The sequence below is a fragment of the Sphingomonas azotifigens NBRC 15497 genome, from assembly GCF_002091475.1.
In the GTDB taxonomy this organism is placed as follows: Bacteria; Pseudomonadota; Alphaproteobacteria; order Sphingomonadales; family Sphingomonadaceae; genus Sphingomonas; species Sphingomonas azotifigens.
In genome coordinates this window covers 1-57,310 of sequence record NZ_BCTR01000052.1, presented here as the reverse complement: position 1 = coordinate 57,310, position 57,310 = coordinate 1, and the positions used below count along the sequence as shown (strand labels likewise).

The 57,310-nt window shown below is 67.4% G+C and carries 43 protein-coding genes, 1 tRNA gene, 1 pseudogene and 1 other annotated feature (1 of these 46 cut by a window edge); of the genes and pseudogenes, 23 read left to right on the top strand and 22 right to left on the bottom strand.

Going from position 1 to position 57,310, the window contains the following annotated elements; translation table 11 throughout:
* Positions 1-1,473, top strand: the 3' portion of a protein-coding gene (locus SAZ01S_RS16670) for a TRAFs-binding domain-containing protein (RefSeq protein WP_084583409.1). The gene continues 114 nt to the left of window position 1, outside the view; 1,473 of the gene's 1,587 nt are visible here — the last part of the coding sequence; its start codon lies beyond the left edge, outside the window; it ends in the stop codon at positions 1,471-1,473.
* Here the strand turns inward: SAZ01S_RS16670 and SAZ01S_RS16665 are convergent.
* Complete coding sequence (locus tag SAZ01S_RS16665) at positions 1,463-2,146, bottom strand: Crp/Fnr family transcriptional regulator (RefSeq protein ID WP_084583408.1); 684 nt, start codon at positions 2,144-2,146, stop codon at positions 1,463-1,465. The genes SAZ01S_RS16670 and SAZ01S_RS16665 overlap by 11 nt on opposite strands.
* Positions 2,147-2,364: 218 nt before the next feature.
* On the opposite strand from SAZ01S_RS16665, the gene SAZ01S_RS16660 reads away from it, so the two are divergent.
* The 4 genes from SAZ01S_RS16660 to SAZ01S_RS24465 all read left to right on the top strand — a co-directional run bounded on the left by SAZ01S_RS16660 (position 2,365) and on the right by SAZ01S_RS24465 (position 12,008).
* Complete coding sequence (locus tag SAZ01S_RS16660; RefSeq protein ID WP_439951234.1) at positions 2,365-4,719, top strand: GH92 family glycosyl hydrolase; 2,355 nt, start codon at positions 2,365-2,367, stop codon at positions 4,717-4,719.
* 23 nt (positions 4,720-4,742) lie between these two features.
* Complete coding sequence (locus tag SAZ01S_RS16655; protein WP_084583407.1) at positions 4,743-7,064, top strand: GH92 family glycosyl hydrolase; 2,322 nt, start codon at positions 4,743-4,745, stop codon at positions 7,062-7,064.
* Between the two features lie 319 nt (positions 7,065-7,383).
* Complete coding sequence (locus SAZ01S_RS16650; protein ID WP_245824954.1) at positions 7,384-10,407, top strand: TonB-dependent receptor plug domain-containing protein; 3,024 nt, start codon at positions 7,384-7,386, stop codon at positions 10,405-10,407.
* Between the two features lie 323 nt (positions 10,408-10,730).
* The gene (locus SAZ01S_RS24465; RefSeq protein ID WP_174596137.1) at positions 10,731-12,008 is read left to right on the top strand and encodes a nidogen-like domain-containing protein; all 1,278 of its coding nucleotides are present in this window, start codon (positions 10,731-10,733) and stop codon (positions 12,006-12,008) included.
* Positions 12,009-12,074: 66 nt separating this feature from the next.
* Here SAZ01S_RS24465 and SAZ01S_RS16640 read toward each other — a convergent pair whose 3' ends face one another.
* Entirely contained in the window at positions 12,075-12,980 is a 906-nt protein-coding gene (locus SAZ01S_RS16640) for a retropepsin-like aspartic protease (protein ID WP_139810115.1), read from the bottom strand.
* Between the two features lie 414 nt (positions 12,981-13,394).
* Here SAZ01S_RS16640 and SAZ01S_RS16635 point away from each other — a divergent pair, with 414 nt between their 5' ends.
* Positions 13,395-15,797, top strand: coding sequence for a TonB-dependent receptor (locus SAZ01S_RS16635; protein WP_084583404.1), 2,403 nt, complete (start codon positions 13,395-13,397; stop codon positions 15,795-15,797).
* Between the two features lie 17 nt (positions 15,798-15,814).
* Positions 15,815-16,687 carry a tyrosine-protein phosphatase gene (locus SAZ01S_RS16630; RefSeq protein WP_084583403.1) on the top strand — a complete coding sequence of 291 codons (873 nt, stop codon included), beginning with the start codon at positions 15,815-15,817 and terminating at the stop codon, positions 16,685-16,687.
* On the opposite strand, the gene SAZ01S_RS16625 is transcribed toward SAZ01S_RS16630, so the two are convergent.
* Both SAZ01S_RS16625 and SAZ01S_RS16620 read right to left on the bottom strand, forming a co-directional pair.
* Positions 16,669-17,877: an alkene reductase gene (locus tag SAZ01S_RS16625; protein WP_084583402.1), complete on the bottom strand. Its 1,209-nt coding sequence runs from the start codon at positions 17,875-17,877 to the stop codon at positions 16,669-16,671. The two genes, SAZ01S_RS16630 and SAZ01S_RS16625, sit on opposite strands and share 19 nt — an antisense overlap.
* Positions 17,878-17,965: 88 nt before the next feature.
* Positions 17,966-19,153 (bottom strand): MFS transporter, encoded by a 1,188-nt coding sequence (locus tag SAZ01S_RS16620; protein WP_084583401.1) that lies wholly within the window; start codon positions 19,151-19,153, stop codon positions 17,966-17,968.
* 151 nt (positions 19,154-19,304) lie between these two features.
* Here SAZ01S_RS16620 and SAZ01S_RS16615 point away from each other — a divergent pair, with 151 nt between their 5' ends.
* Positions 19,305-20,195, top strand: coding sequence for a LysR family transcriptional regulator (locus SAZ01S_RS16615; RefSeq protein WP_084583400.1), 891 nt, complete (start codon positions 19,305-19,307; stop codon positions 20,193-20,195).
* A 10-nt stretch (positions 20,196-20,205) separates the two neighbouring features.
* On the opposite strand, the gene SAZ01S_RS16610 is transcribed toward SAZ01S_RS16615, so the two are convergent.
* The 3 genes from SAZ01S_RS16610 to SAZ01S_RS16600 are packed head-to-tail and all read right to left on the bottom strand — an operon-like array spanning position 20,206 to position 24,223.
* On the bottom strand, positions 20,206-22,449 hold the full coding sequence (locus tag SAZ01S_RS16610) for a xanthine dehydrogenase family protein molybdopterin-binding subunit (RefSeq protein ID WP_084583399.1): 2,244 nt from the start codon (positions 22,447-22,449) through the stop codon (positions 20,206-20,208).
* Positions 22,446-22,922, bottom strand: coding sequence for a (2Fe-2S)-binding protein (locus SAZ01S_RS16605; protein WP_084583398.1), 477 nt, complete (start codon positions 22,920-22,922; stop codon positions 22,446-22,448). Before SAZ01S_RS16605 ends, SAZ01S_RS16610 begins: the two co-directional genes overlap by 4 nt.
* The gene (locus SAZ01S_RS16600) at positions 22,919-24,223 is read right to left on the bottom strand and encodes a cytochrome c (protein WP_245824952.1); all 1,305 of its coding nucleotides are present in this window, start codon (positions 24,221-24,223) and stop codon (positions 22,919-22,921) included. Before SAZ01S_RS16600 ends, SAZ01S_RS16605 begins: the two co-directional genes overlap by 4 nt.
* Before the next feature lie 239 nt (positions 24,224-24,462).
* Between SAZ01S_RS16600 and SAZ01S_RS16595 the strand changes: the two genes are divergently transcribed.
* Both SAZ01S_RS16595 and SAZ01S_RS16590 read left to right on the top strand, forming a co-directional pair.
* Complete coding sequence (locus SAZ01S_RS16595; RefSeq protein WP_218018103.1) at positions 24,463-26,112, top strand: MFS transporter; 1,650 nt, start codon at positions 24,463-24,465, stop codon at positions 26,110-26,112.
* Positions 26,113-26,577: 465 nt separating this feature from the next.
* A pseudogene (locus tag SAZ01S_RS16590) lies at positions 26,578-27,711 on the top strand (IS3 family transposase); the annotation flags it as partial.
* Positions 26,859-26,986: a sequence feature (AL1L pseudoknot), on the top strand. (Overlaps the previous pseudogene by 128 nt.)
* Positions 27,712-27,879: 168 nt before the next feature.
* On the opposite strand, the gene SAZ01S_RS16585 reads toward SAZ01S_RS16590, so the two are convergent.
* The 5 genes from SAZ01S_RS16585 to SAZ01S_RS16565 form a co-directional block, all read right to left on the bottom strand.
* The gene (locus SAZ01S_RS16585) at positions 27,880-28,620 is read right to left on the bottom strand and encodes an HvfC/BufC N-terminal domain-containing protein (protein ID WP_084583396.1); all 741 of its coding nucleotides are present in this window, start codon (positions 28,618-28,620) and stop codon (positions 27,880-27,882) included.
* On the bottom strand, positions 28,617-29,444 hold the full coding sequence (gene bufB, locus SAZ01S_RS16580; protein WP_084583395.1) for an MNIO family bufferin maturase: 828 nt from the start codon (positions 29,442-29,444) through the stop codon (positions 28,617-28,619). The genes SAZ01S_RS16585 and bufB overlap by 4 nt, the downstream gene beginning before the upstream one ends.
* 56 nt (positions 29,445-29,500) lie before the next feature.
* Positions 29,501-29,761 (bottom strand): BufA2 family periplasmic bufferin-type metallophore, encoded by a 261-nt coding sequence (gene bufA2, locus SAZ01S_RS16575; RefSeq protein ID WP_084583394.1) that lies wholly within the window; start codon positions 29,759-29,761, stop codon positions 29,501-29,503.
* 75 nt (positions 29,762-29,836) lie between these two features.
* Positions 29,837-30,502 (bottom strand): DUF1109 domain-containing protein, encoded by a 666-nt coding sequence (locus SAZ01S_RS16570; protein ID WP_245824948.1) that lies wholly within the window; start codon positions 30,500-30,502, stop codon positions 29,837-29,839.
* Positions 30,499-30,999, bottom strand: coding sequence for a sigma-70 family RNA polymerase sigma factor (locus SAZ01S_RS16565; protein WP_245824946.1), 501 nt, complete (start codon positions 30,997-30,999; stop codon positions 30,499-30,501). The genes SAZ01S_RS16570 and SAZ01S_RS16565 overlap by 4 nt, the downstream gene beginning before the upstream one ends.
* Before the next feature lie 254 nt (positions 31,000-31,253).
* Between SAZ01S_RS16565 and SAZ01S_RS16560 the strand changes: the two genes are divergently transcribed.
* Positions 31,254-31,517, top strand: coding sequence for a BufA1 family periplasmic bufferin-type metallophore (locus SAZ01S_RS16560; RefSeq protein ID WP_084583391.1), 264 nt, complete (start codon positions 31,254-31,256; stop codon positions 31,515-31,517).
* A gap of 52 nt (positions 31,518-31,569) precedes the next feature.
* On the top strand, positions 31,570-32,037 hold the full coding sequence (locus SAZ01S_RS16555; protein ID WP_084583390.1) for a DoxX family protein: 468 nt from the start codon (positions 31,570-31,572) through the stop codon (positions 32,035-32,037).
* 416 nt (positions 32,038-32,453) lie between these two features.
* Here the strand turns inward: SAZ01S_RS16555 and SAZ01S_RS16550 are convergent.
* The 4 genes from SAZ01S_RS16550 to SAZ01S_RS16535 form a co-directional block, all read right to left on the bottom strand.
* A tRNA-Arg gene (locus SAZ01S_RS16550) sits at positions 32,454-32,530 on the bottom strand.
* 70 nt (positions 32,531-32,600) lie between these two features.
* Entirely contained in the window at positions 32,601-33,266 is a 666-nt protein-coding gene (gene nth, locus SAZ01S_RS16545) for an endonuclease III (protein WP_084583389.1), read from the bottom strand.
* Entirely contained in the window at positions 33,263-33,991 is a 729-nt protein-coding gene (dapB, locus tag SAZ01S_RS16540) for a 4-hydroxy-tetrahydrodipicolinate reductase (protein WP_084583388.1), read from the bottom strand. Before dapB ends, nth begins: the two co-directional genes overlap by 4 nt.
* A 41-nt stretch (positions 33,992-34,032) precedes the next feature.
* Positions 34,033-34,404 carry a hypothetical protein gene (locus SAZ01S_RS16535; RefSeq protein WP_084583387.1) on the bottom strand — a complete coding sequence of 124 codons (372 nt, stop codon included), beginning with the start codon at positions 34,402-34,404 and terminating at the stop codon, positions 34,033-34,035.
* A gap of 77 nt (positions 34,405-34,481) precedes the next feature.
* Here SAZ01S_RS16535 and SAZ01S_RS16530 point away from each other — a divergent pair, with 77 nt between their 5' ends.
* The 3 genes from SAZ01S_RS16530 to SAZ01S_RS16520 all read left to right on the top strand — a co-directional run bounded on the left by SAZ01S_RS16530 (position 34,482) and on the right by SAZ01S_RS16520 (position 36,615).
* Positions 34,482-35,186, top strand: a complete 705-nt coding sequence (locus SAZ01S_RS16530; RefSeq protein WP_084583386.1) for an NAD-dependent deacylase — start codon at positions 34,482-34,484, stop codon at positions 35,184-35,186.
* Between the two features lie 90 nt (positions 35,187-35,276).
* Complete coding sequence (locus tag SAZ01S_RS16525; RefSeq protein ID WP_084583385.1) at positions 35,277-36,071, top strand: SDR family oxidoreductase; 795 nt, start codon at positions 35,277-35,279, stop codon at positions 36,069-36,071.
* Between the two features lie 64 nt (positions 36,072-36,135).
* Entirely contained in the window at positions 36,136-36,615 is a 480-nt protein-coding gene (locus SAZ01S_RS16520) for a YbjN domain-containing protein (RefSeq protein WP_084583384.1), read from the top strand.
* 47 nt (positions 36,616-36,662) lie between these two features.
* Here SAZ01S_RS16520 and purD read toward each other — a convergent pair whose 3' ends face one another.
* On the bottom strand, positions 36,663-37,928 hold the full coding sequence (gene purD / locus SAZ01S_RS16515; protein WP_084583383.1) for a phosphoribosylamine--glycine ligase: 1,266 nt from the start codon (positions 37,926-37,928) through the stop codon (positions 36,663-36,665).
* Here purD and xseA point away from each other — a divergent pair.
* The 3 genes from xseA to SAZ01S_RS16500 are packed head-to-tail and all read left to right on the top strand — an operon-like array spanning position 37,927 to position 40,509.
* Entirely contained in the window at positions 37,927-39,435 is a 1,509-nt protein-coding gene (gene xseA, locus SAZ01S_RS16510) for an exodeoxyribonuclease VII large subunit (RefSeq protein ID WP_084583382.1), read from the top strand. The genes purD and xseA overlap by 2 nt on opposite strands.
* Positions 39,436-39,475: 40 nt before the next feature.
* Positions 39,476-39,676, top strand: coding sequence for a DUF2093 domain-containing protein (locus SAZ01S_RS16505; protein WP_084583413.1), 201 nt, complete (start codon positions 39,476-39,478; stop codon positions 39,674-39,676).
* The gene (locus SAZ01S_RS16500; RefSeq protein WP_084583381.1) at positions 39,673-40,509 is read left to right on the top strand and encodes a M23 family metallopeptidase; all 837 of its coding nucleotides are present in this window, start codon (positions 39,673-39,675) and stop codon (positions 40,507-40,509) included. Before SAZ01S_RS16505 ends, SAZ01S_RS16500 begins: the two co-directional genes overlap by 4 nt.
* A 102-nt stretch (positions 40,510-40,611) precedes the next feature.
* On the opposite strand, the gene SAZ01S_RS16495 is transcribed toward SAZ01S_RS16500, so the two are convergent.
* Positions 40,612-43,590 carry a TonB-dependent receptor domain-containing protein gene (locus tag SAZ01S_RS16495; protein ID WP_084583380.1) on the bottom strand — a complete coding sequence of 993 codons (2,979 nt, stop codon included), beginning with the start codon at positions 43,588-43,590 and terminating at the stop codon, positions 40,612-40,614.
* 529 nt (positions 43,591-44,119) lie between these two features.
* On the opposite strand from SAZ01S_RS16495, the gene SAZ01S_RS16490 reads away from it, so the two are divergent.
* Positions 44,120-47,227 (top strand): TonB-dependent receptor domain-containing protein, encoded by a 3,108-nt coding sequence (locus tag SAZ01S_RS16490; protein WP_084583379.1) that lies wholly within the window; start codon positions 44,120-44,122, stop codon positions 47,225-47,227.
* Positions 47,228-47,414: 187 nt separating this feature from the next.
* Positions 47,415-48,392: a 2OG-Fe(II) oxygenase gene (locus SAZ01S_RS16485; RefSeq protein WP_084583378.1), complete on the top strand. Its 978-nt coding sequence runs from the start codon at positions 47,415-47,417 to the stop codon at positions 48,390-48,392.
* A gap of 42 nt (positions 48,393-48,434) precedes the next feature.
* On the opposite strand, the gene clpB is transcribed toward SAZ01S_RS16485, so the two are convergent.
* A complete protein-coding gene (gene clpB / locus SAZ01S_RS16480; protein WP_084583412.1) occupies positions 48,435-51,014 on the bottom strand; it encodes an ATP-dependent chaperone ClpB in 2,580 nt (859 codons plus the stop codon).
* Between the two features lie 265 nt (positions 51,015-51,279).
* Here clpB and SAZ01S_RS16475 point away from each other — a divergent pair, with 265 nt between their 5' ends.
* Entirely contained in the window at positions 51,280-53,631 is a 2,352-nt protein-coding gene (locus SAZ01S_RS16475) for a TonB-dependent receptor domain-containing protein (protein ID WP_167693194.1), read from the top strand.
* 168 nt (positions 53,632-53,799) lie between these two features.
* On the opposite strand, the gene SAZ01S_RS16470 is transcribed toward SAZ01S_RS16475, so the two are convergent.
* Genes SAZ01S_RS16470 through SAZ01S_RS16460 form a run of 3 tightly spaced genes read right to left on the bottom strand, consistent with a single transcriptional unit; the run spans position 53,800 to position 55,248 of the window.
* On the bottom strand, positions 53,800-54,027 hold the full coding sequence (locus tag SAZ01S_RS16470) for a hypothetical protein (RefSeq protein WP_010543862.1): 228 nt from the start codon (positions 54,025-54,027) through the stop codon (positions 53,800-53,802).
* Entirely contained in the window at positions 54,027-54,977 is a 951-nt protein-coding gene (locus SAZ01S_RS16465; protein ID WP_084583376.1) for an aldo/keto reductase, read from the bottom strand. The genes SAZ01S_RS16470 and SAZ01S_RS16465 overlap by 1 nt, the downstream gene beginning before the upstream one ends.
* 37 nt (positions 54,978-55,014) lie before the next feature.
* On the bottom strand, positions 55,015-55,248 hold the full coding sequence (locus SAZ01S_RS16460; RefSeq protein WP_084583375.1) for a hypothetical protein: 234 nt from the start codon (positions 55,246-55,248) through the stop codon (positions 55,015-55,017).
* 116 nt (positions 55,249-55,364) lie between these two features.
* Here SAZ01S_RS16460 and SAZ01S_RS16455 point away from each other — a divergent pair, with 116 nt between their 5' ends.
* The gene (locus SAZ01S_RS16455) at positions 55,365-56,315 is read left to right on the top strand and encodes an ArsR/SmtB family transcription factor (RefSeq protein WP_084583374.1); all 951 of its coding nucleotides are present in this window, start codon (positions 55,365-55,367) and stop codon (positions 56,313-56,315) included.
* A 14-nt stretch (positions 56,316-56,329) separates the two neighbouring features.
* Positions 56,330-57,229, top strand: coding sequence for a methylenetetrahydrofolate reductase (gene metF / locus SAZ01S_RS16450; RefSeq protein ID WP_084583373.1), 900 nt, complete (start codon positions 56,330-56,332; stop codon positions 57,227-57,229).
* Positions 57,230-57,310 lie beyond the last annotated feature (81 nt).

Genomic DNA, 57,310 nt, shown 5'->3' with positions numbered 1-57,310 from the left:
CTCAGCCTCAAGGGGCGGCTCCTCAAGGACGAGGCGCTGCTGTTGCGGGGCGAGGCGCGCCGGGCGCATGCCCGCGAGGCGGCGGGGGCCTATGCCGCCGCCGCCCAGCTCGCGCCGGCCCCCTATCCGCTGATCAACGCGGCGACGCTGGCGCTGATCGCCGGCGACGTCGCGGGCAGCCGCGCGCTCGCCGCCGATGTCCAGGATCTGCTGCAGGCCGGCGTTCCCGACGAGACGCCCTATTGGCTGGGCGCGACCGAAGCGGAGGCACGGCTGCTCGCCGGCGACCGCGAATCGGCCGAGGCGGCGCTCGCCGGTGCCATCGCGCTGGCGCCGCGCGCCTGGGAGGACCATGCCTCCACGCTCCGCCAGTTTGCCGTGATCCTTGCCGAGCAGGGCGCGGCGGCGGGCTGGCTCGATGCCTATCGGCCGCCGCGCAGCCTGCATTTTGCCGGTCACATGCGCCTGCCCGAAGACGTGGCGGCGCTCACCGACGCCATCGATACGCTGCTCGCCGAGGAGCGGATCGGCTTCGGCTATGGCGCGCTCGCCGCCGGTGCCGATCTGCTGATCGCCGAACGGCTGATCGCCCGCGGCGCCGAGCTGCACGTGGTGCTGCCGGGCGATGTCGCCGCGTTCGTCGATCGATCGGTACGGCCGCATGGCGAGCGCTGGGTCGCCCGGTTCGAGGCGGCGCTGGCCGAGGCGGCGAGCGTCCAGGAGCTGGGCGAGGCGAGTCCTGCGGCGTTCATGCCGTCGATCCGGCTCGCCGATCTGATCGCGATGGGACGGGCGACGATGCATGCCGGGCTGCTCCAGTCCGAAGCGGTGCAGTTGCTGGTCGGCCCCGCGACGGTCGACGAGGTCGGTCAGAGCGCGCATGCCGGCGGCCTGTGGCGCAGGGCGGGCCGGCGCCAGCATCTGTTGCCGCTCCGCGCACCCGCCGCGTCGCCGGGCGCCGAACCGAGCGCGCCGCAGATCGTTGCGGTGCTCGCGCTCGATCTGCTCGGGGACGCGGTGGCGGAATGCACCGCGCTCCAGCACGACGTCGCGGCGCGGCTGCCGGCGGTGCAGCAGGCGCTGGCGGCGGTGCCGCCGATCGCGGCGCGCTGGTCGGCGCGGCGGCTGCTGCTGGGCTTTGCCGCGACCGGGGACGCCTATCGCGCCGCGGGCCGCATCTCGGCCACGCTCGGCAGCACCGGCCCGCTGCGGCAGGCGCTGCACATCGGCCTCGCCACCGCAATCGACGATTCGGTCACCGGCGCGCCGGTGCTGCTCGGCGGCGCCTTCGACCTTGCCGAACGCATCCTGAGCGTGACCGCCGCGGGCGCCACCTTCGCCAGCGAAGCCTTTGCCGCCAGCCTCGCCGCGTGCGAGGCCGAGGCGGGCAGGGCGGAACTGGTCGGCGAGATCGAGCTGCTCGGTCAGGCGCCGACCGTCCTCTACGCGCTCAAGCCGCCGGTCACACGATAAGCGCCTCGAGCCGCGCCGGGGCGACGATCTCCAGTCCCTCCTCGTGGCGCTGGACGATCCCGCGCCGCTCCAGCGCGGATACCGCGCGCGACACGGTTTCGCGCGCGGTCTGGACGCGCAGCGCCAGATCGGAGAGCACCGGCAGGGGGCGGATCCAGCGGCCATCCTGCTCGCGCGCCATCCGCAGCAGCTCGGCATGGACGCGGCCATTGGCGGACAGGGTGAGCCGTGCCGACACGAGCTGGGTCAGCGCGCCGAACTGGCGGACCATCGCTCGGGCGAGCACCACGCCGACACAGGCATGCCGTTCCGCCAGCGCGAAGAAGTCGGCGGTAGCGAAGCTGGCGATCGTCGCGGGGACGGCGGCGGTGAGGCCAGCGGCCTGGTCGCGGCTGGGATCGACGCCGCCGAAGATGTCGCCGGGGCGATGCTCGGCTACCTGGAGCACCCGGCCGTCCATCGTCACCATCGCCGCGCGCACATGCCCTTCCAGCAGCACCATCAACCGCTGGCAAGACTCGCCCTGGTGCACGATGGTCGCGCCGGTGGCGTGCCGACGCACGAGCGCGGCCGCAGCCAGCTCGGCCGCCACCGTCTCGCCGCAGCCGAAAAGTGTGGCGAGTCGCGTCGCCAGATCGAAGTCGCTTGCCCCCACGCCGAGTTCAGTGCCCACGCTGTCGCATCACCATGTTGGTTGGCGCGCGCCATGGCAAGTCCGATACGGATCGATGTCACCAGATTTGGATGTTTTCCTTCAAGCGGCGGCGGCGGCCGGCGAATTGACAATTTGATTGTCGATAGCGACACTCGCGACGGTCCCGCCGCCTGGCAGCGGAAAGGGCGGCAAGGGGACGGAGCGCGACCTGCTCCTGCGTGTTGGGGAGAAGGATCGTGTCCAAAGGTCATCCGTGCCGATCGCAGGCGCTGCGCCTGCGCGCTCTCGCTGCCGTTGCGGTACTCGCGATCCCGCTCGCGATGCCCGCGATGGCGCAGCAGGCCGAGCGCGGGGAAGCGCTGGTCGATCTGGTGAACCCGCTGATGGGCACCGATTCCACCTACGAACTCTCCTACGGCAACACCTATCCCGCGGTGGCGGTGCCCTGGGGCATGAACGCGTGGACGCCGGTCACCGGCAAGCCCGGCAGCGGCTGGGGCTATATGTACCATGACAACAAGATCAACGGCATCAAGCAGACCCACCAGCCCAGCCCGTGGATGAACGACTATGCCGCCTTCGCGCTCATGGCGGAGACCGGCCCGGTGCGGATCCGCGAGGCCGAGCGCGCCTCCTGGTACAGCCACAAGGCCGAGGAGAGCCACCCGTACAGCTACCGCGTCTACCTCGCCGATTACGACGTGACCGCCGAAGTGGCGCCGACCGCCCGCGCCGCACAGTTCCGCTTCACCTTCCCCAAGGCCGATGACGCGCACATCGTGCTCGACGCGCTTGCCGGCGGGTCTAGCGTCACCATCGATCGCGCGCGTCGCCGGATCAGCGGCTGGGTGCGCAACAACCATGGCGGCGTGCCGGGCAATTTCCGCAACTATTTCGTCGCCGAGTTCGACCAGGATTTCGCGGTCACGCGCAGCTGGGACGACAATTGGCAGCTCACCGCCGACGCCCAGCGCGAGGGCAACCATGTCGGCGCGGTGGTGAGCTTCGCGACGCGCGCCGGCGAGCAGGTGCACGTCAAGGTCGCCTCGTCGTTCATCAGCCAGGAGCAGGCTGAGCGCAATCTCGCCAGCGAAATCGGCGGCGACGGCTTCGAGCAGACCAAGGCCAAGGCCAAGGCGGCGTGGGAGAAGGAGCTCGGCCGCGTCCGCGTCACCGACCCCAGTCTCGACAACCGCCGCACCTTCTATTCGGCGCTCTACCGCATGCTGCAGTTCCCGCGCATGTTCTACGAGATCGATGCGCAGGGGAAACAGGTCCATTACAGCCCCTATGACGGGCAGGTGCATCCCGGCCCGATGTACACCGACAACGGCTTCTGGGACACGTGGCGCGCGGTCTTCCCCTGGTTCGCGTTGATGTACCGCGAGCGCGATGCCGAGATCCTGCAGGGCCTGGTCAACACCTATAAGGAAGGCGGCTGGCTGCCCGAATGGGCGAGCCCGGGCTATCGCGACGTGATGATCGGCTCCAACTCGGCGAACCTGATCGCCGATGCGTATCTGAACGGCGTGCGCGGCTTCGACATCGCGCCGCTCTACGAGGCGATGGTCAAGAACGCGACGACCAGCCAGGGGCGGCCCAGGGACAAGAAGGGCGAGGTGATCGGCGCGGTCGGGCGCGAGGGCGTCGAGTATTATAACCAGCTCGGCTATGTGCCGTACGATGTCGGCATCAACGAGAATGCCGCGCGCACGCTCGAATATGCCACCGCCGACTTCTCGCTTTCGCGCCTCGCCGCGGCACTGGGCAAGAAGGACGATGCCCGCCTCTATGCCGAGCGCGCGCAGAATTTCCGCAAGCTCTACGATCCCGAAAGCGGCTGGATGCGCGGTCGCAACAAGGACGGCTCGTGGGCGACGCCGTTCAATCCGTACAAATGGGGCGACGCCTTCACCGAGGGCAATGCGCTGCATTACAGCTGGTCGGTGATGCAGGACGTGCAGGGCCTGATCGACCTGATGGGCGGCGACGCCAAGTTCGTCGACCGGCTGGACTCGGTGTTCGCCACCGCGCCGATCTTCGACGACAGCTATTACGGCCAGGTGATCCACGAGATCCGCGAGATGCAGATCGTCGACATGGGCCAGTACGCCCATGGCAACCAGCCGATCCAGCACATGATCTATCTCTACGACTGGGCCGGCGCGCCTTGGAAGGCGCAGGCCCATGTCCGCGACGTGATGCGCAAGCTCTATGCCGCGACCCCGGACGGCTATCCGGGCGACGAGGACAATGGCCAGACCTCGGCCTGGTACGTCTTCTCCGCGCTCGGCTTCTATCCGGTGACGCCGACCGTTGGCCAATATGCGGTCGGCAGCCCGCTGTTCCGCAACGTCCGGCTCACCATGCCGGGCGGCAAGGTGCTGACGATCGAGGCGACCAACAACAGCGCCGAGAATGTCTACATCCAGTCCGCCACGCTGAACGGCCGCGCGTATAGCAAGCCCTGGCTGTCGCGCGAGGCGCTGCAGGCGGGGGGCACGCTGCGCTTCGTGATGGGGCCGACGCCGAACAAGAACTGGGGCGCACGCAAGGCCGATGCACCCTTCTCGATGAGCGCGCCGAAATGAGCGCGGGAAAATTGGAGAGGAACATGACCATCGCCACCCGTCGCCAACTCCTGCTGGGCAGCGGCACCGCCGCCATCGCCGCCGCGCTGCCGCGCACCGCCTGGTCCGCTGCCTTCGAGGCGGCGCGGCCCGATCTGTTCATCGGTACCGGCGGGCACGGCCATACCTTCCCGGGGCCGGCGCTGCCCTTCGGCATGGTCCAGCTGGGGCCGGATACCGACAACAGCCGCTGGGATGCCTGTTCGGGCTACCACAAGGACGATGCGACGATCCTGGGCTTCTCGCACACCCACCTGTCCGGCACCGGCATCGGCGACATGCTCGACGTGCTGGTGGTGCCGCGCCGCGGTCCGCTCAAACTCACCCCCGGCACGCTCGAAAAGCCCGAGGGCAGCTATCGCCAGCGCTATTCGGACGAGCATGCCGAGCCCGGCTATTATCGCGTCCGGCTGGAGTCGGGCGTGCTGGCCGAACTCACCGTCACCGAGCGTACCGGCCAGCACCGCTACACCTTCCCCAAGGGCGAGGGGCATATCCTGATCGATTTCGCCCATGCGATCATCGACAGCTGGGACAAGGGCACGCTGGTCGAGGACGCGTCGCTCGCGCTTTCGCCGGACGGGTTGCTCACCGGCAGCCGCAAGGTCAATCGCTGGGCCAAGGGGCGGCACATCCACTTCGCGATGCGGCTGTCGCGCACGCCCAGCCGCGTGCAGTTCTTCGGCGACGACGATGCGCCAGCGCCTGCCGGTGCGACCGGCGTCACCGGCAAACGGCTCAAGGTCGCCTTCTTCTTCGACGATGCGGGCGCCGCGCCGATCGAGATCAAGACCGGCATCTCCGCCATCGACGTCGCCGGCGCCAAGGCGGCGCTCGCGGCCGAAGCGCCCGGCTGGGCGTTCGACGCCACCCGTGCGGCGGCGGCACGGACCTGGACGCGCGAGCTGGACAGCATCCGCGTCGAGGGCGGCACGCCCGCGCACCGCACCATCATGGCGAGCGCGCTCTACCATGCCTCGCTCTCGCCGACGCTCTTCACCGATTGCGACGGCCGCTATGTCGGGCTCGACCGGCAGGTCCACCAGGCGCCGAGCGATGCGCCCGCCTACAGCACCTATTCGCTGTGGGACACGTACCGCGCGCTGCACCCGCTGCTCACGCTGATCCGCCCGGACATGGCAACGCGCTTCACCCAGGACCTCGTCCGCCAGACCCAGCAGAGCCCCTATGGCCCGCCGGTCTGGCCGCTCCAGGGTGTCGAGACCGCGTGCATGATCGGCTGGCACGCCGTGTCCGTGCTCGCCGAAGCCCGCAACAAGGGTATCCAGGCCGATTATGCCGCCGCCTGGCCCAAGATCCGCGCGCGCGCCTTCGACCGGACCTTCCCGGACATCGACAGCACGCTCGGCCGCGGCTTCTATTACGACCTCGGCTATGTGCCCGCCGACAGGGTTTGGGAGTCGGTCAGCCGCACCCAGGAATATGCCTATGACGACTGGGCGATGGCGGTGCTCGCCGACGCGGCCGGCGCGCACGACGATGCGGCCGCGCTGCGCAAGCGTGCGCAGAACTATCGCAACGTGATCAGCACCGAGATCGGCTTCGCCCGCCCGCGCTTTGCCGACGGCAGCTGGTGGAAGGACTATGACCCGATCCAGCTCGGCCATAACCCCGACAAGCAGCGCGACTATACCGAGGCCAATGGCTGGCAGGCGACCTTCCTCAACCAGCACGACGTCTACGGCCTGATCGCGCTGTTCGGTGGGGACCAGAAGTTCGAGGCCAAGCTCGATGCGCTGTTCACCGCGCCCTCGACGCTGCCGAAGAACGCGCCGCCGGACATTTCCGGCCTGGTCGGCCAGTATGCGCATGGCAACGAGCCCAACCAGCACGTCGCCTATCTCTATGCCTATGCCGGGGCGCCGTGGAAGACCCAGGCGATGGTCCGCCGCCTGTGCAACGAGATGTACAAGGCCGATCCGGACGGCGTGATCGGTAACGACGATTGCGGCCAGACCAGCGCCTGGTTCATCCTCAGCGCGCTCGGTTTCTATCCGGTCGATCCGGTGAGCGGCGTCTATGTGTTCGGCTCGCCCTTGTTCGACCGTGCCGAGATGCAGCTGGGCGGCGGGCGAACGCTGGCCATCCGCGCGATCGGCAATGCACCGGACCGACCCTATGTCCAATCGGTGACGTGGAACGGCGTACCCTGGACGCGGAACTGGATCGGTCATGCCGATTTCGTGCAGGGCGGCGAACTGGTCTTCACCATGGGCTCCGCGCCGTCACGCTTCGGCGCTGCCAAGGCAGATCGGCCGCCGTCGTTCGGGCGCCTTTCCGCCTGACCGATATCTGCGCGTGGCGCCGCTTGGAGGCCGCTAAATCGATTGCATGCGGACCAGATTGTAACCTTTCAGCAACGCCCGGAAAAATATCGCAATCAAATTTATGATCTCTGCAACGCGGTTGTTGCCTGCGTGAAACCAGCATGACACCTTCTGGTAACCAAGCTTGGAAAGGTTTGTCGGGGTCCTGAACGGCGTCCGCGCCGGCCGCGCTTCCCCCGGAGCACGGCAGCTCCCTGATGCACTGGCTCCCGGCGGATGGTTAGCAAGAGGGGACCTATTCATGATGCTAAGGGGAGTATGGGCCAGCAGCTGTTGCGTGGCCGCGTTGATGGCGGTGCCTGCCGCCGCCCAGACCAGCGACAACCAGCAGAACCAGCCGGTTTCGATCGGCGATCCGGTCGCCTCCGCCAAGCTGGCCGAGGAAGCGCCGCAGGACGGCAACAGCGGTGCCATCGTCGTCACCGGCACGCGCATCGTCCGGCTGAACAACCGCTCGGCCGCGCCGATCGTCACCACCACCGCCGCCGAGATCGCCGCGCAGGGCGCGACCACGATCGAGGAAGTGACCAACCGCCTGCCGCAGGTGCAGGTAAATTCCGAGCAGAATTTCAGCGACTCCGAAGGTCGCCAGCGCATCAAGCTGCGCAGCCTTGGCTATGAGCGCACGCTGATGCTGATCGACGGCCTGCGCTTCGGCCTGCCCAATTCGATCGACGTCGGCATCATCCCGAACGCGCTGGTCGAGCGGATCGACGTGCTAACCGGCGGCGCCTCCTCGGTCTATGGTTCGGACGCGGTCGCGGGCGTCGTCAACTTCGTGATGAAGAAGAACTTCACCGGCATCCGCATCGACGGCAACTACAGCTTCTTCAACCACAGCAACCGCACCAGCGCGGTGACCGACGCGGCCACCCGCGCCGGCTTCAATTCGCCGATCGGCATGAAGAACGACGGCGGCCGGGCCGATGTGAGCATCGCCGCCGGTACCAACCTGTTCGACGGCCGCGTCAACATCTCGGCCTTTGCCGACTATCGCCAGTCGAGCCTGGTGCGCCTGCGCGACCGCTCCAATTCAGTCTGCGAAGTGATCACAAGCAGCCCGAGCTCGCCCTACGCCTGCTCGCGCGCCAGCTACACGCCCGCCGGCACGATCATCCCGCGCTCGGGCCCGAGCAGCGGGCAGGTGCTGGTCAACAATCCCAACGGCAACGGCACCTTCATCCCGATCAACAGCGGTCCGGCCGGCACCTCGGCCAACCCCTATGACGACTGGGCGTGGCAGCGTCCGTTCGATCGGATCAACGCCGGCGGCTTCCTCACCGCGCAGATCGACGATCACATCGAGCTGTACAGCAACGTGCTGTATTATCGCGACAAGTCGTACAACACGCAGCTCAACCGTACCTTATCGTACAGCGCCCTCGGTGTTGCGCCGTACCAGGTGAACTGCGACAACCCGTTCCTCTCGACCTCGCAGGCGCAGACGCTTTGTGGCGCGAACGCAGGTGTGGCGGGGCAGTTCGCGCCGCTCGACGTACGGTATCGCTTCGACTCGCAGCCGCTGGTGCAGGACCAGTATACCAACGCCGGGTATCGCATCACCGCCGGCCTGCGCGGTCGGGTGCTGGATAAAGTCTGGTCCTATGACGTTGCCGGCATGCTTTCGCGCGGCCAGCTCGACACGATCGATGAGCCCTTCGCCAGCGCCACCAAGATCAACCGCTCGCTCAACGTGGTGAACGTCAACGGGCGCCCGACCTGCCAATCGGTAAAGGACGGCAGCGACCCCGCCTGCGTGCCGTTCAATGCTTTCGCACCGTTCAATAACGATTCGGCGCTGAACCGCTATCTGTACGGCGGCGCGACCGGCGGCATCGCCAAACGCATCCCGCGACTGTTGCAGTTCCTCGGTACCGTCAGCGGCGATCTCGGCAAGTACGGCATTAGCTCGCCCTTCGCCGAACAGGGCATCGCGGTGGCGTTCGGCGCCGAATATCGTAGCGAGATGGACCGCACCGACTATAACGAGGTGTATCGCGAGAATAACGGCAGTGGTGCCAACACGCGTGCGACCCAGACCATCCTCGAGGGCAACTTCGAAATGCAGGCGCCGCTGGTCGAGCACCGGTCCTGGACCGACCTGCTGCAGCTGAACGGCGGCTACCGTCTGTCGAAGTACAACCGCCTCGATAGCAAGTTCGGCACCTGGAAAATCGAAGGCATCTGGGCGCCGATCGCGGACATCACGTTCCGCGCCTCGATCAACAAGTCGCAGGCGGCGCCGGGTGTCGGCGCGGCAGCGAATGCGGCGATCGTCAACTTCAGCCGGGGCTTCTATGCGGATCCGTGCGCGCCCCAGGTCAATGCGGCGAACCCGAACGGCCCGCGCGTCGCGCCGTCCTGGTCGGCAGCGCAGTGCGCCCGGACCGGTCTCGCGGCCAACCTCTATAACAGCGCCACGCTGATCTGCCCGGACGATGCCTGCACCGTGCGGGAAGGCGGCTTCGCGCTTAAGCCGGAAACCGCCTACAGCAAGACGTTCGGCGTCGTGCTGCGCCCGCGCTTCGTGCCGGGCCTGACGGTGTCGATCGATCGCTGGCTGATCGACCTTCAGGACCAGCTCGAATTCTTCAACCCGCTCGACTGGCTCAATGGCTGCCTGTCCACCGGCAACAACTATTATTGCCGCGGCATCAAGCGCAACGCGGACGGTACGCTCTTCAGCCCGCCGACCGGCACCCCGGCTACCGGCTGGGTCTCGCGGGGCTCGACCAATGGCTACAAGTCCAAGTCGCATGGCTGGGACTTCCAGGGCCAGTATAATGTCGGCCTCGGCAAGGTCGGGTCGCTCGACATGAGCTTCAACGGCACGCTGATGACGCTGGTCGGCAGCCAGGGCGCGCCGGACATCACGCCGCGCGACTGCACCGGCTATTTCGACAGCGGCTGCGGCGAAAGCATGCCGACCTGGTCGCACCAGTTCCGCACCACCTGGCTGGCGCCGAACCGCATCGGCAGCGTGTCGCTCAACTGGCGCCACCGCAGCGGCATGCCGCGGACGGTCTATGCGCCGGCCAGCACCGGCATCCCTGCGCTGCCCGATGGCGACAAGCGCGATCAGTTCAAGGGCATCAAGGCCTATGACTGGTTCGATCTGTCGCTGACCTTCGACGTCACCAAGCGCATGACGTTCCGCCTGACCGCGAACAACCTGTTCGATCGCGATCCGCCGATCGTGCCGGACAGCCGCAGCCGCATCGGCCTGCTGCGCGGCAACACGATCATGGGCTATGACCTGCTCGGCCGCCAGCTGGTCGCCGGCGTTTCGCTGCGCCTGTAACGGCACGGCTCCCAAGCCCCCGGCGGCAGTGCCTCCGGGGGCTCTTCATGTGTTCCGCAACTTCTCCTGCCCCCTCCCCCTGACCCCGGCCTTGATGCCTTGAAAAGGTCGGGCGTATTCGCCTCGAATTGGTCTGATCTGTCAGCGTTGGCGGCTGTTTATTTCGCATTCGGAACGAAACGACGCGTGTGTTGTTGTGCGTGTTGCAACACATTTTTCGAACATTGTCGTTTCGTGACAATCAATACTGTGAATATATCCATTTCGGTGGTAGATGTGCCCTGCGATTCGCGAGTAGGTTCATCGACACTGAGGGGATAACAATGATACGATTCACCACGTTGTTGGTGGGCGCGATGGCGCTCACCCTGTCGGCGCCGGTATCGGCGGCGGATCTACGCTCCGGGATGGGCGGCGCGGCCGGCTATGGGCAGCAGGTTCTGCTGCCGAACGATGACAATTTCAGTTCGGTCCTGAACAGCCCGTTCAACATCAACTTTTTCGGCTATTCGGGGTCGTCGTTCTTCGTCAACAACAACGGCAACATCAGCTTTGGTCGCGGCTTGTCGACCTATACGCCCCAGCCGTTCAACGGTTCGTCCCAGGCGCCGATGATTGCGCCGTTCTGGGCGGATGTGGATACCCGCTGTAGCGGCTGCGGCGCGGTCTATCTCGGTTCGCAATCGGCGAACAGCTTCACCGTCACTTGGAACGATGTCGGTTATTACAATCAGCACGGCGACAAGCTGAACAACTTCCAGATGACGCTCACCAAGGCGGGCAATAGCGGCGACTTCGACATCGAGTTCCGCTACAACCGCCTCGAATGGACGACGGGGGATGCCAGTGGCGGCGCCGATGGGCTGGGGGGGACGCCTGCCCAGGCGGGGTTCGACGCAGGCGACGGCACGCACTTCTTCTCGCTGCCGGGATCATTCTCGAGCAGCGGCGCGCTCAACTTCATGAATATCACCAACGTGCCGGGCGGCGAGGCGGGTCTCTATCTGCTGTCGATCCGGAACGGCGAGGTTCTCGCGGACGGCTCCTCGGCATCGGCGCCGCTGCAGCCTTCGGCGCCGCCCACGCCCGAGGATCCGGGCTATCACTTCGAATTCAATATCCTGCCGAACCAACGGATCTTCGTCGATCCGATCGTCTCGGTCGGCTATGATTTCCAGGTCGGTGCCGGTGGTCCGAACATCCTGACCGCGTTGCTGCCGGATCTGGGCGATGCCGACGGCTATCTGATCTATCTGCTGTCCGATCTGCTGCATCCGTATCTGACCGGCGTCGGCGCCGGCGGGAACCCGTTCCTGGTCGATTTCAGCGCGCTGGGCGGCGTCTCCGGCTTCCGTGTCGCCGGCATCAATCCCGCGCTGGGTCTCGACCCGACGAATAGCAACGCGTTCGTCACCGGCCTGACCTTCGACGTGGCCAGCTCGACCGCGGTGAGTCTCACCCAGACCCCGCTTACCGTGGACACGAACGCGCCGCCGAGCGGCGTCCCTGAACCGTCCAGCTGGGCAATGCTGCTGGCCGGCTTCGGGGTTCTCGGGGGCCTGCTGCGCCGCCGCCCCGCGCGCGTCGTGGCGACCGCCTAAGGCGTAGGGAGAGGATGCGCCGCGGGCTCGCAAGGGCTCGCGGCGCATTCATCCGTTTTGCGGAGGCTACCGGAAGGTCAGCGTCTTGTTGCGGTAGTCAACGACGAAGCGCTGGGCCTTCAGCCGATCGAGTCCCAGGATGATGCCGGGCGTGTCCGTCAGCCGAAGGCTTTTGAACACCGGCAAGTCTGCGACGAAGAATGGCTTTTCGGCGAAGACGCGGTCGCCGACGCTGAGTGCGCCGAGCGTCCGGATGCTGCCGCCGGCGCGCTGGCTGCCCGCGGCGCCGGCGATCGAAGAGGATCGCGCGTCCCCGGCAGACGCTGCCGCGGCCAGTGCCGCGGCCTTCGCATTCGCCACGCTGGTCGCCGCCCCGCTGTCGAGCACCAGCGTGACGTCCTGTCCGTTCAACTTGCCCGCGAACAGGATGATGCGTCCGCGCTGCCGGAACGGCACCACCACGTCGCCTTGCGCCGCTTCCGCCGTGCGCTCCCCGATTCCGATCCGGCCGCCCGGCGCGTCGAACGCCAGCACGGTACGGTCGAGCCAGTCGGCGCCGAGAATGCCGTCGATGCCTTCGAGCGGGGCCGGGCGTGCGAGCCGAACCGGCGACAAGGGCTTCGATCGTCCCGCTACGGTCAGTGCCCGCAGCCGATAGACCAGCGCCTCGCCATGCGCGGCCGCGCCCTGGACCGGCACGGCACCGATCGGATGGACGTCGAGCCGCTCCAGCGCGTCCTCGAAGAGCACCGTGGAGCTGGCTCCGGTGTCGAGCACCATGCGACCGGGCTTGCCGGCCACGTCGACGGCGAGGCTCGCCAGCCCCTCCTTCGTGATCGTTATCGGCACCCAGACGGTGTTCGGCTCGGCAAGCGCAACTGGTTGCGGGCGATCCGGCGCAGGTGCGGCCGAAATCATCGCCCATGAGAAGGCGGCGATCAGCAGGCTCTTGGCCGATCGGTGGCGAAGCATGGTGGTCCTTTCGATGTGGATCGACGCCTGCACGCGGCGGCGTGCCCATGGCGCGTCCGCGCGGTGGAAGCGCGCTCCGTATCTGCGAGATGGTACCGACCGTGTTGCTCGTGTGAAGCACCATGGGGTTAGCGATCGCGTGTCATTGGAGGGGCGGTGCGCTGCACGAATTTTCCGGAATGGATGCGATCATGCCGCGCCACCGCACCCGCTGCCTTGTTCCGGCAATGTGAGGGAGCGGTGCTAACCTCAAGCTATATATCAGATTAAAATCACTATGACGTCAAGATGAACTATTGGCGCTGCAGCGACATGTTTGATGCGCGATTTGTTACCAAAACGCACCGGTTTCGTCCCACGGGTTTAACATCGCCCGGTCATCGGCGGGAAATACAAACCGGGGGATTTGGAAATATGAACGATTCGTACCGCCTGTCGCTGCGCCTCCTGCTTGCAGTGACCGCGTCGACGCTGTCGCTGGCACCGCCCGCCCGCGCCGCCGCCGCGCCGGATCCGGACACGCGCGCTGCCGACAGCGACGAGAACCAGCAGCTCGCGGACATCGTCGTCACCGCGCAGAAGCGGCCCGAGAATCTGCAAAAGACCCCGATCGCGATCTCGGTGCTCACGGCCGACGCGATCGCCAACCGGCATGTCCAGTCGCTCAACGATCTTGGCGACGGCGCCATCCCCTCGCTCAAGGTCGCGCCCTTCTATTCGCGCAACTCGGCGCTGATCGTGAACATCCGCGGCGTCGGCGTGCTGTCGGACAGCAACCAGCCGGCGCGCGACCAGGGCGTCGGCGTCTATGTCGACGGCGTCTATCTCGGCCGTGCCCAGGGCCTCGGCACCGCGCTCTACGATGTGCAGAGCATCGAAGTGCTGAAGGGCCCGCAGGGTACGCTGTTCGGTCGCAACACCGAAGGCGGCGCGGTCAACATCGTCACCAAGAAGCCTTCCGGCGAGTTCCACCTGAACACGACCGCCGGTTTCGGCAATTACGGCGCCTACAAGGGCGAGGCGCACCTCGACCTGCCGGCCGTCGCCAATGTCTCGGTCAAGCTCGACGGCCTGTTCACCTATCGCAAGCCGCTGGTGAAAAACCCGCTGAACGGCGCCTATGGCTTCAACTATTTCGACAAGCGCGGCCTGCATGCCGAAGCGCTGTGGAAGCCCATCGACGGATTCAGCGCCGACTATTCGTTCGACATCTCCTATGATGCCTCGACGCCGCTCTACCTGCAGCTGCTGGCGCCCCCGACGGCGGCGACGGTGAAGACCGCCGCCATCGCCACCTTGCAGACCAGCCGCGCCACCACCGCCAATGTCGGCGTGCCGGAGCAGCCGAGCGTCGGCAAGACGCATGGCCACCGCCTGACGCTCGACTATCAGGCGCTGGACCAGCTCCAGCTCAAGTCGATCACCTCGTACCGCCAGCTCAACCAGAGCCAGTATGACAATGGCTCGGCGTCGACGACGATGATCACCCAGGTCAAGAATGGCGTGGCCGATTTCACCGGCTTCAACTTCAGCCGCTACAGCCTCGCGATGTTCGACCAGAACCAGTTCAGCCAGGAATTCCAGGCGATCGGCGAACTGCCGCGCGTACAATATGTCGCCGGTGCGCTCTACTATCAGGAAAATGTGACGGACAACGCCCAGGCGTTCGCCACCAACCAGTTCACCAACGCCGCCGGCAGCGCCTACACGATCCTGTCGCTCGACTATGCCGCGCAGCGCATCGACCGCGCCAGCCACGTCAAGACCACCAGCGTCGGCGTGTTCGGCCAGGCGATCTATACGCCGCCGGTCGCGGGCGACATCCTGCACCTCACCGTGGGCGCGCGCTGGACCAAGGACAAGAAGAAGGGGCAGCTCTTCACCATCAACGGCGCCGTACCGTCGGTGAACGGCGTGAAGGCGCCGCTGGACCTCAATTCCTCCTGGTCGCGCGTCGATCCGCTGGTCAATCTGGCGGTGGACGTGACCGAGGACGTGCACGTCTATGGCAAGTGGAGCACCGGCTACAAGTCGGGCGGCGCCAATTCGCGCTCGCTGTTCTACGCGCCGTTCAACCCGGAAACGCTGTCGATGTTCGAAATCGGCGCCAAGACCGAGTTCTGGGACCACCGCGCCCGCCTGAACCTGGCCGCGTACACCGCCGCCTACAAGAACATCCAGCTCGACTTCAGCGCGCAGTACCAGCAGTTCGATGCGCAGGGGAACTTGCTCACCACGCTGCGCACCACCACCGAGACCTACAACGCGCCGGGCACCGGCCGCGTGAAGGGCATCGAGGCCGACTTCACCGTCACCCCGCTGAGCGGCCTGACGCTGAACGCAAGCTATGCCTACAACAAGGTGAGCATCCCGGCGACCAAGAACCCGTTCCGCCAGAGTGACGGGACTGTCATTGCCTTCCCGATCCCGATCTACCCGGTCTACACGCCGACCAATGCGGCCAGCGGTTCGATCGACTACGAGAAGCCGATGAACGGCTACAGGATCCTCGCCCATCTAGACGGCAATTACGACAACGGCTTCTACGTCAATTATAACGATCCGTCGTTCGACGGCAAAACCGGCACCGTCCTGGTCAAGCAGCCCAAGGGCGACAAGTCGCTGATCTTCAACGGTCGCATTGGCATCACCGACATCGCGGTTTCCGATACCGCCAAGGTCGGCGTCTCGCTCTGGGCCCGGAACCTCTTCAACGAACAGCACCTGTTCTACAAGTCGTTCACCACCACGTCCGGCACGTCGGGCTTCTTCAACGAGCCGCGCACCTGGGGCGGCGAAGTCAACATCCGCTTCTGACGATTGGGGGAGGTACCATGCGCCGCCACCTGCTTCGCTTGCTCGCACCCTGCGTGTTGCTCGCCCCGGTGGCGGCGCTTGGCCCCGTCGCACTGGCGCGGCAGGCCGTCGTCGCCAGCGCGTCCGCCCATCCGCGGCTGTTGCCGCTGGAGGGCGGCCGCAACTTCCGCGATCTCGGCGGCTATCGCACCAGCGACGGCCGCACCGTCAAATGGGGCATGCTGTACCGTTCGGGATCGATGCACGGGCTGACCGAGGCGGATTTCCGGACGCTCGACAAGCTCGGCATCCGGACGGTGTGCGACCTGCGCGACCGCCGCGAGCGCGCCGCCGAGCCGGTCCACTGGCCCAATGCCGACATGCCGCGGGTGCTGAGCGACGACTATGATCTCGACCTGCGCTTCCTGCCCGCCGGTTCGCCGAAGGAATGGACGCCGGACAAGGTGCGCACCGCAATGGCTGCGTCCTATCCGCGCATGCTCGAGCAGTTCAACGGCCAGTACCGGCGGATGTTCGCCGAGCTGCTCGCCGGCCATGCCCCGCTCGCGTTCAACTGCTCGGCGGGCAAGGATCGCACCGGCATCGCGGCGGCGCTGCTGCTGACCGCGCTCGGCGTGCCGCGCGCGACGGTGATCGACGATTACCTGCTGACCAATGTCTATCTCGATCCGGCCAAGCTGCTCGGCAGCGGGGCCGGCGCCAGCCCGCTCGCGGCCTTGCCGCCTGCGGTGGTGCAGCCGCTGCTCGCGGCCGATCGCAGCTATATCGAGGCGGCGCTGGCGGTGGTCGATGCCCATCCCGGCGGTGCCGAGGGCTATCTGCAGGACGCGCTTGGCCTGTCGAAGGGCGACCTCAACCGGCTGCGCGATCTTTATCTGACCCGCGGCTGAGGCGGTACCACCACCGGCCCGCGGCGTCCGGCCCTTGCGGGATCCGGACGCCGGTCACCTATCACGCCGCGGCGGGGAGCGGCGGGGAGCGGCGGATAGTCGGTGTAGCCTCGCGCATCGCCGCCGAAGAAGCTGGCGGGATCGGGCGCGTTGAGCGGGGCGTTCAGGGCAAAGCGCCGCGGCAGATCAGGGTTGGCGATGAACAGCTTGCCGAACGCGATGGCATCGCCGCGCCCTTCGGCGAGCGCGCGGGTGGCGCTGGCCTTGTCATAGCCGCCGGCAAGCAGCAGCTTGCCCGGATAGAGCGCGCGCATCAGGCGGATGATCGCGTCCCAGCGCGGGTCATAGGCGGTGTCGGTCTCGACGCCGAGCGTGGTCGGCTCGACGAGGTGGAGATAGGCGAGGCCGCGCGCGCCGAGCCCGCGGGCGATATGGCCGAAGGTCTGTTCGGGCGTGTCGTCGCCCATGCCGATGAACCGGCCCATCGGGGTGAGGCGCACGCCCACCCGATCGGCGCCGACGGCGGCGGCGACCGCATCGACCACCTCGAACAGGAAGCGGGTGCGGTTCTCGATCGAGCCGCCATAGGCGTCGGTGCGATGGTTGCTGTTGCTGTTGATGAACTGGTCGATCAGATAGCCGTTGGCGGCGTGGATCTCGACACCGTCCATGCCCGCCGCGATGGCGTTGCGCGCGGCCTGGGCATAGTCGGCGACGATCGCGCGGATGCCGGCAAGATCGAGCGCCTGCGGGCGCGGGATGTCCGCCCAGGCGCCGTTGCCCTGCGCATCGAGGATGAAGGTCTTGCCCGGCACGTCCATTTCGCTGGGCGCGACCGGCGCCGCGCCCCCCGGCTGAAACACCGGGTGCGAGACCCGGCCGACATGCCAGAGCTGCATGACGATCCGCCCGCCTTCGGCATGCACGGCATCGGCGACCTTGCGCCAGCCGGCGATCTGCGCGTCGCTGTGGATGCCCGGCGTCCAGGCATAGCCCTGGCCCTGTTGCGAGATCTGGGTGGCCTCGGTGATGATCATCCCGGCGCCGGCGCGCTGGCGGTAATAGTCCACGTTCATGTCGGTCGGCACGTTGCCGCCGCCGGCGCGCGAGCGGGTGAGCGGCGCCATCACGATCCGGTTGGGGAGGGCGATGCGGCCGAGCGTGACCGGCGAAAAGAGCGTGGGGTGCATGGTCGGGATCCTTGGCGTGGGGAAGAGACAAGGGGTGCCCGCGCCGTTCCCCGAGGGGGAGGTGGCGAACGGCGCGGGCGTGCAGCGCTCAGGCAGCCTTGCGGCGGCCGGCGAGCTGCAGGGCGGAAGCGAGCAGGGCGAGGCCGATGCCGAGCGCCGAGACCGCGGTCCAGCCACCGGCATTCCAGGCGGCGGTCGATGCCGCCGCACCGCCGGCACCGCCGAGGAACATCGATCCCATGAAGATCGTGTTCAGCCGCGAGCGGGCCTCGGGGCGCAGCGCGTAGACGATGTGCTGGTTGGAGACGAGCACGCTCTGCACCGCGAAGTCGAGCAGGATGCAGCCGATCACCAGCCCGGCCACGGCATGCCACACCCCGAACACGATCCACGAGACGACCGTGAGCAGCGTGCCGGCGAGGATCACCCGGTGCGGGCCGCTTTTGTCGGCGATGCGGCCGGCAACGGGGGCGGCGAGGATGCCGATCGCACCGACGATGCCGAACAGTCCGGCGATTTCCGATCCCAGGCCGAAGCGCGGGGTCTGCAGGTAGAGCGCGAGGATCGACCAGAAGGCGGTGAACGCACCGAACAGCAGCGCCTGGGTCACCGCGGCGCGGCGCAGTTCGCCGAATTCGGCCCAGAGATGCGCGAGCGAGCGCAGCAGGCTGGCATAGCTATGGTCGCTCGTCGGCTTGCTGTGCGGCAGCGTGACGGCCATCAGCAGCGCGGCACCAAGCGCCAGCGGCACGCCCAGCCAGAACATCGCCCGCCAGCCTTCGTGCGCGGCGACGAAGCCGGCCAGTGTGCGGCTGAGCAGGATACCGCAGAGCACGCCCGACATCACCGTGCCGACGGTTGCGCCGCGCTTCTCGGGCGAGGAGAGCTGCGCTGCGAAGGGCACGATCTGCTGCGCCACCGTCGCCGAGGCGCCGAGCAGCAGCGAAGCAATCAGGAGCAGCATCGACGAGGGCGCGAGCGCGGCGCCGACCAGCCCGGCCGCGAGCACCAGGAACTGGATCACGATCAGCCGGCGCCGCTCCACCAGGTCGCCCAGCGGCACCAGCGCGAACAGGCCGAGCGCATAGCCGAGCTGGGTGGCGGTGGGGACGAGGCCGGTCAGGCTGCCGGGCATCTCGCCTTCGAGGATGCCGAGCATCGGCTGGTTGTAATAGATGTTGGCGACGGCGAGACCCGCCGCCACCGCCATGGCGAAGTTCAGCCCGCGGCCGAGGTGCGGCGCGACGGCGCCGGGGGAAAGCATCGTGGCATGCATGCGACGGTCCTCACAAGGTGGTTGCCGGCGCTGGCCTCCTCCCGTTGCCTGGGCAGCCATGTCGGCGGTTTCGATGCCGCGGATATGGCATTGTAACGGATGTGGCGGTACTCATCCGAATCGTTAGGTCAGTATAACGGGAATCGATGCAATGGATCTCGCGGAACTGGCGATCTTCGTCGAGGCGGTGCAGGCCGGCAGCATCGCCGGGGCCGCGCGGCGGCTGGGTATCGGCGCAATGGCGGCGTCGCGCGGGCTGGCGGCGCTGGAGCAGGAGGTCGGCGCGCGGCTGGTCCACCGGACGACGCGCGCGCTTTCGCCGACCACCGCCGGCGAGGCGTTCCTGCCGCATGCCCGCGCGATGCTGGAGGCGCAGGCCAACGGGATCGCGGCGGTGCGGCCGAGTGGGGCGGGGCTGGCCGGCATGCTGCGCATCACTGCCTCGGCGGCGTTCGGGCGCAAGGTGGTGGCACCGATGATCCCAGGTTTCATGCGCGCGCACCCGGCCCTGCAGGTAGAACTGCTGATGACCGACGAGCAGGTCGACATCGTCGCCCGCGGGATCGATGTGGCGGTACGGATCGCCAAGCTGCGCGACAACCACCTCGTCGCGCGCAAGCTGGCGGACAATCCCCGTCGGCTGGTGGCGTCTCCCGCCTATCTGGCGGAGCGCGGCATGCCGCAGCGGATCGAGGATCTGGCCGAACACCATTGTCTGCTGCCCACCAACCACAGCCACTGGGCATTCGTGCAGGCCGGCAAGCGGATCCGGCAGCGGGTGGCCGGGCCGTTCACCGCCAATTCGATCGAGGCGATCCACCAGGCCTGTCTGGGCGGCCTCGGCATCGCCAATCTGTCGAGCTGGGATGTGGATCCGGCAATTCGCAGCGGCGCGCTGGTCGATATTCCGCTCGAGGACGGCATCTCCGATCCGCTCGCCATCTGGGCGGTCTATCCCACCGCGCAACTCGTACCGCCCAAGGTGCGCGCGTTCATCGACGCGCTCGACCAGGCACTGCGCAAGGTACTGGCGGCGAATTGAGCGCGGCGTCTCAGCCACTCAGCCCGATCGCCGCCTTCACCACCTCTGGCGTGAGCGGCATGTCGCGCAGCCGGGCGCCGGTCGCATCGGCGATGGCATTGGCCAGCGCCGCGCTGGTCGGGCCCTGCGCGGTTTCGCCGGCGCCAAGGAACGGATCGCCCGGCCGGTCCATCACGTGGACGGCGACCGATCCCGGAACTTCCTCGAAGCGCAGGATCGGATAGCTGCCCCAGTCGAAGCTGGTGCGGCGGGTGGCGTCATAGGTCACCGCCTCGCGCGTCGCCCAGCTCAGCGACTGGAGGATGCCGCCCTCCACCTGGTTGCGGATGCCGTCGGGCGAGGCGGGCTGGCCGGCATCGACCGCCGCCTGCACCCGATGGACGATAATCGCGCCGGTCTCCCGCTCGACCTCGATTTCCATCGCGATCGCGCAATAGGCGCCGATATTCTTGTAGCGGGCAAAGGCCATGCCGCAGCCGCGTCGGCCGTCGCCGCGCGGACGCTTTGCCCAGCCGAAGCGGTTGGTCGCCTCGATCATCACCGCCCGCGCGCGTTCGTCCTGCATATGCGCAAGGCGGAAGGCGAGCGGATCCACGCCGCCGGCCAGCGCCAGTTCGTCGAGGACGCTCTCGATCGTGAAGACGTTGAGATGCGCGCCGAGCGAGCGCAGCGCCGAGACGCGCAGCGGCATCTCCGGCACGAAATGATAGCGTACGTCCATGTTGGGGAAGACGTAGAGCGGGTTGGCGTTCCGGTCGCCGTCGCCCTCAGGCATCGGGATCGGCTTGGGCGGCGGCGCAGGGAAGCCGGGGGTGATCTCCTGCGCGACCGCATAGCCGCCCGCGCCGACCGGGCGGTTGTTGTGCGAGTTGCTCCACACCTCATAGTTCCAGTGCGCGATCCGCTTGTCCGGGCCGATCGCCGCCTCGACGCGGGTGACCATGCCGCAGCCGCACGGTTCCCAGCCGAATTCCTGTTCGCGCATCCATTGCAGGCGAATCGGGCGGCCGGGCAGCGCCATCGCGATCAGCCCGGCCTCGGCAGTGACGTCGTCGGCGCCGTTCTGGCCGTAGCAGCCCGCCGAGGGCGTGTGGATGCAGCGCACTTTCTCCGGCGCCAGCCCGACCAGCTCTGCGACGGCGCGGTGCATGTCGAACACGCCCTGGCTGTGCGACCAGAGCGTCAGCCCGCCATCCTTGGCCAGCGCCACCGCGCAGGAGGGGCCGATCGAGCCATGGCTGTACCAGGGACGGCTGTAGCTGCCGCGCACGGTCTTCCATACGGGCTTCGCGCCGTCGTGCGTGTCGAGCACCTGGATTTCGCGGGTTGGCAGCTTCTGCAGCCGATGCGGCCCGTCTTCCACCGGCAGCGGTGGCAGGTCCCGGATATAGTCGCTGTCCTGTGCGACGCGCATTGCCTGGATCGCCTGCCATTCCTTCTCGGCGACCACGGCGGCGAAGCGACCATTCTCGATCACCGCGACTACGCCCGGCATCTTGCGCGCGCGATCGAGCTGCGGCCTGGCGAGACGGGTGCCGTAGCTCGGCCCGCGCACGACGCGGGCGTGGAGCATGCCGGGTAGGCGCAGATCCTGCACATAAGCGGCACCGCCGGTGAGCTTGGCGGGGAGGTCGATGCGCGGCAGGTCGTGCCCCAGCGTGCGATAGTGGCGCGGATCGCGGCGCGGGGCGTTGGGGATCGCTTCGACGCTGAGCGACAGGTCCGCCGCTAGCGCGCCATACCCTAACATGCGGCCATCGGGCGCGGTCACCTGCGCCTTGCCGTTGGTGGAGAGCGTGTCGGCGGCGGCACCCCAGCGCTTCGCCGCGGCCTGGGTCAGCAGCATCCGGACATTGGCGCAGGCATTGGCGATGGCGGTGCCGCCGTCCTGCATCGAATGGCTGCCGGCGGTAAGCCCCTCGTCGGGGGTGCGGGCGGTGTCCGCCGTGACGAGGTCGATCGTGGTGGGTGGCACGTCCAGCTCTTCCGCCGCGACCTGGCGCAGCGCGGTACGGATGCCCTGGCCGAGCTCGGCCTTGCCCGAGAAGACGGTGATCTTTCCATCGGCGGCGATATGCACCCAGCTGTCGAGCACCGGGTTGCTCTTCAGGCTGCCGGGCAGGTCGGGCCGCACCGGCCTGGGCGCCGCGCCACCCTCGCCGCCGCCGGCGAGCTGGGCGAGGCCGTGCCCCGCCATGCCGAACGCGACGAGCAGGCCGCCGCTCGCCAGCAGCTGGCGCCGATCGAAGGTCATGCGCCGGCTCCGTCGTTGGGGACGCCGGCGACCCGGCGGATCGCGCGGAGGATGCGCATATGGGTGCCGCAACGGCAGAGATTGGTCTGCATGTGCGCACGGATCTTCGCCTCGTCCGGGTGCGGATCGGCGTCGAGCAGGGCCTGGGCGCGCATGATCATGCCCGCGATGCAATAGCCGCACTGTGCCGCCTGCTCGTCGCGGAATGCCTGCTGCAGCGGGCTCATCCGATCGATGGTGCCCAGCCCCTCGACGGTGCGCACCGGCCGATCGCCCACCGCCGAGACGGGGGTGACGCAGGAGAACACGGCCTTGCCGTCCAGCTGCACCGTGCAGGCGCCGCACTGGCCGAGGCCGCAGCCATATTTTGCACCGTTGAGCCCGAGATCGTCGCGCAGCACATAGAGCAGCGGGGTTTCGGGGCTGGCATCCACCTGGTGGCGGGTGCCGTTCACGGTAATGCTCAGTGTCATGGCTGGGCGCCCTCCTTGCGGGCCTTGGCGACGGCGGCGGACAATTTCTTCCAGTCCGGCTGGTCGGTGTAGCGGGCGCGGAGATAGCCGAGCACTGCGGCGACCTGCCGGTCGGTCAGCGTATCGGCGAAGCCGGGCATCTTGGGGCCGCGTCCGGCGATCGGCGGCTCGATCCCCTGCAGCACCGCCTGGGCCGCGCTGGTCGGGTCGGTGTCGCGGAGTACGGTGGCGAGCGAGAGCAGCGGGCGGCCCTGGCCCAGCATCGGTGCGCCGGGGCCATGGCAGCCGGCACAGGCTCCGGCGAACAGCACGGCGCCTTCGGGGAAGGCCCGGGCGGCCGCGTCGGCATGATCGGGCAGCGGCGGGATGGGCGCTGCGGGGCTGCCGCCCATCCTCGAGACGATATAGGCCGCGATCGCGCGCACTTCGCCTTCGGGCACCTGCGAGAGACTCTCTACCACCGGGCCCATCGGGCCGGCCGCGGCGCTGTGATCGGGCGAAATGCCGGTGCGCAGATAGGTGACCAGCGCCTCCTGGGTCCACGTGCGCGCGGCCGGATTGCTGGTGTCGAGCGGTGGCGCGCGCCAGCCCTCGGCAATGCCGCCGGCATAGGCCTGCGAGCGAATCTCGCCGCCGGCGAGGTTGCGGGGCGTGTGGCAGCCGCCGCAATGGCCGAGGCCTTCGACCAGATAGGCGCCGCGATTCCACTCGGACGAGCGCATAGGGTCCACCGGGGTCTCGCCATGATGGAGGAACAACAGCTTCCAGCCGGCGAGCAGCGGGCGGAAGCCGAGCGGGAAGATCAGCCGGTTGGCGGGCGCCGCTTCGCGTACCGGGCGGCGCGTCATCAGGAAGGCGTAGAGCGCATCCAGATCGGCATCGCGGACATGGGTGAAATGCTCATAGGGCAGCGCAGGATAGAGATGCGCGCCCGAGCGGCTGACCCCGTCCTGCATCGCGCGGCGGAACGCGGCGGCAGACCAGTTGCCGATGCCGGTCTCCGGATCGGGCGTCAGATTGTCCGAATAGAGTGTGCCGAACGGCGTCGCCAGTGGCCTGCCGCCGGCCAGCGGGCGCCCGCCCTCGCGGGTGTGGCATACCGCGCAGTCGCCGAGCTTCGCCAGCATCGCGCCGCGCGCCACTTGCTCGGGGGCGAAGCTGCCGGGTGCTGGCGGGGCGATCGGGGCGATGGCCGGGCGCCAGCTGAGCGCCAGCGCGATCAGCGCGCCCGCCACCGCGAGCAGCAACAGCGCCAGCAACCAGCGGGTCCGGCCGCGCACCCCGCCCAGCATGGTGACCATGGATGCAATTCCCCTCGAGCGACACTGCGCACGGAATCGATGTGCCGCGAGGCGAAGGCGGGTTCTTGCGCGCGGTTGCGCCAGTTTGGACAAATCGCGCGCGTTTCGCGGTGGCGCCCCGCGATCATGAACGCGGGGCGCGAGGGCAAACCTCGGGATAGCTTGGATCCCGCCGCCTGCCCGGGGAAATAGGCAACGACCCGTCGCCGTGGCCCTGCACGGCGGCGTCGCACCGGAGAGTGCCGCTGACGATGGCCGAGCGCCGCTACATCTTCGCGCCGGAAGAACGGCCGCTTTTCCCGGGTGCGCCCTATTCGCCGCGGCTGTCGGCCGGGAGCCGCTGCGGCTATGCGCTGTCCGGTGTAGTGCTGGCGCTGGCGAGCGGCCTCGGCAACGCGCTGATCACGACCAACCTCTACGTCATCGCGGGCAATATGGGCCTTTACGTTGCCGAGGCGAACCTGTTGCTCGCGATCTTCGTGGCGTTCAACGCCACGGCGAACCTGCTGCTGGTAAAGGCGCGCATCCAGTTCGGCATCCCCGCCTGCATGCATGCGATCCTCGGCGCGCTGATCCTGGGCGAGGGAATCGCGCTGGTCTACCCGTCGCTCGGCACCACGATCCTGGCGCGCGCGATCAGCGGCGTGGCGTCCGGCGGGCTGACGACGATGGGGCTCTACAGCTTCTTCCAGGTGTTCCCCGCGCGGCTTCGCCCGATGGCGGTGATCGTCGGTTTCAGCCTGCCGCAGCTGGCCGTGCCGATTGCGCGGCTGGTGCCCGTGGAGGCCGTCGCGCTCGAGCATTGGGCAGGCGTGCACCGGATGGAGCTCGCGCTGGCGCTCGCGGCCTGGGCGCTGACGACGCTGCTGCCGCTACCGCCGACCGACCGAACCAAAGTCTTCCAGCCGCTCGATGCGCTCACCATTGCGCTCGCCCTCGCCGCGATGCTGCTGGGGTGCACGGGCCTGGCGTTCGGGCGCTTCTACTGGTGGACGGACACGCCCTGGCTCGGCTGGATGTTCGCCGGTGCGCTGCTGCTGCTCGGGCTCGTGTTCGCCGTCGAGGACAGGCGCACGCAGCCGCTCCTGCAGGTGCGCTGGTTCGGCACCGCCGACGTCCTGCTCATCGCCGGCATTTCGCTCGTCGTCCGCATCGCGCTGACCGAGCAGACCTATGCCGCGGTGGGGCTATTGTCGCTGGGCGGGCTGACCAACGATCAGCTGCATGGCCTGTTCGCAGTCGTCCTGCTTGCGATGATCGGCGGCATCGCAGTCGCTGCATGGCTGGCGCGGCCGGACCGGCTGTTGCCGATGATGCTCGGATCGGCGCTCGTCATTGCACTGGGCGCGTGGCTCGACACGCATGCGACGAGCGATACCCGTGCGACGCAGCTCTATCTGAGCCAGTCGCTGCTCGGCATCGGCACCACGCTTTTCCTCGGCCCGGCGCTGCTCTTCGGCATCGCGCGCGTTCTGGAACGCGGGCCGACGCATCTGGTAAGCTTCGTCGTCCTGTTCAGCACCACGCAGAATCTCGGTGGGCTGGCCGGAGCGGCATTGCTGGGCAGCATCCAGACGATCCGCACCCGTGTGCACGCGGAAGCGCTGGCGGACGCGATGCCGGTCGGCAATCCGCTCGCAGGGCAGCGCATCGCCGTCGACGCTACACAGATCGCTGCCCAGTTGCCGGATGCGGCGGCCGCTGCCGCGCAGGCGCGCGCGCGCCTGGGCGGCGCATTGCAGACGCAAGCCAATGTCCTCGCCTTCAACGACACCTTCTGGGTGGTGACGCTGCTGGCGCTTGGGCTCGCCGTCTTCCTCGCGGCGGTCATCCTCGTTCGGGAGGGCCGCAGGCGCCGGGCTGCACGGCTCGTCGGCGCCGCCCCATGAACGCATCCAAGGTTTGGCACCCGCCGCGATGCTGCAGATCTGCGGCAGCGTCTCCAGCGACGGGCCGCGATCGTATCTGGCACGACGTGGTGCTGACACGTCTTCACCTGTACCACAGTGGCATTCGTTCCCGTCAAACGCGGCTCGCTCAGGACGGGTTGGGTGCCGAAATGGAGTCGTTCTTTGCCGATCAGGCACGTTACGACCACGTAACTGCCAAAGGGCAGAATGTGGGCTCATCAAAATCGTGAGAAAACTGGCGCAGCCGACAGGAGTCGAACCTGTGGCGTCTGTCTTCGGAGAGACAAATTCAGGTATTTTTACGTCCATAGGCGCCAACCAGCTTTCAAATATTTCAGTATCTTAGTGGCATCGATGCGCGCTTGTTCGGCACCGTCCAGAGGGGTATATTTGAACCGCACCGAGTTTGCCGGAGGCCCCAACTCCTGAGAGGAAGGGGCTACGATGAGCAAGACGACGAACAAGTTCGCACCGGAGGTACGCGCCCGCGCGGTTCGGATGGTGCAGGATCACGAGGGCGAGTATCCGTCTCGTTGGGCGGCCTTGGTATCCATCTCCGAGAAGATCGGCTGTTCGGCGCACACGCTGAACGAGTGGGTGAAGAAGGCCGAGGTTGACAGCGGGAAGCGTGCCGGGGTCCCGACCGACCTTGCTGACCGGCTCAAGGCGCTGGAATGCGAGAACCGTGAACTGCGGCAGGCCAACGAAATCCTGCGCAAGGCATCGGCTTATTTTGCCCAGGCGGAGCGAGCCAGAGTGTTTGGCGCCCGTTCAGACGATGATCGCTTTCATCGACGAGCATCGTGGGGAGTATGGGGTCGAGCCGATCTGCCGGGTTTTGCCGATCGCCCCCCATCCACCTATGATGACCAGGATGCCAAACGCCGCGACTCGTCGCGGCTGTCCGTTCGTGCGCGACGAGACCAGGCGCTGAAGCCGGAGATCGTGCGGGTCTTCGCCGAGAATTTCGGTGTCTATGGTGTTCGCAAGGTTTGGCGGCAGATGCGACGCGAAGGGTTCGAAATTGCCCGATGCACGGTCGAGCGGCTGATGCGCGATCTCGGCCTCGAAGGCGTAGTCCGGGGCAGGCCGGTGCGCACCACGGTCAGCGACAAGACGGCGCCATGCCCGCTCGACCGGGTCAACCGTCAGATACATGCACCAGCGCCGAATATGCTGTGGGTCTCGGATTTCACTTACGTCCCGACCTGGGCGGGATTCGTCTATGTCGCATTCGTGATTGACGTCTACGCCCGCTACATCGTGGGCTGGCCGGTCAGCCGGACAGCCCATGCCGGCTTCGTGCTGGATGCTCTGGAGCAGGCTATCCACGAGCGGCAGGCGGTTCATCGGGGCGGCCTCATCCACCACAGCGACCGCGGCAGCCAATATGTATCTATTAAGTACACCGAGCGCCTGGCCGAAGCCGGTATCGAACCGTCCGTCGGCAGCGTCGGTGACAGCTACGACAACGCTTTGGTCGAAACCATCAACGGCCTTTTCAAGGCCGAGGTGATCCACAGGCGCGGGCCGTGGCGGTCCTTCGAAGCTGTCGAGTACGCTACGCTCGAATGGGTGGACTGGTTCAACTATCCTCGGCTGTTCGAGCCCATTGGCAACATCCCGCCTGCCGAAACCGAAGAACAATATTATGCTGCCGCGGACAACATCGATATGGCGGCGTGACTCACAACCCAATGCCTTCGGCAGACCCGGTGCGGTTCAGGTCGCCGATCGACAGGGCGGTCAACGGAGCGCGGCGAGGAGCCCGTCGCGAAGCCACGCCCCCAGCCAGCCGCCGACGATGGCGGCGCTGCCGGCTTCGCCATGCGCGTCGGCAAGGGCCGTGCAGAGCGCGCCGAATTGCATGCCCGCCTCCAGCTGGAGGATCGCCGTCGCCTCGGCTTGCTCGATCGTGCGGAAGCTGGGGTTGAAGCCGTCGCGCCAGAGCAGCACGGCGCCAGGCGCGGGCAGGCGCTGGACGGCAGGCGGAACGGTGCCGTCGACAAGCGACTGCCACAAGGCGGCGGCATTGCTCGTCACGGGCAGCATGGCGAGGGTGGGCATGAAGGCGAAGCGCGCCGTTTCCCATTGTACTTCGCCGAGCGATTCCGCGGAGAGGGGGGCAAGGTCGGGCGTGGTGAACGCTGCCGCCAGCGCCCATTCGATGCGCGCCAGCTCGGCGCATTCGGGATCGTCGGGATAGAGCGCCGCGATGGTCGCCGGGAAGTCCTCGCCATAGGCATCGAGCGTCCAGGCGGAGGGCGGCGACGCTTCGACATGCCGTGCGGCGGCGGCGAGGAACGCCGTCTCGCCCAGCCAGCGCTGCAGCTGCGGAAAGCTGCTCTGCAGCGCGGCGACCAGCTGGCTGCGATAATTGTTGAGATAGACATCCAGACCCGCACCGCCGCCCAGCCGCGTCGCCGCGTCCGGGCATTCCGCCCGCAGCCAGCGGCCGAAATCCGCCTGAAGCGCCGCCAGCCTCATGCCGCCACCCGCAGCGCTGCAATCGCGCGCGCGTGATCGAGTTCGGCGAGCAGCTCGGCGAGCGGGGGAATGGCGTCGTCGCGCTCGATCATCGTCGCGACCGGTCCGACACGCGCCAATGCCTCGGCATAGAGCGCCCAGACCGGATCGGGCACCGGCTTGTCGTGCGTGTCGATCAGCAGCGTCTCGCCGCGGCTGTGCCCGGCAAGGTGGATCTGCCGCACACGAGCGGCGGGAATGCCGGCCAGATAGGCATGCGCGTCGAAGCCATGGTTGGTCGCGCTGACGAAGATGTTGTTGACGTCGAGCAGCAGTTCGCAGCCGGTGCGCGCGCACAGCGCGTCGAGAAACGCCCATTCGGTCATGTCCGCACGATCGAAGGCGAGGTAGCTCGACGGGTTCTCGATCAGCATCGTGCGGCCAAGCGCGGTCTGCGCCGCATCGACATTGTCGCACACGGTCCGCAGCGCCTCCTCGGTATAGGGCAAGGGGAGCAGGTCGTGCGACTGGAAGTCGCCGAACCGCGTCCAGCAGAGATGGTCCGAGACAAACAGCGGCTCGACCGCGTCGACCAGCGCGCGCAGGCGCTGCAGATAGTCGCGATCCACGCCGTCCGCGGAGCCGACCGACATCGACACGCCGTGCAGCGCCACCGGATGGCGCTCGCGCACCCGGCGCAAGATGTCGCGGGGGCGGCCGCCGGGTACCATGAAATTTTCGGAGATGACTTCGACGAAGTCGACCGGGACCGGCGCCGCGGCCTCCAGGAAATCGGCATAATGCGGCTTGCGCAGCCCCAGGCCGAAGCGATGCGGGTGGGCCATGCCCCTACTCCTTCAAAACGGGGCGGCCCGACGGGGAGGTCGGGCCGCCGGGCGCTTCACTTCTTTTCGGTGAGGCTGCCGCCCTGCGCCTTGCAGGCCTTGGCGGAGACCGCCTTGAAGCCCTGGCCCTTGCACTCGTTCTGGCCCTTGCAGTCATGGTTGCCCGACTTGCAGTCCGACGTGCCCTTGCAGCTGTTGATGCCGTAGCAATGGACGACCTTGCCGGCGGGTGCGGCATGGGCGGCGACGCTGGCGCCGGACAGGGCGACAAGGGCGGCGGTGGCGGCGATGCTGGCGCCGGTCTGGAGCGTGATCATGAAGAGTTTCCCTTGGATGGATTGGTGCCGGTTCGGCCTTCCACCTACGAGCCGGCGCGAAGGCCGGTTACACGCTCACCACCGCAGCACGCGCGGGCCGAGCAGGGCCCCCAGTCCGGTCGCCAGCAGGATGCCGAGGCTGTACCAGGTCAGCACGAACACCGCGGCGAACTCGTCGCAGTGGAGGCAGTAGATGGTGGCGGCCCAGGCACCCGCTGCCAGACCGGCGGCGGCGCCGGCCGCGCGCAGGTTGGTCGGCGCCAGCTTGCGGAACGACCAGAGCAGGCCAAGGAAGATCGGCACCGCGAGCAGCAGCACCCGCCAGGGGCAGCGGTTCCAGCTGCCGCCCAGCCACATCGACAGCCAGTCGCGCATCGGCGTGCGGATCATTTCCTCGATGGCGAGCGCCGCGAGCAGCAGGATCGGCAGCGCCAGCGGCCACAGCATGCGCAGCGATCCGCCCTCCGGCCGGGCCAGCCGCACCGTCGCCGCGACCGCGATCAGCCCCAGCGACAGCGTGTACGCCCATTTCATCCAGAAGGAGAAGCCGAACATCGCCTGCGGGAAGTCCGGCCGCATGCCGAACAGCGCGAAGACCAGCCCGATGCTCACCACGCCGCCGCCGGCGATGCCGAGCGCGATGCGGCGCCCGATGAAGCGCGGCGGGATGGGCGGCACGTCGGCGGACAGCGCGGCGATCAGCCGCTCGGTGCTGCTGGTGTCGGGGTCTTGCGCCATCATTCGTGCCCCCGCAGCCGCGCCGCGAGCGCCTTGAGCCCGCGATGCACCGATACCTTGACGTCGGACTGGCCGATCCGCGCGCCCTCGGCCGCCTCGGCGACGCTCAGACCCTCCAGGTGCGTGTCCCGGATCGCGCGGGCCTGCTTGCCCGACAGGCCGGACAGCAGCCGCTCGATATCGAGCCGCGACGTCACCGCTTCCTCGAATCCCTCGGTGATCAGGATCGCCTCGACCTCCTCGATCGGCACGGAAACGCGGCGCCGGCGAAGATGGTCGATCAGCCGGTAGCGGGCAACGGCATAGAGCCAGGCGGTGAACGGACGATCGCGGTCATAGGTGCCGCGCTTGGTATGAATGGCGATCAGCGTTTCCTGCACCAGATCCTCGATATCCTCATCCCCCCGCATCCGCCGGCGAAAGAAGCCGCGCAGCAGCGGGACGAGCGCGCGCAGCAACGCCGCATGTGCCGCGGCATCGCCGTCGAGTCCCGCCGTCATCCACGCTCGTAGCTCTGCTTCGCTGTGCCGCATTCCCACTCCTGGTCGGGCGTACGTGGGCGAATGGCGGCAGGTTACAGCAGCGGTGCGGAAAAGAAATCGCGGGCGCGGCCAGGTCGGGTTTGTAACCGCGCTTCCGCCCCCGGCGTACGGCAGCAGGTGACCCGGCGCCTCCGCCTTCCCCGGGGTCACCGCGCGGCGGCCATGCCCCCTGCGGGCCGCCGCGCGAGAGGCCCCCTCGAAGGAGAAGTCCTATGATCAAGACGTCCGCCGCGCTCGCCGCGACCCTCGCCCTCGGCATCGCCGCCACCGCCGCCCATGCCCAGCAGCCCAAGATGGAGAAATGCTACGGCGTCGCGCTCGCCGGCAAGAACGACTGCAAGGCCGGCGCCGGCACCAGCTGCGCCGGCACCGCGACCAAGAACTATCAGGGCAATGCCTGGAAGTTAGTCAAGGCGGGCACCTGCACGTCGATCAAGACCCCCAAGGGCAACGGTTCGCTGACCCCCAAGGCCTGACGCCCCGCCCGGCCGCGCGTGGCCGGGCATCCCCTGACACCCGGAGTCCGCCATGCGATCCTTCGCCACCCTCTATACGCGTGCGGGCGACCTTGCCGCGCGTCTGCTGCCGCCGGTGCTGCTGCTGCTCGTCGCGCGGCTGGGCATCGCCGCCATCTTCTTCCTGTCCGGCCGCACCAAGGTGGAGGGCTGGCTGACGATCACCGATTCCACCTATGAACTCTTCCGCACCGATTATGCGCTGCCCTTCGCGCCGCCGGTGCTCGCCGCGCATCTGGCGACCTATTCGGAGCATTTCTTCCCGATCCTGCTCGTGCTGGGGCTGTTCACCCGGCCCGCCGCGCTGGCGCTGCTGGGGATGACGACGGTGATCGAAGTGTTCGTCTATCCCGATGCCTGGCCAACGCATCTCAGCTGGGCAGGGCTGCTGCTCCCGCTGATCGCCGCCGGGCCGGGGGCGTGGTCGCTCGATCGGCTGCTCGGGCTGGAGGTGCGACCTGTGTTAATGATAGATCGCTAGGATCTGCGGAAGTACAATCGCGCTGCGGTCACCCCACTTGAGAAAGGCGGTGCGGCTCCCGGCGGTCTGGTGCTTTGGGCTGTTCCGCCGCTCTAACAAATGTCGAATGTTGGCTCCTGACAAGCGCTACCGTTCGACATGCCATCGCGGATCGGTAGCTCAGTCTCACTTTCGGCCCTTCCGCTTCTGTACTGATTCCCGCTCCCGGCATCCGGATGCCGGCGTCCCAAGGCCCGATTGGCAGCTTATATTTCTTCGCCTCTCATCCACGCTTCCTAGCGATCCGGATGGCGTTGGAAGCGGCAGCCGCTCGGATTCGGGCAGAGGCGTGCGCCCGCAACCGCAGGAGTCCGGAAGGGGATATTTGACGTATATCTGACAAGTTTGCTGCTGATCCAGCTAAACCATTGAAAAGATGGCGCACCCGACAGGATTCGAACCTGTGGCCTCTGCCTTCGGAGGGCAGCGCTCTATCCAGCTGAGCTACGGGTGCCTGGAGCAGGCCGCCTAGCAAAGCCTCTCGCCGAACGCCAGCCCGTTTTCGGCAGCCGGCGTGCAAAAGCTCAGGCGGGCTCGGGCGGCTGCTTTGCCTTGGGAGCCGGGGTCTTGGGCTTGAACGCGCACAGGTCGGCTACCGGGCAGCGCCAGCATTCGGGCGTCCGCGCCTTGCAGACGTAGCGGCCGTGGAGGATCAGCCAATGGTGGGCGTGCAGGCGGAACGGCTGCGGCACCGTCCTTTCAAGCTTCAGCTCCACCGCCAGCGGCGTCTTGCCCGGCGCCAGGCCGGTGCGGTTGCAGACGCGGAAGAGGTGTGTGTCGACCGCGAAGGTCTCCTGCCCGAACGCCACGTTCATCACCACATTCGCAGTCTTGCGGCCGACGCCCGGCAGCCGTTCCAGCGCGTCGCGATCGGCGGGGACGTCGCCGCCATGGTCGCGGATCAGCGCCTCGGACAGCGCGATGACGTTCTTGGCCTTGGTGTTGAACAGGCCGATCGTCTTGATGTGCTCCTTGAGGCCCGCCTCGCCCAGCGCCACCATCTTCTCGGGCGTGTCTACCTCGGCGAACAGGCGGCGGGTCGCCTTGTTGACCCCCGCGTCGGTCGCCTGGGCGGAGAGCACCACCGCGACGAGCAGCGTGAAGGTGTTGACCGATTCGAGCTCGGTTTCAGGGTGCGGATTGTCCGCCGCCAGCCGCGCGAAGAACTCGACGACCGCCGCCTTCTTCACACGCCGAGCACCTGGTCCATCGTGTAGCGGCCCGGCTCGCGGCCGGCGAGCCAGAGCGCGGCGCGAATCGCACCCTTGGCGAAGATCGCGCGATCGTCGGCGCGGTGGGTGAGCTCGATTCGTTCGCCTTCGCTGGCGAAGACCACCATGTGGTCGCCGATCACCGAGCCGCCGCGCAGGCTCGCCATGCCGATCGTGCCGGCAGCGCGCGGACCGGTGAGACCGGCGCGATCGCTCACCCCGGCGTCGGCGAGCGTGGTGCCCATCGCCTCGGCAGCGGCGGCGCCCAGCATCAGCGCGGTGCCCGATGGCGCATCGGCCTTGTTGCGGTGGTGCATCTCGACGATCTCGATGTCCCAATCCTGCCCGAGCCGCTGCGCCGCCTCGTGCACCAGCCGCGCGAGCAGCCCGATGCCGAGCGAGGTGTTGCCGGTCTGCAGCACGGCAATGTCCTCGGCCGCGGCGTCGATCATCCGGTGGTGGCGTTCGCCGAGGCCGGTGGTGCCGATCACGATCGGCGTGCGCGCGGCGCGGGCGGCGGCGAGATGGGCCTCGAGCGCCGCGGGCGCCGAGAAATCGACGATGACATCGGCCTTGCGGGCAAGCTCGGCGGGATCGTCGCCGGCATCGGCGCCACCCGCTGCGCGCGCGCCGAAATCGGGAAGGGCGGCGGCGATCGCCTGTCCCATCCGCCCCATGCTGCCATAGATGCCGATGCTCGTCATGGCCCGCGCTGTTGCACGATCCTGGGGCCGAACGACAGAGGCTATTTTTGTGCGTCGTCCGCCTTTTTCTTTTTGGCACCCAGTGGAATCCGCAGCGTCACGAAGGCGGCGGGCACCGAGGCGATGCCGGCGCTGTGCTGCTGGGCCTCCGCACGGACCTCGCCGCCGCCCGGCAGACGGAAGCTGGGGTCGACCGCGCGGCGCGGGGCGGGCGGTTGCGGCGTGGGGACGATGCGATAGCGATCGGGTTGATCGCGCGTGCAGACGATGATGTCGTCGTCGCTGGTCGGGGTGGGGCAGCGCTGCTGGGTGAGCGAGCGATGCGCGATGGCCGCCGTATCGTCGTCGCTGGCGGGCCCGCGCACCTGCGATGGCAGGAGGAGCGCGACGAGGGCAAAAGCGAGCAGGGCCATGGTCTTGTCTCCGATCCTTGCAGTGCCGAGAGGAACCGAGCTTTGCGGCGCCACCAAGGCGGCGCTAGGGTCGCGGCATGGCCAGTCTCCGCAATCTCGTGATTCTCACCGGCGCCGGCATCTCCGCCGAGAGCGGCATCGCCACCTTTCGCGGGCCTGGCGGACTGTGGGAGGGGCACCGGGTGGAGGATGTCTGCACGCCCGAGGCGCTGGCGCGCGATCCGGCGCTGGTCCACCGCTTCTACGACCTGCGCCGTGCCGCGCTCGACGATGTCGCGCCCAATGCTGCGCACCATGCCCTCGCGCGGCTGGATGCGGCATGGCCGGGCGACCTGCTGATCGTCACCCAGAATGTCGACGATCTGCACGAGCGTGCCGGCGCCACGCGACTGCTCCACATGCATGGCGAGCTGCGGTCCGCCCTGTGCGCCGCCTGCGGCATCCGCGAGCGGTGGAGCGAGCCGCTGCCGCCCGAGAGCGAATGTCCCAATTGCGGCATGCTGGCGCTGCGGCCGGACATCGTCTTCTTCGGCGAGATGCCGTACGCGATGGAGCGGATCGAGGCGGCGCTGGTGGATGCCGACCTGTTCGTTTCGATCGGCACCTCGGGCGCGGTCTATCCGGCGGCGGGGTTCGTGCAGACCGCACGGCATCATGGCGCGGCGACGCTGGAAATGAATCTCGATCCGTCGAGCGGCAGCCACTGGTTCGAGGAGAGCCGCATGGGGCCGGCCGGCACGCTGGTGCCGGCCTGGGTCGACGAACTGCTCGCGAACGCCTGACGCAACAACGCACTGGCGCCGCGCCGCATTGTGCGGGAGGATGGCGGCAAGGTCCCGGCAAAGGGTACCAGATCAGGGGAGAGAAGCGGGATGGCCCAGCAGGCGATCTTCATTACCGGCGGCGCATCCGGCATCGGCCGGGCGGTGGCGCTGTTGTTCGCGCAGCGCGGCTGGCGCGTGGGCCTGGCGGACGTCAATGCGGCCGGGCTCGCCGAAACGCAGGCGCTGTTGCCCGAGGGAACGACGACGACGCATTTGCTCGACGTGCGCGATCGCGAGCAGTGGACCGCGGCGCTTGCCGGCTTCGCCGAGGCGAGCGGCGGGCGGATGGACGTGCTGTTCAACAATGCCGGCATCGGCACCAGCGGCCCGTTTGCCAGTGCGACGCCCGCCGAACTGGAGCGCTGCAACGCGGTCAACTTCATGGGGGTGGTGCACGGCGCCCATGCCGGGTTCGCGCTGCTCGCCGCGACGCCGGGATCGGCGATGCTGATCACCAGCTCGGCGGCGGGCATCTATGGCACGGCGGGCGCCGCGATCTATTCCGCGACCAAGTTCGCGGTGCGCGGGCTGGCCGAGGCGCTCGACGGGGAATGGGCAGCGGCGGGGATCCGGGTGCGGACGCTGATGCCGTCGTTCATCGATACGCCGCTGCTCGACCAGCCGACCGGCGGCTCCAACCAGCTGATCCGCGAGAATGTGCGCCGTGCGGGGCTCGAGATTTCGCCGGTGGGCGATGTCGCCGAGGCGGCCTGGGCGGCAGTGCACGGCTCGGCGCTCCACACCCGCGTCGGCAAGACCGCGCGCAAGCTGTGGTTCGCCGCGCGCTGGATGCCGGGGGCGGTGCGCAAGCAGGGGCAGCGCAGCCGACTGGGTCGACGCTAGGCTTGGCAGCCCCCTCCCGACCGCGATACGGGGGGCGGAAGCGAAACGGAAAAGGGGGAATGCAATGCGGACGTGGTTGTTGACGGCGCTGGGGCTCGCCATCGCCGTGCCGGCACAGGCGCAGGTGCGGTCCACCGAACCCCAGTCCATCGTGAAGGCGCTGCAGGACGCCGGCTACAAGGCCGAGCTCACCAAGGACAAGGACGGCGATCCGCTGATCCGCAGCGCCGCGCAAGGCTACAAGTTCACGATCTTCTTCATGAACTGCGAGAAGAACGTGAAGTGCGGCGACATCCAGTTCTATGCCGGCTGGAGCGACAAGCTCACGCCCCAGCGCGCCAATGACTGGAACAGCAAGCACCGCTTCGCCCGCGCCTATTCGGACGAGCAGGGCGAGGCGGCGCTCGAATATGACGTGAACCTCGAGGACCAGGCGATCCCTGTGGCGCTGTTCCGCAAGGATATCGACCTGTGGGAATCGCTGGTCGGCAGCTTCGTCGACTTCATCACCGCGGCGAAGGACGGCGCCGCGAAGAAGCCCTGATGGCTGCGGCAGCGGCGCGGGGGGGCTCCCGCGCCGCTGCCGCCGGATCAGCCGCGCGCGCGCGCCAGTTCGCGCCAGCCGATGTCGCGACGGCAGAAGCCGGTGGGGAAGGTGATGGCGTCAACCCCGCGATAGGCGGCCGCCTGGGCGCTGGCGATATCGGGTCCGATCGCGGTGACGTTCAGCACCCGCCCGCCGCTTGCGACGATCGTGTCGCCCTGCTGCCTGGTGCCGGCGTGGAACACCTTCACGCCGTCGGCCTCCGCCGCCGCGATCCCCTCGATCGTGCCGCCGGTCTCGGGCGTGCCGGGATAGCCGCGCGCCGCCATCACCACCGTCAGCGCGGTATCGGGGCGGAAGCGCGGAGCGGGGCGGCCGGCCAGTTCGCCGCGGGCGGTGGCCAGCAGCAGCTCGAGCAAATCGTCCTCCAGCCGCAGCATCAGCACCTGGCATTCGGGATCGCCGAAGCGGGCGTTGTACTCGATCAGCTTGGGCCCGGTCTTGGTGAGCATCAGACCGGCATAGAGCACGCCCGAATAGGGCATGCCCTCGGCCGCCAGCGTCGCGATCGTCGGCTCGACGATCTGGTCCATTGCCGCGCGTTCCAGTGCCGGGGTCAGGACAGGCGCGGGGCTATAGGCGCCCATGCCGCCGGTGTTGGGGCCGACATCGCCTTCGCCGACGCGCTTGTGATCCTGCGCCGATCCGAAGGGCACCGCCGTCGTGCCGTCGGTGATCACGAACAGGCTGGCTTCCTCGCCGTCGAGAAACTCCTCGATCACCGCGCTGGCGCCGGCATCGGCGAAGATCGCGGTCAGCGCGCCGACCGCCTCGTCGCGCGTCATCGCGACGGTGACGCCCTTGCCGGCGGCGAGGCCGTCGGCCTTGACGACCACCGGCAGGCCGAACGGCTCCAGCGCCGCCAGCGCCTCGTCCAGCCCGTGCACCCGGACATAACCGGCGGTCGGGATGCCGGCGCGCGCGCACAGATCCTTGGTGAAGCCCTTCGATCCTTCGAGCTGCGCCGGCAGGCGATCCGGTCCGAACACCGGAATGCCGGCCTCGCGCAGCGCGTCCGCGACGCCCGCGACCAGCGGCGCCTCGGGGCCCACCACCACCAGGTCGATCGCATATTCCTGCGCGAAGGCGAGCACCGCCGCCGGATCGGTGGGTATCAGGTCGACGCAGGTCGCATGCGCCGCTATGCCCGGATTGCCCGGTGCGGCGAAGAGCTGCGTCAGCAGCGGCGATTGCGCGAGTTTCCAGGCGAGCGCATGTTCGCGACCCCCCGACCCCAGTAGCAGGACGTTCATGGCCGACCCCCTTTTCGAGACTTCATCGGCGCGGCTCGTAGCCGAGGCGGTGCCCGGGGACAACGCGGCACCGATGAGTGTCAGCGAACTCTCCGGTCGGCTGAAGCGCATGGTCGAGGGCGAGTTCGGCCATGTCCGGCTGCGCGGGGAGATTTCGGGCTGGAAGCGCGCCGCCTCGGGGCACGCCTATCTTGCGCTGAAGGACATGGACGCGGTGATCGACGGGGTGATCTGGCGCGGTGCCGCCTCCGCCCTGCCGTTCCAGCCGCAGGACGGGCTGGAGGTGATCGCCACCGGCAAGCTCACCATCTATCCGGGCCGATCGAAATACCAGATCGTCATCGAGCGGATGGAACTGGCCGGCGAAGGCGCGCTGATGGCGCTGCTCGAAAGGCTGAAGGCGAAGCTGGCGGGCGAGGGGCTGTTCGACGCCCAGCGGAAAAAGCCGCTGCCTTATATGCCGAAGGTAATCGGTGTGGTGACCTCGCCCACCGGCGCGGTGATCCGCGACATCCTCCACCGGTTGGAGGATCGCTTCCCCAGCCACGTCCTTGTCTGGCCGGTCAAGGTGCAGGGGGATGGGTCGGCGCAGGAGGTGGCGCGGGCGGTGCGCGGGTTCGATGCGATCGCGCCAGGTGGTCCCGTGCCGCGCCCCGACCTGCTGATCGTCGCGCGCGGCGGCGGCTCGATCGAGGATCTCTGGTCGTTCAACGAGGAAGTCGTTGTCCGCGCAGTGGCGGAATGTTCGATCCCGATCATCTCGGCGGTCGGCCACGAGACCGATACGACGCTGTGCGATTTCGCCGCCGATCTCCGTGCGCCGACGCCCACGGCCGCTGCCGAGATCGCGGTGCCGGTGCTGTCCGACGTCCGCCACGGCATCGCGACGCTGGCGCACCGCACCGAGCGCTGTGTCCGCCGCTATCACGAACGCGCCGGCGAGCGGCTGGCAGCGCTGGTCCGCGTGCTGCCGCGCCGCGATGCGCTGCTCGGCCCGCAGCGCCAGCGGCTCGACGATGCCGGCGCGCGGCTTGGGCTGGCGCTCGAACGACGAGTGACGGTGGCGCGCGGCCAGCTCGACCGTGCCGGCGCGGCGCTGCGCCCGGCGGCGCTCGAACAGCGGCTGGCCACCGCGCGGCAGCGGCTGGGCGCCGTCGCGCTCGACCGCGCCGCCGATCGTGAGCTGGTCGCCCTCCGCCAGCGCTTTGCCCGCCCGGCCGAGGCGCTGAAGCTGGCCAGCCTCGAACGCCGCTTCGCCACCGCCTCGGAGCGACTGGCGGCAATGGGGCGCCATCTCGAACTGCTCGACCCCGAACTGCCGCTCAAGAAAGGCTATGCCTGGGTGGAGGGGCGCGGCACCGGCAAGGTGGTCGCTTCGGCCGAGGATGCGCGCGCTGCACAGGCCGTGACGCTGCATTTCGCCGATGGTTCGGTGGATGCCCGGGTTGAGCGTGGTCAAGGCAAGGCCTATGTTGCGCCCAAGCCCGAGCAGCCGACGCTGCTCTAGGGCGCATCCGAAACCGAGTAGAGCAGGAATGGCGCCGACCATGCTGATGTCCAACACCGCCCGCGTCGCCAAGCTGCACTATATGGCCAATGGCTTCCGCGTCCTTGCCCCCGGCGACCATGTGCTGTGCGCGGTTACCGGCGAGCGTATTCCCGTCGACATGCTGCGCTATTGGAGCGTCGCGCGCCAGGAAGCCTATGCCACCCCGGAGGCTGCGACCGAGGCCCTTCTCGCGCGATGATCGACCGGCGGCGGTTCGCCGCGGGCGTGCTGGCGGCGGCCTTCGGTGCGCCTGCTGCGCGGGCGGGCGGCGATCCTTTCGCGCTGGCGGGCACGTTCGAGCAGGGCGGTATCGCCCGCGGGCAGCTGCCGTCCGGCGCCACCGCGCTCCGCTTCAACGACACGGCGATTCCCTTCGCCGCCGATCGTCGCTTCCTGATCGCCTTTGATCGCGACGCGCCGCCCACCGCGACGGTGGAGGCGGTGCTGGGCGATGGCCGGATCGTGCGCGACCCGCTCGTCATCGCGCCGCGCGCCTGGAACATCTCGCGGCTCGACCGGCTTGCCAAATATCCGGTACCGAGCGCCGAATTCGAGGCTCGCCGCCCCGCCGAACTGGCCCGGATCGCCGCGGCGCGCGCGCGGCAGACCGCGGCGGATGGCTGGCGCCAGCCCTTCGCCTGGCCGGCGACCGGCCGCATTTCCACGCTGTTCGGATCGCAGCGCATCTACGCCGGCGAGCCGGGTGCCTATCATTCGGGCATCGACATCGCGCTGCCCACCGGCACCCCGGTTCGCGCGCCGGCGGACGGCGTGGTGATCCTGGCGGCCGAGGCGCCGTTCACGCTGGAGGGCAATCTGTTGATGCTCGATCACGGCATGGGCCTGTCGAGCGCGTTCCTTCACCTCTCGCGGATCGACGTGCGCGAAGGCGATGCGGTGCGGCAGGGCCAGGCGATCGGCGCGGTCGGCGCGACCGGCCGCGCGACCGGGCCGCATCTGCATTGGGGACTGATGTGGCGCGGGGCGCGGATCGATCCGCTGCTGGTCGCGGGGGCGATGCCTGCGCGCTGACCTGCGTCCGGGCCCGACACGGCGGCGCGGATACCGCAAAGGAAAAGGGGCGGCACTCGAGTGAGTGCCGCCCCCAGTTCGATCTTCCCCGAAGGGATGGGATCAGAACTTGAACCGTGCGCCAGCGCTGAACGTCCGGCCGATGACACCGGCATAGTGCCAGGTCGGCAGGTAGTTCGTGCCCGAGTAGGACGAGTTGGCGACGGGCGCACGTTCGTTGGTGAAGTTGCCGACGTTCACATAGAAGGTGAAATCGTCGTTGACCTTCACCTGCGCGTTCAGGTCCGCATAGATGAAGCGGCGAACGGTGCAGTACTGATCGCGCGAAGCTGCGCTCGGGTAGCTGTAGAGGCTGCCCGCCGCCGCGGCGCACGACAGATCGATCTTGCCGTTGACCGGCGATTCCTCGTCTGCCGCAACCTGCTTGAGGCTGCCGACATAGTAGGTGGTCGCCGAGATCGAGAACTTGCCGACTTCGAGCGTGTTCTGCCAGTTGCCGCGCCATTCCGGCGTACCGGCACCCGACGACAGCTCGTACGGACCGACGGTGCCCTTGTACTTGCGGACCACGCCATCGCCGAAGTCCACGTCGAACTTCAGGATCTTGTTCACGTCGACGCGGGTGTAGAACTTCACGCCCGGCGCGATGTTGAACTCACCCGAAGCCGAGAAGTCGAGGCCCTGGGTCTTGAAGTAACCGGCGTTCACGTACGGGCCGTTGATCACCAGCACGCGCGGCAGCGCGGCGGGGAACAGCGGATCGGGTGCATCGACGGCACCAACCGAATAGCCGGCCGGCAGCGGCTTGCCGGCGAAGTAGTTCGCGCGTGCGGTGCCGGCGTCCGGACCCGCGACGATCACGTCCTTCTTCTTCACATTATAATAGTCGATGGTGAAGCTCAGCTGACGGATCGGCTGGAACACCGCGCCGCCGGTGATGCTGCGTGAGGTTTCCGGCTTGAGGTCCGGGTTGCCCGAGAAGCCGCCGCCGACGCTGTACGGCTGTGCATAAGGGTTGCTGCCCGCGGTGCAGCCGCCTGTCGACGTCGCGGTGCCGCCATGGGCCAGCACGAAGCTGCACGGCGGCGAGAAGGTGACGAAGCCCGGATAGCTCGACCGCGGATTGCTTTCCGCGAAGGTCGGGGCGCGGAAGCCTTCCGAATAGGTGCCGCGCAGCATCAGCTCGCGGACCGGCTTCACCTTGATGCCAACCTTCGGCGAGAAGTGGCTGAAGCCTTCGGAATAATGGTCGTAGCGGCCCGAACCCGTCAGCTCGACGTCCTTCAGCACGGGTGCGCTGACTTCGAAATAGGCCGCGCTTACCGTGTGCCGACCGAACGCAGCCGCCGTGTTGGCATAGTTCGTCTTGTTCGGGTTGAGCCCCGGATAGTCGAGCGTCTCGCGACGGACCTGGCCGCCGACCGCGACCTGCAGGTCGCCGCCCGGCAGGGTGGCGAATGCGTGGGCGATATTGCCTTCGATCGACGCGAGCGAGCTGTTGCCGCGCGCGACGATATCCGGTGCGACGAGCTGACGCGTCGCCGCCGAGTTGAGCGCCGGATTGACGAAGTTGTAGGCACCGGTCGCCACCGCCTGGCGCAGCCCGTCGATGCTGATCGTGCCGAACGAAGCGAGTTTGATGTTGTCGCGTGCGCCCACGGCTTCGACGCGCCAGTTCCAGTCGTTGCCGAACGAGCCGTTGAGACCGAAGGTGCCGCGGATCATTTCGTTGCCGCGCTCGGTACCGGCCTTGATGTCACCGAACAGATAGTAGATGCGCGCTGCGCCGTTGGCCGGATCGTTCGCGAAGGCTGCGGCATAGGGGTTGTTCGGGTTGAGCTGGCGGTCGGCAGCGGTCGAGCAGCTCACGCCCGACGAGCAGATATAGACCGGCAGCGCGATGCCCGGGTTGTTCGACGCGGTGGTCGGCGACGCGCCATAGGGCTGACGCTGGCGGATCGCCGGCGGCAAGACGTTGATGTTGACCTGGCTGTGCGAATAGCTGCCGGTGGCATAGGCTTCGATATTGTCGTTGAGGCGGATGCTCAGGCGGCCGTTGACGGAGAAGCGCTCCTGGAACGGCTGCACCTGGGTGTATTCGTCGGTCAGGTTGTGCGCGCAGCCCGTGCCGCCCGAGGCGCCTGCCACGGTGTAGGTGCGGTTGCACAAGGCCGGATTGAGCAGCTGATAGGTGCCGGCGCCGGTCGCACCGCCGGAGAAGGGGTTGTTCGGGTCGCTGCCGGTGACGCGGCGGACGACCGCGTTCGGGGTGGCAGTGGTCAGCGAGCTGTCCGCGGTGTTGTTGTCGGCGAGGCCGATCGAGCTCAGGTCGGTGGTGTTGAACGGGAAGCCGACATCATGTGCCGAAACGCGGCCATCGCGCTGATATTCGCCGTTGAGGTACACGTTCCAGCCGGTCGCCTCATAGTCGCCATAGCCGGCCGTCAAGTAGCTGCGGATGCGCGAGGCATAGCCCTTGCCCGCTGCGCCGCCCTCGACACCGCCCTGGATGCCGGTGATGTGCTTCTTCAGGATGATGTTGACCACGCCGCCGATCGCGTCGGCGCCGTAGGTCGAGGATGCGCCGTCCTTCAGCACGTCGACGCGCTCGACGAAGCTGAACGGGATGGTGTTCAGATCGACATAGGAATTGTGGCCGTCATCGTTCAGCGGGAAGTTGGCCGAGCGCAGGCCGTCGACCAGCACCAGCGTCGACGACACGCCGAGGCCGCGCAGCGACACTGCCTGGCCACCGGCCGAGAAGCCGCCTTGGAAACCGGTCGGGATCGAGCCGGCGTTGTCGGCGGAAACGCCACGGATCGCGTCGGCGATCGTGGTGGTACCGGCGCGCTGCAGGGTTTCCACGCTCAGCGTGGTGACCGGCGACGTGGTTTCGGTGTCGGTGCGGCGGAACAGCGAGCCGGTGACGACGATTTCGCCCTGCTGTTCTTGCTGGGCACCGGGGGGCGCCGCGGCGGTCTGATCCTGTGCCTGCGCGGGTGCTGCAAACAGCGCGACCGCGCCAAGGCCTGCTAGCGCCGTTCCAGCGCGCAGACCGGATGCAAATCGAGTCAGTTTCACGTGTGCTTTTCCTTTTTATTCCGTTCGACCGTCACCGGCCGCCGGAAATGTCTCCCCGCTCCGCAGCGCGTGCGGGGCGGCACGGTGCGAAGCTTGAACAAAGGATTAAGGGGGGGCACCCGGCTGTAAAGCCGCGCGCGGGCCATTTGCACAATAGTGTATCTAAAATAACACAGCCGAGGCCCCAAATCTGTCTGCGCCGCCCGGCCTGGCCTAAAAATGTTGCGGTGCGGCATCGCCGAAAAATATCAATATCTTTCAAATCTGCTCGATTCGTGAGCAACGGTGCCGCCGGCATTGATATTTCGTAAGCTTTTTTCCGACCTGTCAGACATTATCGATCGCAGGTGTTGCGCTTTGGCGACACGTCACAGAAAGCGTGCGTCCGAATGTGTCAGTGGCTTTACAGTTTCCTTCCTTGGTTGCTTCCTAGCAAGCAGCACTTCCTGGCTTGCATGGGGCTATGCCGGGAACGTGGGGAGACATCCCCGGCGGGTGGGGCGCCGTCGGGGCAACCGAGGGACAATTGATGAATAATAACCAAAAGAACCTGCGCGCCGGGTCGGCGCTGTCGGCGTTGATTCTGGCGAGCGTAGGCGTGGTCGCCGCGGTGCCGGTGCAGGCGCAGGAAACGACTCCCAGCACCTCCACCCAGCAGGCTCAGCCCGCCACACAGGACATCGTGGTCACCGGTTCGCGTATCGCGAATCCGAATCTGACCTCGGTCGTGCCGGTCACCAGCGTGCGCGGCGAAGAGTTCTTTCAGTCCGGTCAGGTATCGATCGGCGACCAGCTGAACCAGCTGCCGCAGCTTGCTTCGACGTTCAGCCAGTCGAACTCGACGCGCTTCCTCGGCACGGCGGGCTTGAACCTGCTCGATCTTCGTCAGCTTGGCACCTCGCGTACGCTGGTGCTCGTGAACGGTCGCCGGCATGTCGCCAGCGACATCCTCAATTCGGGCGTCTCGGTCGACACCAATACCATCCCGACCGATCTCATCGACCGCGTCGACATCGTCACCGGTGGTAGCTCGGCGGTATATGGCTCGGACGCAATCGCCGGCGTCGTGAACTTCGTGCTGAAGGATCATTTCGAGGGTCTGCAGGCGCGTGCCCAATCGGGCGTCAGCACCTATGGTGATGCCGCGTCACAATTCGTCAGCGTGCTCGCCGGCAAGAATTTCAGCGAAGGCCGCGGCAATGTCGCCGTCAACGCCGAGTTCGCGCACCAGGATCAGTATTTCGGCAGCGGCCGCAAATATGTCGCGGACAATGCCGCCTTCATTCAGGTCCTCCAGCCAGGCAGCGGCACCGCCAGCACGCCGGAACGCATTCTCTATCATGACGTCCGCAATGCGGGGTACACCAATGCGGGCGTGGTGCGCTTTGGTGGCACCAACTCGCCGCTGAACTGCGGAGTGGGGCCGAATGGCGTCGGCTATAACTGCCCCTATACGTTCACCACCGGTGGCAACCTCGTGCCGCTTACCGGCCAGCGCGTTGGCTTTGGTCCGACGGGCAGCTTCATCGGCGGCAACGGCAACACGTTCCGCGAAGACACCCAGTTCCAGCTCCAGCCGCGCCTTGACCGCGTGAACCTGAACCTGGTCGCACATTATAGCTTCAGCGACCTTTTCGAGCCATTCGTCGAAGCGACCTGGTCGCACACCGTGGTGTACGGTTCCGGCTCCGGTGGTCCCGCGTTTGTCTCGGGCACCACGCTTGGCGGAGATCCGCGCGAACGTGTCCGGCTCGATAACCCCTATCTGACGGATCAGGCGCGATCGCTGATCACCGCGCAGTTGATCGCGAGCGGTTCGGACCCGTCCAAGATCACGGGCGCGACGCGCTTCTCGGTGCGTGAGGTGATGACGGGCCTCGGCTATCGTGCGGAGCAGTCGACCCGTGACACCTATCGCGCGGTTGCTGGCGTGCGAGGCGCCTTCAACGATACCTTCCGCTACGAATTGTCCGCGAACTATGGCGAGTTCCAGGAAAAGACCCGCATTCTCGGTAACCTGAACCAGCAGCGGTTCCTGCTTGCGAACGACGCGGCCCGGAACGGCGCCGGGCAGATCGTCTGCCGGTCACAGATCGATCCCAGCGCGGCTATCCCTGCCGTCGACAATGACGCTATCCTCGCACGCGACGTGGCCGCTTGCGTTCCGATCAACCTCATGGGTGGTCAGTTCACCAACGCCCAGCGCGCCTATTTGCTGCAGGACACGACCTCGATCGGCAAGATCACGCAGTTCGATGTGAACGGCTTCGTGTCGGGTGACCTGCACAACCTGTTCTCGTTGCCCGGTGGCCCCATCGCCTTCTCGATCGGCGGGGAATATCGTCGCGAAACCAACTACTACAAGCAGGATCCGCTGGTCGAGCAGGGCTACACCTTCTACAACGCGATTCCGACGTTCACCGCCCCGGCGATGACGGTTAAGGAGGCATTTGGCGAAATCCGGGTTCCGCTGCTGAAGGACCTGCCGCTGCTGCGCGACTTGACCCTTTCGGCTGCGGGCCGCGTATCCGACTACAATACCAAGACGGGTACCGTATGGTCGTATAACTTCGGTGGCGAGTGGTCTCCGATCCGCGACATCCGCTTCCGTGCCAATTATGCGCGGGCAGTGCGGGCGCCGAACCTTGGCGAACTGTACACCCCGCCGGGGCAGAACTTTGCCCCGGGCTTTGCCGATCCCTGCGCTCGCGACAACATCACCGGTGGCCCGAACCCGGCGACGCGCGCCAAGAACTGCGCGGCTGCCGGTATCCCGACCAGCTATAACTACAATTACTCGCAGTCTCTGGAGGTCAAGAGCGGCGGCAATCCCAACCTGACGGCGGAGAAGTCGGACTCTTACACCTTCGGCGTGGCCATCCAGCCGCACTGGGTGCCGGGCCTGTCGCTGACGGTCGATTATTACAACATCAAGGTACGCGAGGCGATTTCGTCGATCGACGCGCAGACGATCGCCAATTTCTGCTACGATCTGGCTTCTGGCAACGGCGCGTACTGCTCGCTGTTCCAGCGCGCCGGCTCCGGCGGTGCGGCGAGCGGGGAAGAGCCCTATCGCATCATCGAAGGGTCGCTGATCGCGTCTTCGGCCAATTTCGGCCTTCTGCGTGCACGCGGCATCGATGTCGATCTCGCCTATCAGCACCAGATCAGCGATGTCGGCCTCGTGAACTTCCGGGTCAACTATTCGCACGTGATCCAGCGTGACGATTATGTCGATCCGAACAATCCCAGCTACATCACCCGCTATCGCGGCAATCTCGGTACGCCGATTGACCGCTTCGTCCTGAATACGGATGTGAAGTCCGGCAAGGTGACGGCCGGCTACCGCCTGCGGTGGATCGGTCATCAGAATGTCGGCGACTTCACGGCGTATAACCCGCTGAACGGCAACCCGCCCTCGGCGCCCTATTATGCGAACTACCGCTATTATCCGGTGGTCGCGTATCACGACATCCGCGTCGACTTTGACGTGTCGCCGCGCTTCAACATCTATGCCGGTATGGACAATGTTGGCGACAAGCACCCGCCGCTCGACACCACCGGCCTCGGAGGCGGCAGCGGCATCTACGATGTCCGCGGCCGGTATATGTACACGGGCATCGCCGCCAAGTTCTGATAGAACTGGCAGCTACGGGAATGGGAGGCGTGCTACGCCTCCCATTTTTTGTGCAACGTCCGCTGCGACTGGCGTTTGCGTCGTGGCCCGCGTTGCAACGCAGGGCGCCCGCTGCCGGATAATTCCCTTGGGTCGGCGCTCGCTGGCGCGCTAGCGCTGGTTGCCATCTGCTCATCGAGATATCGTCATGAAAACCGATTCCCTGGAGTCCACGGTCGAGGCGCTCCTCAGCGCCGGGTGCGCGGCAGACGCAATCTCGCTTGTCGAGCAGCGCGCTGCGGCAGGGGAAGCCGATGCCCGGTATCTACTGGCAATATGGCGGCTCGCGGGTTCGCCGATCGCCCGCGATCTGCCGGGCGCGATGGCTGCGCTGCGCGCTGCGACCGCCGCGGGGCACGAGACCGCCGCCCTGATGGAGATCGCGCTCGTCGCCAACGGCGCAGGTACCGTGCCCGACTGGTACCGGGCGCTCGGTCTGCTTCGGGCGGCGGCGCGTAGCGGGAACGTGATTGCCGCGCAGCACCTTGCCTTACTGGACGCGATGTCGCTCACCGACGAAGGCGACCCCGTGCAGTTGCCTGCACCCGAAATCCTGAACGATGCCCCGCCCATCGTCCGCCTCCCCAAGCTGCTCACCCCGGCCGAGTGCGAGCATTTGGCCATGGCCGCCGCGGACTTGCTGCAGCCGGCACTCGTCTTCGATCCCAAGACCAATCGCATGGTGAATCATCCCGTGCGGACCTCCGACAATGCGGTGATCGGTCCCACCCGCGAGAGCCTGGTCGTGCAGGCGATCCTGCGGCGCGTCGCGGCGGCCACCGGTACCGACGTCGGCCAGGGGGAGCCCGTATCGCTGCTCCGCTATTCGCCCGGCCAACAATATCGTCCGCACCTGGATACCATCAACGGATCGGCGAACCAGCGCATCAAGACCGTGCTGCTGTATCTGAACGAGGGCTTCGCTGGCGGCGAGACCCGGTTCGACCAGCTCGGCATCGACGTCGTTGCACGCGGCGGCGACGCGCTGATCTTCGACAACCTGCTGGCCGACGGCCGGCCCGACCCGCGCGCACGGCATGCCGGGCTGCCGGTCCGAGCAGGCGCGAAATGGGTCGCTACCCGCTGGATACGGGCGAAGCCCTATTCGCCCTGGAACCCCGACTGAGGGGACAGGGAGGGGCTGCGGTGTCGCAGCCCCTCCGGTCGATCAGCCGACGCTGAGCGTCAGCGCGCCATCGCCTTCGTCGACATGGACGGTCGACCCGTCCTTCACCGCGCCGCGCAGAATCAGGTCGGCGAGCGGATCCTGCAGGTACTTCTGCACCGCCCGCTTGAGCGGACGCGCGCCGTACACCGGATCATAGCCGACCCGGCCCAGCCATTCGCGCGCCGCGGGCGACAGATCGATCGCCACCTTGCGGTCCTTGAGCAGCTTGGCGACGCGGCCGACCTGAATGTCGACGATCGGCGCCATATGGTCTGCGCCCAGCCGGTGGAACAGGATGATCTCGTCCAGCCGGTTGAGGAATTCGGGGCGGAAATGCGCCCGCACGACGTCCATCACCTGGGGCTCGACCTCGTCCACCCCGTGCCCGTCGGGCAGGTTGGTGAGGAACTGGCTGCCCAGGTTCGAGGTGAGGATCACGATCGTGTTCGAGAAGTCCACCGTACGGCCCTGGCCGTCGGTCAGGCGACCGTCGTCGAGCACCTGGAGGAGGATGTTGAACACGTCGTTGTGCGCCTTCTCCACCTCGTCGAACAGCACCACCTGATAGGGCCTGCGCCGCACCGCTTCGGTGAGCACGCCGCCTTCCTCATAGCCGACATAGCCCGGAGGGGCGCCGATCAGCCGCGCGACCGCGTGCTTCTCCATGAACTCGCTCATGTCGATGCGCACCATCGCGTTGGGATCGTCGAACAGGAATTCGGCGAGCGCCTTGGTCAGCTCGGTCTTGCCCACGCCCGTCGGCCCGAGGAACAGGAAGCTGCCCAGCGGCCGGTTCGGATCCTGCAGCCCGGCGCGGCTGCGACGCACGGCGGTGGAGACCGCCTTCACCGCATCGGCCTGGCCGATCACCCGGCGCCCAAGCTGCTCCTCCATGTGGAGCAGCTTCTCGCGCTCGCCCTCCAGCATCCGCTCCATCGGAATGCCGGTCCAGCGCGCGACCACGCCGGCGATGTCGTCGGCGGTCACTTCCTCGCGCAGCATCGCGCCCTTGGCGGCGCTCTGCGCCTCGTCGAGCTGGCGGGTGAGCTGGGGGATCACACCGTAGGACAGCTCGCCCGCACGGGCGAGATCGCCCGCACGCTGCGCCTGCTCCAGCTCCAGCCGCGCCTGATCGAGCTGGCCCTTGAGCACCGCCTCGGCGTTGATCTTGTCCTTCTCCGCCTGCCAGCGCGTGGTCAGCTCGGCCGATTGCTGCTCGAGATTGGCGAGGTCCTCTTCCAGCGTGGCAAGCCGGTCGCGCGAGGCCTCGTCGGTCTCGCGCTTCAGCGCCTCGCGCTCGATCTTGAGCTGGATGATCCGCCGGTCGAGGTTCTCGATCTCCTCAGGTTTGCTCTCCACTTCCATGCGGATGCGGCTGGCAGCCTCGTCCATCAGGTCGATCGCCTTGTCGGGCAGGAAGCGGTCGGCGATGTAGCGGTTGGAGAGCGTCGCCGCGGCAACGATCGCCGCGTCGGTGATCCGCACGCCGTGGTGCAGCTCATACTTCTCTTTGAGCCCGCGCAGGATCGAGATCGTGTCCTCGACCGTCGGCTCGCCGACGAAAACCGGCTGGAACCGCCGCTGGAGCGCCGGGTCCTTCTCGACATGCTTCTGATACTCGTCGAGCGTGGTCGCGCCGATGCAGTGCAGCTCGCCGCGGGCGAGCGCGGGCTTGAGCAGATTGCCCGCGTCCATCGCGCCCTCGGCCTTGCCGGCGCCGATCAGCGTGTGCATCTCGTCGATGAACAGCACGATCTGGCCCTCGGCGCCCTTCACCTCGTCGAGCACGCCCTTGAGCCGCTCCTCGAACTCGCCGCGATATTTGGCACCCGCGATCAGGCTGCCCATGTCGAGCGCCATCAGCGTGCGGTCCTTGAGCGTATCGGGCACGTCGCCATTGGCGATGCGCAGCGCGAGCCCCTCGGCGATCGCGGTCTTGCCGACGCCGGGTTCGCCGATCAGCACCGGATTGTTCTTGGTGCGGCGGGCGAGGATCTGGATGGTGCGGCGGATTTCCTCGTCGCGGCCGATCACGGGGTCCAGCTTGCCGGCGCGTGCCGCCTCGGTGAGGTCGCGGGCGAACTTCTTGAGCGCGTCATAGCGATCTTCCGCCGACGCGGTATCGGCGGTGCGGCCGCCGCGCATGGAGTTGATCGCGGTGTTGAGTGCCTCGGGCTTGGCATTCGCCGCCTGCAGCGCCTTGCCGGCCGCCGTGTTGAGGCTCAGCGCCAGCGCGACGAGCAGCCGCTCGACGGTGACGTACGAGTCGCCGGACTTCTGCGCGATCGTCTCGGCCTGATCGAGCACGCGGACGAGGTCGTTGTCGAGCCCCGGCGTCGACTGCGCGCCCGAGCCGCTGACGGCGGGAATCTTGGAGAGCGCCAGGTCGGTCTCGCTCAGCGCGCGCTTGGCATCGCCGCCTGCCGCCTGGATCAGGCCGCTGGCCATGCCCTGCTCGTCTTCGAGCAGCGCCTTCAGAAGATGTTCGGGGCTGATCCGCTGGTGGTTCATGCGGATCGCCACGGTCTGCGCCGATTGCAGGAAGCCCTTGGCGCGGTCGGTGAATTTTTCGAGGTTCATGCCTGATCCCTGTTCGAAGTTGACCAGCAGATAGTGTTGCAAATCAGCAACACAAGAGGGGCGCGTTGCATCATGGCTATCGTACTGCCGTAGCGGTCGACAACGGGAAATCGGGACATTTCCGAGGGGTAAACGAGATTGTCACGGAGGTGTCACGAGAGAGTCCTGATAGTGAAGCGTTACCTATCGAATGTTGCAACGCGGCACGCGTAGCGGCCGCGAAGCCGGGCGAGGGGCCTGGTGCTTTCCCAAGGGGACCATGCGCATGCGCATTCGTACGCTTGCCGCCGGCCTGCTCGCCGGTACGTCGCTGTTTACTGCCGGCGCGGCCATCGCGCAGACGACGCCCACCGCGACGCTCGTCGACGACACCCAGCCGCAAAGCGGCGGTGATGAGATCGTCGTGATCGGCAAGGGCGAGACCCGCCAGACCCAGACGCTGACCCAGGCCGATATCGCGCTGCTCGCGCCGGGCACCAGCCCTCTCAAGGCGATCGAAAAGCTGCCCGGCGTCAACTTCCAGGGCGCCGATCCGTTCGGCGCTTATGAATGGGCCGGCCGCATCTCGATCCGCAGCTTCAACCAGAACCAGCTGGGCTTCACGCTCGACGGCATCCCGCTCGGCGACGCGAGCTATGGCAACGTCAACGGCCTGCACATCAGCCGCGCGATCATCAGCGAGAACATCGCCGAGACGCGGGTGGCGCAGGGCTCGGGCTCGATCGACACCCAGGCGACCAACAATCTCGGCGGCACGCTCGAGTTCATCTCCAGCGACCCGAAGGAAAAGCTGAGCGCCGAGCTGAACGGCACCGGCGGCAGCGACAGCTTCTGGCGCATCTTTGGCCGAATCGACACCGGCGAGCTGACGCCGGGCGGCACCCGCGCCTATGTCTCCTACCTCCACTCGGATACCGACAAGTGGAAGGGCTGGGGCTCGCAGCGCATCAACCAGGTCAACGCCAAGGTGGTGACGCCGCTGACCCCGGAACTGCGCGCAGTGGGTACGTTCGACTATTCGGATCGTCGCGAGAACGACTATCAGGACATGTCGCTCGATATGATCAAGCGTCTCGGCTATAACTGGGACAACATCTCGAACGATTACGCCAAGGCGATCCGCCTGGCGGATATCGCCAACAATATCGACAATGTGAACAACACGACCGGCAAGCCGGGTCCGGATGGCCTGTCCGACGTGACCGGCAATCCCCCGAGCAACGCGGCGGCCGGCACCAGCTTCCCGGCGCCGATCACCTCGGTCGACGATGCCTATTACAACGCCGCCGGGCTTCGCCGCGACTATCTCGGCTCGCTCGGGGTGGAGACCACCAGCGGCTCGGCGATCCATGGTGCGCTGAAGGGCTATTACCACAGCAACCATGGCCAGGGCCTGTGGTACACGCCGTATGTCAGCTCGCCCAACGGCGTCCCGATGTCGCTGCGCACCACCGAATATGACATCCGCCGCGGCGGCGTGTTCGGCAATCTCGGCACCAAGATCGGCATGCACGATCTGACCGTCGGCGGCTGGTTCGAGAGCAACGATTTCCGCCAGGCGCGGCGCTTCTACGCGCTGTCCAGCCGCACCGATCCGGGTCGCGACAGCCTGCAGTTCCAGAGCAATCCGTTCTTCACCCAGTGGTATTACAAGTACCAGACGGACACGGTGCAATATTATGTCCAGGACAAGATCGACCTGGGCCAGCTCACCGCCAGCCTGGGCTGGAAGGGTTTCGCGGTCACCAACCACGCTACGCCGATCGTTGCGGGCAGCCTTGCCGGGGGCCGCATCAAGGTGACCGACTGGTTCCAGCCGCATGTCGGCCTGAACTACCGCGTGACCAACGATGCCGAGCTGTTCGCTGGCTTCACCCAGGTGACCCGCGCCTTCGTGTCGGCGGCGACCAGCGGTCCGTTCGCCACCACCCAGGCGGGCTTTAACGCGCTCACCAGCGGCTCGACCCAGCTGAAGCCCGAAGCATCGGACACCTACGAAGTCGGCGGCCGCTACCGCAACGGCATCTTCACCGGCTCGCTGGCGGGCTATTATGTCAACTTTCGTAACCGCCTGCTGGGCGTGACCACTGGCGCCGGCATCGTCGGCAACCCGGTGATCCTGCAGAATGTCGGTGACGTGCGTTCGATCGGCTTCGAAGCAACGGGCGATGTGCGCCTTCCGATGGGTTTCGGCCTGTTCGGCTCGTATAGCTACAACGACTCGACCTATCGCGATAACGTCGTCAGCGGCGGCACCGTTATACCGACCAAGGGCAAGACCGTGGTCGACTCGCCCAAGCACATGCTGAAGGGCGAAGTGACGTGGTCGGGCCAGGGCTTCAACGCCCGCGTCGGCGCCAACTATATGAGCAAGCGCTATTTTACCTACACCAACGACCAGTATGTCGACGGTCGCGTGGTGGTGGATGCGACGCTCGGCTACAAGTTCGATCTGGGCGGCCGGAAGCTGGAGCTGCAGGGCAACGTCACCAACCTGTTCGACAAGAAGTATGTGTCGACGATCGGTACCAACGGCTTCGGCAACAGCGGCGACAACCAGACGCTGATGGTCGGCGCGCCGCAGCAGTTCTTCCTGACGCTGAAGGTCGGCCTGTAAGGGCTGCCTGATGACGGAAAAGGGGGGCGGGGCACCAGGTGCTCCGCCCCCTTTTTGCTTTTGTCATCCCGGCGAAAGCCGGGATCCAGTCGCCTCTCGGTTTCAGCAAGCGCCGGAACGGAGACCCCAATGGATCCCGGCTTTCGCCGGGATGACGCTCGAGGGGGTTCAGCCGGTGACGATCGGATAGGTGATCCGCAGCTCGTCGAGCAGCTTCTCCACCGCGGCGACATCGCCCGCCGCGCCGCTGGGGGCCAGCGACCAGTTGCAATGCGGGTGCGTCTCGGCGTCGTAGACGCGCACCTTGCCCAATACGGTCTTCCAGCGCCGCACGGTGCCGCCATGGCGGCGGACGAGCTGGGCGACGATGCGGTCGATCAGGTCGGCTGCGGTCATCAGGCCCCGGCGGCCGTGAGGCGATCCAGCTGGTCGTGGCTGAGTTCCACGTCCCAGGCGCCGATCAGTTCGTCGAGCTGCTCCACGCTCGTCGCGCTGGCGATCGGGGCGGTGACGCCGTCCTGTGCCGCCAGCCAGGCGAGCGCGATCTGGGCGAGGCTGGCGCCGGTCTCGGCCGCCACTTCGTCCATCGCCGCCAGCACCGCGCCGCCCTTGCCGGCGAGCAGCTTGGCCATGCCACCGCCGCGCACGCTCTTCGAGAGGTCGGCTTCGCTGCGATATTTGCCGGTGAGGAAGCCCGAGGCAAGTCCGTAATAGGGGATCACGCCCAGGTTATGGGTGACGCAGAGGTCCTGCAACTCGCCCTCGAACTTGCGGCGGCTGACGAGATTATATTCGGGCTCCAGCACGCGGAAATGCGGCAGGCCCTCCTTGGTGGCGAGGTCGAGCGCCGATTTCAGCCGCATGGCATGGAAATTCGAGGCGCCCAGCGCGCGGACCTTGCCCGCGTCGATCAGCTTGCCGAACGCGGCGAGATAGTCCTCCTGGGGCACGTCCTCATCGTCCTGATGGGCGAAATAGAGGTCGATCGTCTCGATGCCCAGCCGCTGGAGCGACGCCTCGGCCGCCGCCGCGATCCGCGCCGGGGCGAGCTTCGCCCCGCCCTCGCCCGGCAGCATGCCGACCTTGGTGGAGATCAGCACCTGGTCGCGCTTGCCGGAGGTGCGCAGCCATTCGCCGATCACGCTCTCGGATTCGCCGCCCTGATGGCCCGATACCCAGGCCGAATAGACGTCGGCGGTATCGATCATCACCCCGCCGCGCTCGGCGAAACGATCGAGGATGCGGAAGCTGGCGGCCTTGTCGGCGGTCCAGCCGAACACATTGCCGCCAAGGACGAGCGGCGAAATCTCGAGGCCCGAGGCGCCGAGGTGGCGAAGATGCGGCATGGACGGTCTCCGATGGGAAGGGAGGGCGAGGAACGCGTCAGTCGGTGATCTCGTTGCCCGCCGGGCCCGCGGTATTGGAATAGGCGCTCTCGGCATTGGCGAAGGCGGCGTCTTCCGCTGCGTTCACGTCGGCGACCGCTTCGCCCATCGTGTTGCTGTCGCCGGCCATCGCCTCGTTCGCCTCGGCGGCTTCGTTCTTCGCCTTGTTGCCGCAAGCCGACAGGCCGGTGAGCGCCAGCGCGGCGACGGGGAGGAGGAGAAGCTTGCGCATGGGACTGGGTTCCTTCACGGGGTTTGGGGCCGGGCTAGCCAGAGCCGCAAACGCGCGCAACCGCGCAGCGATGCGTTGACCTGATATAAAGATATCTTTATATCTCTAACCCGCCCATGACAGAGCCCCTCGCCATCTTCCGCGCGCTCGCGGATTCGACCCGGCTGCGCATCGTCGCGTTGCTGCGGGCGATGGAGCTGAGCGTCGGCGAACTGGCGCAGGTGCTGGGGCAGAGCCAGCCGCGGGTGTCGCGCCATGTGAAGATCCTCTGCGATGCCGGGCTCGCCGAGCGGCGCAAGGAAGGCAGCTGGGTGTTCGTGGCGCTCGGCCGGCAGGCGGTGACCGCACCGGTGCTCGCCGCGCTCGACGCTTGGGAGCTGGCGGGCGACCCCTGGGTGGTGGCCGATCAGGCACGTCTTTCGGCGGTTCGCGCCGACCGGGCCAGTGCTGCCGAAGCCTGGTTCGAGGCCAATGCCGGCCAGTGGGACGCGATCCGCTCGCTCCATGTCGCGGAGAGCGAAGTCGAGGCCGCGATGGGCGCCGCGCTGGGCGAGGGCTCGCTCGGCACGCTGGTCGATATCGGCACCGGCACCGGGCGTATGCTCGAGCTGTTCGGTCCGCAGGCCGCGCAGGCGGTGGGGATCGATCGCTCGTCGGAGATGCTGCGGCTGGCCCGCGCCAAGCTCGCCGATCTCGGCCACGCCGAATTGCGCCAGGCCGATCTCTATGCGCTGCCCTTGGCCGACGGTGCTGCGGATACTGCTATATTGCATCATGTGCTCCATTTTGCGCAGCAACCGGCAGCGGCGATCGGCGAGGCGGCACGCGTGCTCGGCCCCGGCGGGCGGCTTCTGATCGTCGATTTCGCACCGCACGAGCGCGAGGAACTGCGCACCCGCGATGCGCATGCGCGACTGGGTTTCTCGGACGAGCAGATGCTCGGCTGGTTCGATCGCGCCGGGCTGGCCCCGGTGCAGGTGCAGACGCTGGAAGGCGGCGCGCTGACGGTGAAATTATGGCTCGGTCGCAAGACCGGGGAGAGTGTGGAAAAGGTGAAGGCGGCATGAGTATCGTAGACCCCATGGCACCGCCCCTGTTCGCCGATGTGGCGGGCGATGTGGCGGTGAGCTTCGAATTCTTCCCGCCCAAGACCGAGAAGATGGAAGAGACGCTGTGGCAGTCGATCGAGACGCTGTCGCCGCTCGGGCCGCGCTTCGTGAGCGTCACCTATGGCGCGGGCGGCACCACCCGCGAGCGCACCCATGCCACGGTTTCCAAGATCGCGCGCGAGACGCCGCTGGCGGCGGCCGCGCACCTCACCTGCGTCGAGGCGACGCGCGAGGAGATCGACCAGATCGCCGAGGAATATTGGGCGGCGGGCGTGCGGCACATCGTCGCGCTGCGCGGCGATCCGCCCCGCGCCGGCGAGAAGTATCGCACCCATCCCGGCGGCTATGAGAATGCGGCGGACCTGGTGGCGGGGCTGCGCCGGCTCCACCCGTTCGAGATTTCGGTGAGCGCCTATCCCGAATGCCACCCGGATTCGCCGAGCCCCGAGGCCGATCTCGATAACCTGAAGCGCAAGATCGACGCCGGCGCCAATCGCGCGATCACCCAGTTCTTCTTCGAGGCCGAGACCTTCCTGCGCTTCCGCGACCGCGCGGCGGCGGCGGGGATCGATGCCGAGATCGTGCCGGGCATCATGCCGGTGATGAACTATGCCAGCGTGGTGAAGATGTCCGCCATGTGCGGCACCGACGTGCCGGCCTGGATGGAGAAGCTGTTCGAGGGACTCGACGACCATCCGGCGGCGCGGCAGCTGGTCTCGGCGACGCTGGCGGCGGAGCTCTGCCGCAAGCTCTATGCGGGTGGGGTGCGGCAGTTCCACTTCTACACGCTTAACCGCGCCGAGCTGAGCTACGCGATCTGCCACCTGCTGGGCCTGCGCCCGCGGGAGCAGGCGGCGGTGGCGGCGGCGTAACCCAACCTAAGCCCCTCCTCCTGGGAGGAGGGGTTGGGGGTGGAGGGATGCCAGACCCTCTGTTGGTCTCGGTGAGACCCT

What these genes read in the sequence shown, in the direction of transcription:
- SAZ01S_RS16585 (WP_084583396.1), bottom strand. Translation starts at nt 28,620, where the DNA reads ATGAGGCTGGCGGCGCTTCAGGCGGATTTCGGCCGCTGGCTGCGGGCG.
- SAZ01S_RS16610 (WP_084583399.1), bottom strand. Translation starts at nt 22,449, where the DNA reads ATGACCTTCGATCGGCGCCAGCTGCTGGCGAGCGGCGGCCTGCTCGTC.
- SAZ01S_RS16640 (WP_139810115.1), bottom strand. Translation starts at nt 12,980, where the DNA reads ATGCTTCGCCACCGATCGGCCAAGAGCCTGCTGATCGCCGCCTTCTCA.
- SAZ01S_RS16620 (WP_084583401.1), bottom strand. Translation starts at nt 19,153, where the DNA reads ATGCATGCCACGATGCTTTCCCCCGGCGCCGTCGCGCCGCACCTCGGC.
- SAZ01S_RS16635 (WP_084583404.1), top strand. Translation starts at nt 13,395, where the DNA reads ATGAACGATTCGTACCGCCTGTCGCTGCGCCTCCTGCTTGCAGTGACC.
- SAZ01S_RS16605 (WP_084583398.1), bottom strand. Translation starts at nt 22,922, where the DNA reads ATGACACTGAGCATTACCGTGAACGGCACCCGCCACCAGGTGGATGCC.
- SAZ01S_RS16555 (WP_084583390.1), top strand. Translation starts at nt 31,570, where the DNA reads ATGCGATCCTTCGCCACCCTCTATACGCGTGCGGGCGACCTTGCCGCG.
- SAZ01S_RS16455 (WP_084583374.1), top strand. Translation starts at nt 55,365, where the DNA reads ATGACAGAGCCCCTCGCCATCTTCCGCGCGCTCGCGGATTCGACCCGG.
- SAZ01S_RS16525 (WP_084583385.1), top strand. Translation starts at nt 35,277, where the DNA reads ATGGCCCAGCAGGCGATCTTCATTACCGGCGGCGCATCCGGCATCGGC.
- SAZ01S_RS16460 (WP_084583375.1), bottom strand. Translation starts at nt 55,248, where the DNA reads ATGCGCAAGCTTCTCCTCCTCCCCGTCGCCGCGCTGGCGCTCACCGGC.
- SAZ01S_RS16565 (WP_245824946.1), bottom strand. Translation starts at nt 30,999, where the DNA reads ATGACGGCGGGACTCGACGGCGATGCCGCGGCACATGCGGCGTTGCTG.
- SAZ01S_RS16630 (WP_084583403.1), top strand. Translation starts at nt 15,815, where the DNA reads ATGCGCCGCCACCTGCTTCGCTTGCTCGCACCCTGCGTGTTGCTCGCC.
- SAZ01S_RS16625 (WP_084583402.1), bottom strand. Translation starts at nt 17,877, where the DNA reads ATGCACCCCACGCTCTTTTCGCCGGTCACGCTCGGCCGCATCGCCCTC.
- bufB (WP_084583395.1), bottom strand. Translation starts at nt 29,444, where the DNA reads ATGGCCCACCCGCATCGCTTCGGCCTGGGGCTGCGCAAGCCGCATTAT.
- dapB (WP_084583388.1), bottom strand. Translation starts at nt 33,991, where the DNA reads ATGACGAGCATCGGCATCTATGGCAGCATGGGGCGGATGGGACAGGCG.
- bufA2 (WP_084583394.1), bottom strand. Translation starts at nt 29,761, where the DNA reads ATGATCACGCTCCAGACCGGCGCCAGCATCGCCGCCACCGCCGCCCTT.
- SAZ01S_RS16570 (WP_245824948.1), bottom strand. Translation starts at nt 30,502, where the DNA reads ATGATGGCGCAAGACCCCGACACCAGCAGCACCGAGCGGCTGATCGCC.
- SAZ01S_RS16470 (WP_010543862.1), bottom strand. Translation starts at nt 54,027, where the DNA reads ATGACCGCAGCCGACCTGATCGACCGCATCGTCGCCCAGCTCGTCCGC.
- SAZ01S_RS16505 (WP_084583413.1), top strand. Translation starts at nt 39,476, where the DNA reads ATGCTGATGTCCAACACCGCCCGCGTCGCCAAGCTGCACTATATGGCC.
- clpB (WP_084583412.1), bottom strand. Translation starts at nt 51,014, where the DNA reads ATGAACCTCGAAAAATTCACCGACCGCGCCAAGGGCTTCCTGCAATCG.
- SAZ01S_RS16485 (WP_084583378.1), top strand. Translation starts at nt 47,415, where the DNA reads ATGAAAACCGATTCCCTGGAGTCCACGGTCGAGGCGCTCCTCAGCGCC.
- SAZ01S_RS16490 (WP_084583379.1), top strand. Translation starts at nt 44,120, where the DNA reads ATGAATAATAACCAAAAGAACCTGCGCGCCGGGTCGGCGCTGTCGGCG.
- SAZ01S_RS16655 (WP_084583407.1), top strand. Translation starts at nt 4,743, where the DNA reads ATGACCATCGCCACCCGTCGCCAACTCCTGCTGGGCAGCGGCACCGCC.
- SAZ01S_RS16535 (WP_084583387.1), bottom strand. Translation starts at nt 34,404, where the DNA reads ATGGCCCTGCTCGCTTTTGCCCTCGTCGCGCTCCTCCTGCCATCGCAG.
- xseA (WP_084583382.1), top strand. Translation starts at nt 37,927, where the DNA reads ATGGCCGACCCCCTTTTCGAGACTTCATCGGCGCGGCTCGTAGCCGAG.
- SAZ01S_RS16600 (WP_245824952.1), bottom strand. Translation starts at nt 24,223, where the DNA reads ATGGTCACCATGCTGGGCGGGGTGCGCGGCCGGACCCGCTGGTTGCTG.
- SAZ01S_RS24465 (WP_174596137.1), top strand. Translation starts at nt 10,731, where the DNA reads ATGATACGATTCACCACGTTGTTGGTGGGCGCGATGGCGCTCACCCTG.
- metF (WP_084583373.1), top strand. Translation starts at nt 56,330, where the DNA reads ATGGCACCGCCCCTGTTCGCCGATGTGGCGGGCGATGTGGCGGTGAGC.
- SAZ01S_RS16530 (WP_084583386.1), top strand. Translation starts at nt 34,482, where the DNA reads ATGGCCAGTCTCCGCAATCTCGTGATTCTCACCGGCGCCGGCATCTCC.
- SAZ01S_RS16475 (WP_167693194.1), top strand. Translation starts at nt 51,280, where the DNA reads ATGCGCATTCGTACGCTTGCCGCCGGCCTGCTCGCCGGTACGTCGCTG.
- SAZ01S_RS16500 (WP_084583381.1), top strand. Translation starts at nt 39,673, where the DNA reads ATGATCGACCGGCGGCGGTTCGCCGCGGGCGTGCTGGCGGCGGCCTTC.
- purD (WP_084583383.1), bottom strand. Translation starts at nt 37,928, where the DNA reads ATGAACGTCCTGCTACTGGGGTCGGGGGGTCGCGAACATGCGCTCGCC.
- SAZ01S_RS16465 (WP_084583376.1), bottom strand. Translation starts at nt 54,977, where the DNA reads ATGCCGCATCTTCGCCACCTCGGCGCCTCGGGCCTCGAGATTTCGCCG.
- SAZ01S_RS16615 (WP_084583400.1), top strand. Translation starts at nt 19,305, where the DNA reads ATGGATCTCGCGGAACTGGCGATCTTCGTCGAGGCGGTGCAGGCCGGC.
- SAZ01S_RS16520 (WP_084583384.1), top strand. Translation starts at nt 36,136, where the DNA reads ATGCGGACGTGGTTGTTGACGGCGCTGGGGCTCGCCATCGCCGTGCCG.
- SAZ01S_RS16560 (WP_084583391.1), top strand. Translation starts at nt 31,254, where the DNA reads ATGATCAAGACGTCCGCCGCGCTCGCCGCGACCCTCGCCCTCGGCATC.